Here is a 57,671-nt window from a genome sequence, read left to right as displayed (position 1 = left end):
GCCTAAAGTTCCTCTATCCCAGAATTTTATGTGCAGATTTGCAGCATTTTCATATACTTTTGTGAAACACTGACCTTCAAAAATATTTCCCTGTTCATCTGTAAAATGCCCGGATTCCAGGCGGCGGTCGGAATCGGTAATTACATTGCATTCACAAACATATTCCCCTCGATTTTCCGCAAACATTTTAAGCATATAATAACTTGGAATAACGTAATTCTCATGATTATTAAAAATAATCATATCAGGTTCCCAGGAAACATAATCAACATTTTTGAACAAAGGAGCATAACTTGTCATTCTAACTTTATTTTGATTTCGCTCAATGCCAGTTAAAAAAGCTGCTTCACCTAAAGCTCCATAAAGAGTTCCTTCTTTACAACCAATAGTTGAGGCATATTCTCCACAGTAAATATTAATTCCGCTAGGATCTAAATCATCGTAAAGCTTTGTATTTGCAGCAAAGAAAATCGGATCTGAATAAAAGTGTTCATCTACAAACTCAGTTTTTAAACCTACACGCTCAGAATGATCTGTGGAAATGTAAATAAAATCAGGATATAGCTTTTTAAGTCTTGTGTAGAATTTTTCGTAACGCTTAAAATATTCATCGCCCCAGTTTTCATTTCCAATTTCAAGATATTTTAAAACAGTAAAAGGTTCAGGATGTCCATTTTCAGCACGCTTTTTTCCCCAGAAAGAATCAGCAGGTGCTGTAGCGTATTCAATTGCATCTACTGCATCCTGGAAAAATTCTTCAATAAGATTTTCGTCAAAATAATCCGGGCATCGACCCTGGCAAGTCATTCCGCAGTTAAAAACATACATGGCGTCAATATTTGCATCTTCACAGAATTGCAAATATTCATGAAAGCCAAGCCCGTTAGTTGTCATGTAAGACCATAAAAGCCAGTGAGGTTTTCTTTCCCAGACAGGTCCAATGGAATCTTTAAAACGATAGGCAGTTTCTTTGGAAAATCCTTCTACAATACAGCCCCCTGGAAAACGCAAAAAAGCAGGTTTTAAATCCAGTAATCTTTGTGCAAGTTCTTTTCTAAGTCCATTTTCCCGTCCCATAAAAGTTTCAGCCGGGAAAAGTGAAGTAAATCCAAGAATTATTTTTTCTGATGATTCAGAATATATGGCCAGACGACCATCAAAATCTGTGGCAGAAGAAAGCAACTGGCATTCATATTTTTTGTAATCTCCAGAAATCTCTAAATCTTGTTTTGTATAAATCTTCTTACCGTCACTAGAAGTAAGCATAACACTCACTTTCACCAGAGAATTGGATTTCGCGAACATAAAAAATTTGTAGCTCTCCCCTTCTTTTACAGGAACTCCTTTAAAACCATCATTTAAAATTGCTCCACCGTTAAGCTGTAATTGCAAGGCGCGTTTTCGGTTTACATTTAAAGTGTCATTTTTAATCCGTTCTGCTTTGGCACCATTAATGCAAGTCCAGGCGGCAATTCCTTCTTCTTCAAAGCAATCAAAAGAAGAAGTCCAGCCTGTAGGAGACGTAATCAATTTGTTGTTTTTATCGTAAGAGCAGCCTTCTGGAATAATTCCATCATCAAAGGCCCTGTTTCTTAATAATTCAGCATAAAGTCCACCATCGCCAGCACGGTTAATATCTTCAAAAAAAAGACCATATAAAGATGGGGTTGTATCAATGATTTTACTTTTCGGTTTAATATTTAACTTATACATAGAAAATATCTTATATCAAAAAGATTTACTTGGAAAGATTTAAAATCTGAGAGAAATATTTTCTCCCATAAAATCGAAAAGTCCTTTTAAATCCAGTTTGTTCTCAATATTTTTTCCGATATATTGAAACAAAGGTTCAAAATCATTCATTTCTTTTCTCCAAAAAGCTTATGTAATTGATTTTAGTTTTTATTAAAAGAGAATTCTTGATAATGTTTGCTATCTATATTCAGAAAGAGTCCACCTGGTTAATTTGCAAAAACTCACAGAAATTGGACCTTATTTAAATCAATCCCTGTTGATTTAAATAATCAACTGCATAATTTTAACATAGAAAGTCTGATTTTTCACCGCTTGGTTTGACGCTTACATACATGAGAATTGACGGTTACGTTTGAACTTGAGTGTAGAAAGGAAGCTGGGGATTCTGTGTGTGTTGAAATACTTACTCCAGTTTATGAGAAGCTTTTGAAGCATAGGGAGAGGGAGCTACGAGAGGGGATGAATGGGGAGTCGGTGTTTGTTTAGTTTCGTGTATTTAGATAATTTTTCTTTTCTTCAAAATCAATCGTTCCTACAGGAACAATCATATAATAATTATTTGCAAAAACGGCTTCAAAATTAATCGTATGTAAAAATTCATTTAATTCAAAAATGTCAGGCAGGGGCTGGTCATATTCTGCAAACTTTTCTTTCAATTCATCATAATATATTTTTTTATATTCCGGGTATTGTGATAAATATGTTCCAAATTCTTTTATAAACTCTGGTCTTTTTGATTCTTTTTCAAGAACCTTTCTTGCTTCTTCGATTATTGTTGGATCTTTATATGTTGTAGAAGAATTACTTAGAATAATTATTAAAAAAATAAAAAATACTACAAAACCAAAAACTATCCACTCAATCATAATTTGGCCCTTTTATTTGAATTAAAGTATCAGGTTGATTGTTTTGACCTTGAGACATATCCGAAAATTCATTTTCTTCTGGATAAAACTTATTTAGTGTGTTATCTATTTCAACTCTTGTAAAAATATCATCAAATAATAGTCTTGTATAATATTGATCAATAAATGTCCTTGATTCAGGTAAATAAACAGATTCAGTTGCATGTTCAGAAAATCCATCAATTATTGAAAGTCTACGAGGATGTCTTAATCGTCTTAAAGCTTTTGATTCTATCTGTCTAATTCGTTCTCTTGTTAAATTATAAATCTGTCCAACTTCTTCTAAAGTTAGTTCGTTCCCATCTTCTAATCCATAACGCAATGATAGTATTTCGTGTTCTCTTTGTGGTAAAGTATCGAGTAATTTATTTAATAGTTTTCTTAAGCTTTCATAACTAGCTTTTTCCGGAATTTTATCATCATAAGAAATTCTATTAAAATCTAATGCAATTAATGGTTGTAAATATTGATATGCATAAAGATTTTTTTCTTTGAATTCAATGAGTTTCCTTTCAGGAACATAATCTAAAAAGTTATTTATTCCATACTTTTCAATAAGGCTTTTATTGGGAGTTAGAAATTGAAATAATTCTTGATAATGATGATTGGGTATTTCATAAACTGCGTTATTTTTCTCATAATTTCGTTGCATTGCAGCGTAAACATAATATGGGTAATATCCAGGGAAAGGTTGAGGTGATGTTATATCATATGAATTCAGAGCTTTTATTAAACCTTCAACAGCATCTTCAAAACTGTTATTAATGTCACTTCCAAAACTAATAGAAAAATTATATGCACTCCTAAAAAGATTTCTGGAATACATAGAAATAATTCTGTTTCTTGCAAACAAATTTCCGTTTTTTGCTTGTGGAACTAAAGTTTGCCATTCGTTTCTTTGAGGAGGTAATGTTTTTTTTAACTCTGCAATTAAATATTTTTGTTCTGGGTATTTTTTTAATATCTCCTTGTATATTTCATCATAATCAACTTGAGCTCTATCATAACCTTCATCTTCTATATCATTAACAGGTGCCTCATCTTGTATTAAAACTTTTCTATCTATTAAAAATTGCATGATTTTATCGATGTCAAAAAAATCAACATCATTTTCATCACAGCATTTTTCAATTTCTTGTTCTGTTAGAAAACCTTTCTTTGAGGATAATTGATATAGATATTCCTGAATTTCCGCTCTTGTTAAAGCCATCTTTAACTTCGCGCAATTTTAAGTAATTCTTCAGACAGATTTGAATCATCAGAATCTTGGTAGTATCTAGAATGTATGTCTTCAATAAAATTATATAATTTCATTACATAATCATCTGTTGTGCTTGCATTCTCAATTAATTTTTCATGCAAAATATCAATACCACCAAGTACATAACTTTCAAATAATTTTACATCTGTTTCATTTTCACCTTGATAAAAATATTTGAAAGCTTTATTTACTCTCTGCTCAAAATTAGGTTCGTTTCTTTTATCAGAAAGCATAATCAATCTATAAGCAAAATACAAATCTGTTTGGTGACTATTAAAGGCTTCTAAAAAGATTTTTGTAGCTTGTGTTTTTCCATCTTTTGATTTCTCATTATTTGGTTCAGCCTTTGTTTGATATAAATAACCAACAATAGCTGCAGTTATGAAAACATCAATATTTGTTTTGAAAATCGGAGTTGTATCATTAAACTTTGCAGTGAGATTAATTACCTTTTGTGCATGAGTTCCTTTAAATGAATATTCTTTATCAAACATTTTGTCCCCCTTACATTTCTTTGAATGATGTCTCAAATTCATCATTCTTTATGAACTCATAAGATTTTCCTAACTTATTTCCCATATTCTTTTTTGCAATTTCAGCATCTTTATCAAAAGAGAACATAATTACTTGTTCCGCAATATTTGGAATTGCCTCACAAACATTAGAAACTCTTTTTTTATCAAAACTTGAGAGAGGAGCATCCATTACAAGAGGATAAGCTTCAGATTCAAGTTTCATTTCAGAATCTGCTTCTTCATTATTTTCTTTTGCCATTTTTATTACACCTGTAATAAATGCAAAGATAACAGACATACTTTGAGCTGTGGATGTTTCAATTGTTCCTTTATAACCTACAAAATCATCTGCAACAATTTTTATGTTATAACGTTCATCAATCAAAACAGAAAGTTTACCATCATAAATAGTTTTGAAAATCTTGTTTATATTGTCTTGCAATTTATTTCTTACTTCGGTTTCTTTTTTATTGTATAATTCTGAAAGGTAATTATACATATATTGTGCATAAGCCTTGTAAGTTGCAATTGCTCTGTTGTTTGAATCTTTAAGAACTAATTCCTGTAATTGTGATTCGATGCGTTCTTTTTCTCCTTTATTTTTTCCTAATTTTTCAATTACATCTTCTTTTTCTTGTTCATATTCACGAATCTTTCTTTCTTCTTCATCATATTTACTTTGAATATTAGAAGTTCCTGATTGACCACGAAGTTTCTCATCAATAGTGTTTATTTCATTCTGATAATCTTCGATTTCAGAAACAGTACTTCTTATGTCTCCAAACTTTCCTAAAAAGTTTGGATCATAATAATCTTTGATTGCATCCACACGCATATTTGCTTCTGTAACAAATTGACCTATAAAAGTTCCAAGACTTTTTGGTGGAATAAATTGTAAGAGATTTTGCAATTCTTTATATTCTTTGGATTCTTTTGAAATACAATTGCCACAAATACATTTTCCTTGTTCAATTAAAAAATCAATTGTTTTTGCAGTAATATCAGGAATACCTTTATCTATAATTTTTGTTTCATTGAATTCTTTTACAACATCTTTAATTATTGGCTGGCAAATCCAAGATAAAATATTTTTATCGAAAGAACAGAATAGATTATCAACTTGTGAAGTATGTCTACTTTGACATGCAGAAATTAAGCTTTCTAGTTCTGCTTTTCTATTTATAAGAGCTTCTGACTCTTTGAATTTTGCCATTTGGGCATTATATTCTGCCTGGAGATTTTTAGAGTCTCTTATTTTATTTTCTATTTCATTCTTTCTATTTTCACCAATTTCAATATCAGCATCTAATTTATTAATAATAGTTTTATATTCAGCAATTTTCGAATTGGCCTTTGAATCATAATCATTATTATAACTTTTAATAACTGAATTAGCATTGTGTTTTGAATAGAGATGGTTGAGAGTATTTGAGAATGCAGCTAATCCTAAGAGTCTACGAACAGCATCAGCAAATTCATCACTTTTACCATAAGTAAGTTCCTTACTCATGTTGTTAATTCTTTCACCATCAAAAAAGAAATACTTTGATAATTCCTGTGGAAGAATCTCTTTTATTCTTAATTCGACTTCATTTTCTGGAACAAATTCGGTTTCACCATTATCAGCTTTATATTTAATTTTTAATACGGAACTATTAGGTGTATTCAAATCACCTTGGGAGTTTGTTGTATATTTTTGTTCACGAGTAATAATATAAGGTCGTTTTCTATGAATCAAGTTTAATTCAACACTTACAGTAGTTTCTGCAGATGGTCCTAAATCATTAGAAACTTTTTTGTTTAATACAATAGGATCTCGGAAATCTGTACTTCCATAAAGACACCATTTGAAAGCTTGTGCGAAGGTTGTTTTACCAGCTCCGTTTTCTCCTAAAATAATAGTGACGTTTTTATCAGGATCTGTAGAAAACACAATTGTCTGAGTCCCTCTAAACTGTCGAAAGTCTTTAAGCGTTATTTGAGTTAAAAGCATTTTACTTCCTCCGCAATTTTTTTCTTAATATCTTTAATCAATTCTTGAGATGTTAATTTCTTTGTACTTAAATTTGTTTTTTCCGTAATTAAAACTTTTTTGAGAATTTTATTTGCTTTATCTACATCTACATCGATGCCATCAATTTGAACAGTTTTTTCACTCATAAGTTATCTCCTCTGTTTCTTTCAGATCTTTATCTTCAAGTTCATATAATTCTTTTATTTTATTGAGAATTGCTTCAGCTTCTGATTGATTATCTGCAATTCTTGAAAATTCGTATGCTCTTATTAATTCCTTTATTACGAGACCTTTATCCTGATTTTTAGCTTCTTTAGTTAAGCCATAAACATCATTAAGAGGTCTAGGCAATGTAATAAAGTCATATATATCTGCATAAGTCTTTCCTTCTGCTTTTCGTAAAACACGTCCTCTTCGTTGGATATATTCTTTTGGATTTGTAGTACTTGCTAAAATAAAAGCTGTTTTGATTTCTGGTATATTTACACCTTCATCCAAACATTTAATCGCGATAAGAACTTTTAAATCTTCTCCCTTAGAGAATTCCTTCAGCAAAGTAGCTCTTTCCTGCATATCTTCTTTAGATGTAAATTGAGACACAGCCATGCCTAACTTATTACCCAGCAAATCTGTTATTACTTCAATTTGTCTTTTTCCTTCCTGGATATCTTCATTCTGTTCGTCATCGGTCAAACCGCATGAATCTTCATCGAAAACGCGTGTTGCTCCACAATATACAAGAATGTGTTTGTCATTTATATAAGGTTGTATTTCCTTATCAAGAGTAACTATTTTTTCAGATGCTCCAGCTACAAGTCTAGAACGTTCAAGAGCAAGTTTTTTTCCTAACTCATTTAGTTTTAGACCATTTTTTCCTTTTATAATACATTTTGCTATACGTTTAGTAAGTTCCTGATATTTATCTAATTCTGTTTCAGTAAGATATGTTATAACAGGGTGGTATCTATAAGGTGTTAATTTTTTTTCTCTAATAGCTCTACCAAGATCATATTCTATACATTTTTCACCAAAGTAATCATATAATGATTCAGTACCTTCTTTATCGCCATGCCGTTCCAATGTAGCTGATAGAGCAAGTCTATAATTGAATTTATCAGATAATAATTGGCGTAAATATTCAGCTCCAAAGTTATGTGCTTCATCTACCAATAATAGAGCATTGGATTTTAAATTTCTTATTTGTTCTTGAACAAAATCACTTGAAAAAGTAGCATTTGTAGAAATAAAACAGAAAAATTGTTTATCTTTTACAAATCGTTGGTCAATGACTGCATTCTTTAATCTTGTTTTCCAATTTTTTTGTGTTGAGTCACTATAACCTATAATAGGTTCAATTCCAAATTTTACAATGTCTTCAACCCATTGTTCTACAAGATGTTGATATGGACAAACTATAAAAACTGCAAGTTTATCATCAAGAGCTTCACTTAAAACTGCCATTGCACTTAAACCGGTAAGTGTTTTTCCTGTTCCAGTTGCCATATCGAAAATGCCGCAATAATTATTTTCTTTCCATTTTGCAATTGCATCTTTTTGATATTCAAATAAATCTAACCATTCTGGTATTCTAGGTATCTTCATATCTTCATCTTTATCTATGTTCTCAAATATTTGAGTAATTCTTTTTTTTACATCTTCGCTTTTTTCAGAAGATTCTTGTATTTTTCCATAGGTTCTTTTTCCAATATTAGACTTTGCTAATATTCGAATAAAAATCCTATCCCAACTTCTACTTTTTTCCCATTGTTCATTAAACCAAAAAATGTGACCTTTTTGTGTATTTCCAGTTTTTGGTTCAGAAGTAATATTTGCAGAATTAATTTCCAAATAATTTAACTCTGAATTATTTTCCAATCCATTTCTTGTAAAGTTTGAACTACCTACAATTGCTTTTGAATCATCATTTCCAATGAATATGTAGCATTTTGCATGTAGAAATGTTTTGTTAATATGCTTATCAAAAACATGAATTTGAAATTTTGGATTATCACCAGATGCATACTCTAATAATAATGCAATCGAATCTTCATATTCAGAAGTCACAGGTATATTGTTCAAATGATATTCAAAATAACTTTTTGGATAATTATTCAAGTCAATATCAGCAGAATGTTTCAATTGATAGTTTTGAACTTCTGGATCTTCACCCAATAATAATTTGATACTTGTGTTATCTCTTTTTAAAAAGGTATTGAGTTCATCGTATAAAACAGCTATTGCAGGAATATCCCAATAACCGGTTGCAATATATAATTCATTATAGGTTTCATCTAAGAGGAGCTCTTTTATATAATTGAGAAGTTTATAATTTTCAGTGTTATCAATTAATTGATTTCTATAATTGACACTCATTATATATTCTCTTTGATGTAATCAAGTGCATTTTTCAAACCTTCAAAATCAGAATCGCTTGTATAATATTGTACACTAAATCTCACAGTTCCAGCAGGAAAAGTTTTTAAAGTTTTATGAGCGAGAGGGGAACACTGTAAACCGGTTCTGACAGCTACATCTTTTTCATCTAGAACATTTCCTATTTCATCAGCAGTATAATTATCAAATAAACATGAAATTACACCAATTGTTTTTTCGTAATCTTTGCAGCCTACAATTTTGATAAAGTCATAAGAAGATAATAAGTCGAATAATTTCTTATGGTTTTCTTTTTCCTTTTGACGAATTAAATCTGTATTAGAAAGCCACCATTTCAAAGCTTCATGTAATCCTGCAATTGCCTGAATGTTCTGGCTGCCCATTTCATATTTATAAGGCATCTCTTCTGGCATATCCTGATTGGCACTATCTACACCTGTTCCACCAAATAAAAAAGTTGGTAAGTTAGTTGTTTTATTTTTTACAAATCCACTAATACCAAAAGGACCAAGTAAGGTTTTGTGTCCGGCAAAAACCGCAAAATCAATATTATTGTTTCCTACATTTAAGGGTACAAGTCCTGCTGTTTGAGCCATATCAAGAATCGTTATTGCATTAAAACTTTTTGCTATTTCACATAATTTTTCTACTGGATTTATAAATCCACAAACATTACTTCCATGGCTAAGAATTATTATTTCCGGTTTTAATTCTTTAAACTGTTGGTTGATTAATTCAAAATTATATTGCAAAGAATCATCTATTGGTAAAACAGAAACTTTTATTTGTTCAGATTTTTTTAAACTTTCTAAAACTCTTGTTACAGCATTATGTTCAAATGGTGAAATCCATACATTTTTAATTTTTGAATTTCTTACAAGCCCTTGAATTATCATATTAAGTGCAATCGTAGCACTAGGAGTAAACACTACGTCTTTGTTAGGACACTGCAATAATTCTTTGATAAGATCTCTTGTTTCTGAAATTATTTTAGTTGAGTCTGCAGCCTGTTTATACTGTCCACGTCCTGCATTTCCACCACAAGTTCTATAAAAAGAATCCATGAAATCATAGACTTCCTGCGGTTTAGGATAAGTTGTAGCTGCATTATCAAAATAGAAACTCACTTGGACAGCTCCTCAAGAATATTAATCAATACCTGACGCTTTTCATTTTCATTTATGGATTGACCATATTCATTAAGAATATTAACTAATTCAGTTTCCAAAACTCCTGCTTTCTTACTGCAAGTGACTTTGTTGAAATTTCTTTTTGTAATTTTACCTTTATCATCAACAAAATTAATGTAATAAGCACCAGAAGAAGCGGACTCTGGTATTTCTTTAATTATACTCTCGTTTTCTGTATTTGTATATTTGTAATTCTTTAATGTATCAATATATTCAGATAATTGTCTTTCATAAATCTGAATAGTGCTTTCTGACCAATCAACAGTATTAATTCCTGTAAGTGTTACAGCCAATGTTTTTATCAATTTGTTTTCATTGTTTCCACAAGAGGCAAGAACTTGGTAAAGGTTTTCAGCATGATTTTCAAATCTGTGTTCTTCAATGTGAGTATCCAGAGATTTTGTAAATGTATCACCATATCCACAAAGAGAACCTTCTTTTTGTTTTGGAGCAAGACGAATCTTTGTAGTTTTTATAAGTTCATTCTCAAGTTCATTTAATATATTGTCATAAAAACATTTAAATTGCTCAATCTTATGGAAAACAACGTTTGCATAATCATCTGAACCAAAAATATTTTTAGATCTATTAAATAATATTTCTTGTGCACCCATACCTGGTGTTTTTAAGAGAGCTAAAAAATCTTTATATTCTTTTGGGGTTTTGGAGGTGTATTCTTTTGAGTATTTAGGTAACTCACGCATCCATTCTACAATTCCATTTAGAATATAGTTATAACCAATACGATTATTCTCCTGGATAATAAAATCAGCAAAGAGATTTTCAAGTCTACTTAAATATATTTCTTTATCTTTAGACCAAGGAATAATTGAAATTGTATAATCCTTTGGATTATCGACTGCATTACAAATAGTATCGGAATTGATTTTCAATTCACTTGTTTGATCTTTAATAATTACATTGTTATAAATCCTACTTAAAGCAACTGAAATAAAAATAGGTATAGTTCCTTTTCTCATTCCAATATGATAAGTTTTGTTTGTAAGCTTATTAATTAAAGGTTCAAAAGTCAGTGGTTTATCTTTTGCTTTTTCAATAAACTCATTAATAACCTTAAATAAATTCTTATAGTTTTTATTTAACTTATCACCATCTATATCAAAATATTTTGATTTTCCGTTTTCATCTAAAATGTTTGTTACACAGAGAGAACTTCTTTTAAAAGATAATTCCTGCCCACCAGTGATTCCTAAATCAGTTTCTTGTGAAGTTAGAATTGCATCAATAAGAACAGATCTACTTTTTTTAGCAGCAGCTGTAAGCTCATTTTTATTTAATGGTTCATTATTAATAATTGGTGTTTTTGTGTATACTTCTTCGCAAAGGCTAGATAGTAAGTGAGTAAATGCTGCCTTTCTAAATAAGTGTTGTTTTTCACCTTTTGAATAATAGATACTTTCTCCAAACTCAGGATGTGTGAAACAGCGAATGTAATTATTCAATATTTCTTTTAAATCCTGTTCAATTAAATCTAATTCACCATATAAGATAGAGTCATTTTTAGATTCTTCTTTTAATTGAGAAAGAGCATCTATTTTTCTTAAATCTTTTGAAAGTTGAATTATCTTGGTAGGTAAAACGAAAACGCTTAAAGTGCTATTCTGTGAATATTGTTTTGCTTTAGATTCAATTTCTTTTAATTGGTAAGTTGTAGGAATAATTCCGACTATAATTCCATCGGCATTAGTTCCTGCTTCAAATGTATATGTTCCGGTTGTTTCAAACAATTCTGTATCAGAAATAAATCTAAACTCAAAATATCGAGTCATCTCATTAATAGTGTTATATTCAACTGGGTAGAGGTAATGTTCTGAATTTAAATTGTTAATAATTTCGATATCTGATATTTGATTTTTTCTTTTTTCAATCTTATCTTCGATTAAAGAAGTAATATCAATTTTAGAGCCTTCTTTTAGTTGTAAGAAATTGTTACTTCTGCAGAAGTAAATACAGTTTTTACTATTCTGTAATTCTTCGAGTGTTTTTGATATTTCATTAAATGTATAACCTGAATCTGCGTAAATACACTGAATTACTTCACTTGTAGGCTCTAATCGTTCAAATTGATTTAAGCAGTAAATAAGAGTTATCGTTTTTATAATCTTGGATTCAAGAGAATCTTTTTCAAGTTCTGCTAAAATCTTTTTTGATACATTGTAATAATTTTTTATTGGACTTGTATAAGGTTCAGCTCTCATTTGATTGTCAAAATAATCAAATAGTAAATCAGGTGTAATAAAAACAGGTCTATTATTCTTAGAGTATTCTATGTTTTTAATAAAAGTTGGTAATGTATTTTTTTCATTCGAAGATAAGAATGTAAACATTGTTCTTTCATTCTGTGCAATTTTTTCTGAAAAGCGTGGCAAAATATATGATGTAACAGGATGAAGTGGATAACAACCTTCAATAATATTTGAAATTTCTTCACTTGTAGAATTTGCAAATATTCGCTTAAATGTTTGGGTTTCTTTTAATCCTTCAAAATAATTTTTATGTTTATTCGAAAAATCAGTCCAAAGCTTTGGATCCTTTTTCAAAACTGTATTAATGATTTCATAAGTCTGAGAATAATCAGACTGTAGTATTATATGAGAAAATCGCTCACTAACACCTTTCCATCCATCAACCTTTTCTTTAGGTAATTCATCGATATAGTTTGAAATTTCCTTATGTGAAATAAGGAGTAAATGCATTTGTTTATTTTCACTTCTACAGCATTTTTCTGCAAAATCCTGTAAAAGCTTGATATCATTAATATTCGCTTTTGTAATACTGCTTTCAAGGTATTTACTAAATTCATCATAGATTACATAAAGACCAATATAACCTTTACCAGATTTGATAAGCTTATCATTTACACTTTCATATAATTCAACAATATCAAAACCTGTAAACGGATTAAATTCACTTCCGCTTGTTAATTGCGGATAAAGATAAATGAAATCAGAATATATTTTAGAATCAAACTGGCTGAGTCTTTCTATGAAATCAGTAACTTTTATGTTTATAAGTTTTGTAAACTCTTTATATGTATTAGGAAAATCTGTTTGCCACTTTTTTATTGTATTAATTGCAGCTGTATAATTTGTATCAGGCATTAAGTCTGCAAAGTCATTCTGCTTTAGTGTATTATAAAGAGATGAAAGAAATGATTGACTAAGACTTGTACTTGATCCACTAATAATAATTGGTAAAATCTTCTTGTTACTATCAAAATAGTTAATTACATCTTCTTTTAAACCTGGATTTTTTCCTCCGAGTTTGTCTAAGAAATCATTAAACAATTTTTTATTTTTATTAAAAAGAATATTTAAGATTTCAAGTATTATATGAGATTTTCCTTTTCCATAGGCTCCAATGATAATTCTTGAACGCTTTGTAGAATTACTGTTAATACTAGTAAAAATATCTTCAAATAAATCCAGAGCTTCAGTTGTTGGTATAAAGTTCTTTATTTTATTCTCATCATATAAGTCATATGCTATATTTACAGAACTTTGAAAATTCTTTGCAATATTAATCATTTTTGTATTACTCATTTTCCATGTCCTTATAGTATTTTTCTATACAATCCAAATAACTTAAATCTGTTGTTATTCTTAAAACATCAAGACCAGCAGTTCTAACTACTTTTACATAACCTTTGTTTTCCAGGTCACTTAACAGACTTATCAATAAAATTGTATCAAGGTTGAATACTTTTCCTACAGAGCTAGGTTGATTTTGTAAATCGTATAGTTTTATTTCTTTTTGTTCGTTAGCCTGATTAATGATAACAGCCAGAACAATCAGTAATGGCAGATTTTGTTTACTTGGTGAAGCTTTCTTATATAAACCTTTTTCAAGACTCTTTAATAATCCAAGTTCCGTAAAAGGACATTCCATATTACTTTCTGGACCAAAGTCTTCATTTTTGCCGTTATCATCTAAAGAACTTCTTTGTAAGTATGTTCTTCTTAGACAATCAAAATCTTTTAGTAAACTTGATTCAGAAGCTGGCTTTTCATTATGCATTTCGTCCCATTTCTTAATAGCAAGAAGATAATCTTCTGCAGTGAATTCGGACAATGAAAATTCATTAAAAAAGAAATACCATGAAGTAGCATTTTCTATATTTTTAGCTAAGTTATATTGAAGAATCCAAAGTGTTCCTAATTCTTCTGTATACGGATCATATTTTTTTATCAAGTTACCAAGCATCGAAATATCAAAAACTTTTTTCTTTGGCTCATCGACTGTAATACCAGTAACTTTCAGCCAGTAGCGCAAAGCTTTTACCATGTTTTTACCAATGCCTAATTCATCCATAGCAGATAGTTCATCTTTTTTGAAAGCTTCAAACTTTCTGATACCTTTTGCGAGCCAGTCTTTTCTGATACTAAATGATTCATGTCCGCTATACTTCATATTTACTTAGTCCTCAAATATTTATCCATCATACATCCACCTACAAGATACTTTTGATTTACACACATCTTACAGTGGATACATCTATCTTCATTAATGTAATATTCATCACCAATAATGCTAATAGCTCCTTGTTTACAAACAGATTCACACTTTAGACATTTTCTACAAGCATTATATTTTTTTACCTGGTAACCAATCATGCGCTGTAAATCATCATGATCAGCAACATTCTGCGTTTTTATTTTTACAGCATATTCATAACCAGATTGATTAAACGGCTGAATTGTAATAATAGGGACTTTTGATTTTGGTTCCAGAATCACAGTTTCATGTAATAGTTTTCTTCCAAGTTCTTTTGAGACGATTCCAAAAGGAATCAAGAGATTTAAGAAAGAATCATCAAATGGTCTAACTAGCTGATAAATCTTCGCATGTTCTTCTGAAGTGCAGGCTGTAAAACGAAGCTTTACATCTCCTGCAGATTTTAATCCGTTACCACCTTGTCTAGCTTTCCATTTTTCTGTATCTACATATTCTTCAGGGTCAGGCTTTCCAATGGACTTTGCAAAATCAATTAAGAAGTTTCTCCATTTTTCAGCTCTTTCGCTCATATAGATTCGGCTTAAAAACTGTGCTCTAGTATTATTGTTAGGGCAGCACCAGCATCCTACACGGTCATATCCCAATCTGTATGCATCATTAAAATCAACATTTTCGCCAAGAATATAAAGCCATACATCTATGTCCTTCCAGAAGAATATAGGACTAGCCACAGTCTGCTTTTGAATTTTTACATTTTCTGTATTTTGTGAGATTCTAGAATATTTACTACGGCTTGTAGATTCAACTTTTCTAATTCCATAAAAAGTCAGAATCTGTTTATTGCCATATTTTCGATTCATAATTCTTGTAATTGGTCCTGTCTTAAACATAGAACAACACCATCTCATCATACGAGCAGGTGGACCAATATCTTCACAAACTTTATGAAAATCTTGTTCGTTATTTTTTGCAATTCTGAATTCAGCTAATTGATGATTATCTCTATAGCGATTTACATATTCATAAGTCTGTGGAAACTCAAGTGTTGTATCACCAAAGATATGTGTTAAAGTAGGATTTCCGAGAGCTTTAATTACAACATCAGCAGCTGCAGTTGAATCTTTTCCACCACTAAATGAAAGAACAATTTGTTCCTGCTCATAATCTTTGCAAGCATGTTTTACAAAAGATATTGCTTCATCTTTTAAAAATTCTAAACGTTTCTTATTTGCTTTTACAAATAGATTTATTTGATTTTGAAAAATAATATATGATTCTGAATTTCTATCTACTAATTCTTGATTTTGACTTAAGGCATCTTTTATTTCTTTAGCATTAACTTCTCTAAAATTATTTGAAGAAAAACTAACAGTTTCATTATCAATGTAATAACGGGAATTTGATGCCCATACATTTGATTGTAAAATATCTGAATGATTTCTTTTTAATAGAATTGAAAGTAAAAGTTTTTCTTCAGGGAATACAGGTCGAATATCTTTTGCTAAATAATCTGTTTTATTATTACAAAGATGGCACTTACCAAAGAGTGTTTCACTTTTTTCAAAAATTATTGGAGTTTGGCAGTTTTTACAATAATGAACTTCATATTTCGGTTCTTTATCTTCAGTTTCTTTTCCACAGATAGAACAAATCTTTTCTGTTGTTTCAATATTACAAACTCTACACCACATATTTTTCTATCTCATTTTCCTTTTCATATAGTTTACTACATATAAATATTTTATAAAAGGTTGCTGGAGGAAAATTGTTTAAAATGATTTCTTCTCCAGCAGTATTTTTTTTCTATTTTACATCAAAGATATTCTATCAGTTATTATGCAAAGAGTTTTCTAATAAATTATTTCTAAAATTTATTAGACTATTACAGCCTGATATCCATTCTTTATTCCCCATAAAACTTCCTCATCTCCCTACCATAATCCTCCATATCCTTCTCCCCCCCCACTCATACTCTCTGTTAAATGCTTTTGATAACAACGGAGCAATCAATCCAAGAGCTTCCAAATTCCACTGATAACGAACATCCGGTTTTGGACAGATATTCCAATCAGGATCTTCCCTGTCATAATCGTATTCAAACTTCGAAATATCAGAAACCAATTCATTTTTTACTTTTAAGATTTCTTGATACGATGCATTTTTAAACTGTTCTGCATACTGTTCTGGAGCCATCATCATAATTTTATTCCTCCTATTCTTCTCTATTTTCCCCATTGAAAAGTGAATATTCAAAATACTCATGGAACTTGTCTTGGAACATTTTGAAAAGTCTCTGGAACTGTAAAAGCTCTTCTTCCCAGCCCTGTGCAACTGCATTATGCCTTTTTAGTTCCTCTTGGTAGCCTTCCATTGATTCGGTAAGAATATTTGTACCAGCAAACTTCATCCTTCCAAATATAAAGGTTTCGCCGGCACCATCCATGATATTATAATTTGATATTTTTCTTGGAAGCTTCTTTAATTCTTCCTTATTTTCCTTAATAAGTTTTTTTATTTCTTTTACAAGTTCTGGACTATTTAAGAGAATAAATTCTTTATCCTCAGAGATGCGTTCTTCTGGCCCCAGCTTGGAGTAACCATAGGCAAGACGAACTAATCTGCCATCCTCTAAAAGCTTGAGGTTGTAACTGTTTCCAAACCAGCACATACAGTCATATTCAAAAACAACCTTTGGTAGCTTAATACAAGCATCTAGTATTTTAAAAGGTTCGTCTAAACTATGAAACTTTGCAGTTTTTCCATCTGTTAGTATTACCTGTGGAAGTCCTACTACGCATGGAGTCTTATAGCCTCCTGTGTATACTTCTATATCAGCACCCGGTCCATCAACTTTCCCAAGCATTCCATAAAAATGAACGGTATCAAAGCCGTTTTTCTTTGCAAAAGCTAAAGCAACCTTTCTAAACTCTGGTTTTGTTTTCATATCACCACTCCCCCTCACCAAATTCGCCACGCATTTCTTCTATGGCATCTTGATCTCCCATCATTGCATCATCTGCAACCTGGGCATAATAGGAATTATAATCATCGGAAGGATCATCAGAAAAATAATCCCTCTCCCCTCGTGCAGCTCTAATTTCGGAATCGGAATATTCATCAGAGTCTTCGTAATCATATGCCCGGGCATAACCGCTATGATAACTACTTTTTCCGCTGCTACTTGATTAACCGAGAATCACAACAATACCAACGAATAATACTAAAAGAATGAAAACTCCCATATCAGTCCTCCAATTCTTCTTCTGTGATTTCTTCTCCAAGAATATTTCCGTTTTTATCCTGAGCAAATCGTCTTCGGACCTGTTTTTTTCGTCGTGGAGCTGGTGGTGAATTACGGCATTCTTCTAACGCTCGCATCAGTTCTCGGTGTCTCTGTTCTTCACGTCGCTGAGCATTGTAGGTATTATCTTCGTAAGAGGACATACAGCAACCAATAATAAAAATGATTATTCCGAGTGCCAAAAACATATCCTACCCCCTTATGCAACCTGCATTTCCTGAGTATTCATAACTTCAGTTGCCAGCCTAAGCCAGCTCTGAACCTCGATATTGTATTTTGTACAAAGGTTAGCAATTTCTTCATTATTAATAAGGCCGGCAAGCGGGGATGCTTCCAAAAGCTGCAAATCTTCAGCAATATTATCAATGGATTTTTCTTCTGCTTCTTCTTCCTGTGAGGCTCCTGTATAACCAAACTGTGACAAAAGCTCTGGAGAAAGGAAGCTTGCCAATGAACAGTTGTATTCTTCCTCTCCCTTCTGATTTACTGGGGGTTCTTTTGATGGATTGATGTATTCAAAATTAACTTCGAGGCTTTCTGTGCAGAAAAGCTTATGAAGAATGCGGGCAGTGTTGTAAGAATCGCTCAAGGCTGTGTGAACCTGGCCTTTGTACTCCATTTGAAGAAGTCTCATTGCAGATTCCAGACCAACTGATGTCTTTGATGAAATAAGCTTTCCAAAGATATCCTGCAAATCTACAAAATCCTGCAAGGTTGCAAAAAGGTCATAACGATGCTTGCCCTTTGCCTCAAGCTCGCTCCAAAGCTGATTAAAATCAGACTTGCTCCAGCAGAAGGTTGTGATATCCCCTTCACCACGCCAGTAACAGAACTTATCGAAAACAGTTATAAAGTCATCTGCCTTTTCAAGCTTCTGATTTGAAATACCTGTAAGCTGATTAATCCACGGGGTAACTGAACTGTAAGCAGGCTTTACATAAGAAGAGAACTCGCTGAGCAGATTATAGTTTTCGTCCAGCAATACTGCCCCAAACTGAATTACTTCGCCATTTGCTCCCGGAACGCAGCTTCTCTGAGATGCCGTAAATTCTGTCATTTCTAGGTCGATGCATACATAGCGCTTGGCAGGTGCCTTGTGCTTTTTCTGTGACTTTGGCAAATCCAGCTTAAGCTTACTCAAATCAATTCCATAGGAATATACATTTGAAGTATCCATAACATCATCCATTCTTTTCATAAACAGCCCCCTTTTTCAGCTTTCTGATTTACATTATAAAACGCAAGGGTGCCATTTAACGGCATTGTGATTTCTATGTTATGCGAATTTTACTCTTTTTTTGCTATTTTTTTATTTGGGTTATTCTGAATGTATTCCTGCCGGCTCTGTTTAGTTATTCAAAATCTCCAGAGTCTTTTTGTCTTTTTCCCCTCCAAAGAACTTTTCTAGAACTTTTGTAAAACAATCTATTCCAGGTGCAACTTCTGAAAAAAGAGTCATACAAGATTTTAATTTTAGATCATCAGGATAACCCATCACATCTGTTGCATTAGAACTTTTTAACCCCAGAAGTGTTTCAGATATTTCTATTAACCTTTTCTTTAAGATTTCATCTTCAATATATGCCTTTGCTTCTGCCCTTCCATCAATTCCATAAAACTGAGATATCGAACTGTATCCTAGCCCTTTTAGTTGAGGAAATATATACCACATCCAGTGACTTACTTTGTGGCCATTTTTCATTTCTTCCAAAGCCTGTAAATAATCTTTCGCCTGTGCCTTCTTGAATCTTTCTAAATTAAAGTTCATATATATTACCTGCCATTTTTGTCTATACTATTCAACAAAATTCGATTCAAAAACATCAAAATTTTTTGTATCACTTCTGCAATAAACCGCAAATTCTACAGTTTCAAAATTATAGTTACGGATTAATGAAGCAAAAATGTCAGAAACAATTTCCGGTGGATTACAGAAGGCTCCGCAACCAAAGGCTCCTAGAATCAACACTTCCACCTTTTCCTTTGCAGCTACATCTAAAATCCTTTTGATTCTTTCGGTCATAATATGGCGATACCTATTCTCATCATAATGAAAGTCCAACACTGGGGCTGCACAAACAATTACGTCTGTATTAAACCATGTATCTTCTTCCTTCAGTTTTGGAATTGATTCATCTGTTTTGAATACAGTAACACCCGGAATATAAATCAGATCATCACTTCCCATATCATTTATTTCGCCATTTTCATATTCCAGGATATGCTTTTCATAGAATGCTTTTGATTGGGCTTTAAGACATGGATACAAAGTTGAAATCCTGCAGATTGATTCTTCCTGAGCCCCTGCTGACCAGGGAGCTCCACCCATACTGTGATTATTTGCAAAGTCCAGACAACAAACTTTCTTTCCCGCATATTTTTCTGCGGCTTCAAAAGTTCGCTTTTTAGAAACAATTATTTTCATTTCTGGATTTGCTTTTATATCTCCAGCATCAAAAGCTTCCGACTGATAAACCACATATTCATTTTTAATAGAATTAGCAATGGAATCCTTTAATGATTTATTATGATCACACATTTTCATTGTGTCATCCATTACATTCCTGTTAATTTCTCTATAATTAATAAATCCTTTCATATTTATTCCCTTACTTGTTTTCCACATTTCTTGTCCTATTCAACTTAATCCAATTTATAAGTCCAATAACGGCAACAATCAAATAGATTGATTTCTTTGTAAGGTACACAGCATCAAAATGCTGAATGTACATGGCAACTGCAATTACATCTGTAATAATCCAGAGAACATACTGCTCTCGGTAACGGAACATTTCAAGGACTACTGCTACGATTCCAATTGCTAGAGTAAAGGCATCGAGCCAAGGCACAGTTCCATGAAGCTTTACCAAAACTGCATGAGCTACTACTGCAAAGGCTACAACTCCTGCGGCTACAATCAGGTCTACATACCAAGTTAGTCGTTTTGATTTTGTAAGGTGCTCTTTCTGTTCATCTCTATGCTTACTCCATATAAACCAAGAAATGAAATTAATTGGAAAGTACACAATCAGTTCCAGTGCAAAGGTTCCCCAGATGTGCCAGTAACCCAGATAGATGATATAAACAGTCGTATTCACTGTTGCAAACCAGAAATTACTAACAGATGCTTTTGCCGTAAGAAACACACAGAATACTCCACAAATCGCTGAGATAAAGTTTACGATTGTAAGCCAGCCCGGATTCTTACTGTTTGGATCTGTAAATCCCTTGTAAACTGCCAGACCTGCAATTCCAATCATAATTGCAGCCATAATCCATTCATACCTTTTCAGATCTTTTATTGAAGCTCTAACTTCTCCTATGCCAGCCATTTTATTGCTTCCTCCATTGTCATTGTTCTAACTTCTGTTCCGCTTATCGGAACATGTATTCTCTTTTCATCAATAATTATATGTTTTGCCCAGGGATAAGCTCTTTTGAAATATGCATCATAAGAAGGCTCTGAACTAAACACATACTTAAAATCATTCCCTATTTCCTTTATTACTAAAGGCGTTTCTTTATCCCAATCTTCACTTCCATCTTCATTCATACACTCATCTGTATTTATAAAACGGAATTCAACATTAGGATATTTTGAAATCGCCTTCTTAATCTGTTGGCATCTAGCTTCCGTCGTTAGAAGAGGATCTATTTTTGTACCATGTTCCAGATAACGACTTTCAGGTGTATCAAAGAGAATTACATAAACCTTGTCGCAAATCTTCGAAGCAAAGTCTACGCAATATAGATGCCCTTTATGAAACGGAATAAACTTTCCACCAAAGAAACCTACTATCATACCTCTATCCTTTTTACCGGAATCTGATGCTTATCAAACTCCTTCATAACTTCATGCATGTCGGATTTAGTGAGCTCTATTGCCCAGACCTTAAACTGTTCTGGTAATCCATAAAATGCCTCTGCCATTCCTGTTGCAATGTCGGTAAGAGTGTCACAGTCACCGCCGAGACTTACAGCAGTTCTGATTACATCCTCAAAGCTGTTACCTTCCAAAAAGGCTGTAATTGCTTCTGGAATAGTTTCCTGGCAGCTTTCAACATGATGATAGTTCGGGCGGATTTCATCACAAGTACGGCTTAAATCGTAACCAAACTCTTTTGTAATGTATTCTTTGATTTCTGACTTGAACTTACCATTTCGTGCCAACCAGATTACTGAGGCTGTTGCTTCTGCTCCCTTTATTCCTTCTGGATGATTATGAGTTACTTCTGCCGACCAGCGAGCTACTTTGCGTGTACGTTCCAGTGTCTCAAACAACCAGCCTACAGAACTCACTCTCATTGCAGAACCATTGCCCCAGCTGTTATAAGGTTTGGTTTCTTCCATCGCAAGCCAGCGATAAAATCTACCTCCGTAGCCTGCATGAGGATATTTGTGTCCCCAAAGCTGCATGCTGGTAATCATGGCTGTTTTCATAGTGTTTTCATCTGCATCAAGTCCTGCCTTTAAGATTCCATCGCAGATTGCTATTGTCATTACCGAATCATCTGTAAAACGTGGATTCTTACAAAAAAGTGGAAACTCCTTTGTTTTGTTTCCCCTATCAAACTCATATGGCTGACCAATTATGTCGCCTAAAATTGCTCCGTACATGTAAACCTCCTGCTGAGCCTCTTTTGTGCTCTGTTCTATGAGGTAACTATAGCTTGAATCTCATATCCGCGGGTCGCACGTTTGGCGACTCTTTGATTTTTTTGCAAATTTTTCGAGTTTAGTCGTTAAAACAAGGTAAATCCATTTGGAATAATAAAGAATCAACCTGCATAACATCATAGATTTTCTGTGTCACGCAATACTTCACAACAGTATCAAACATATCCGAAGGATTTAAGGCAAAATTAGCCGTAGCAAGAAAGGTTTCATATTCCTGTAAATCCAGCTCTAGTGCTAACCCTAGAGCCATTACAGAATGCTTATTTGGAATGTGTCCATTAATGATTTTCGAAAACAACTTTTTATCTATAATAATTGAACGCTTGTAAACTGTGGGATTATCGAGTCCCTTATCTATAATATGCTTTCTTAAAAGCTCCTGAAAATTTAGACCACCTTTATTCTGCGAAACAAAATCGTCAATTGAAATGCTTTGAATCGGAGTGATTTCTGGCCCATCATTTATAAAACTCTGAACTCCATCAAAAATTTTACTAGAAACCTGAAAGGATTCTTTGTCATACACAATAAGAACAATATCCATTTCATTTTCAAAAAGAAATTTACTGATTTCATCTAGTGCTATATTGAGCGCTGTTTCCTTTGGAAAGCCATAGTTTCCAGTAGCAAGAAGTGGAACGGAAAGACTTTTGCAATTCAAGTCTTTAGCTATTTGAAGTGAATTGCGGTAGCAGTTTCTCATAATTTCAATTTCACCATGCTGCCCATCTTTCCATTTGGTGCCCACAGTATGAATGATATAACGAATGCCATTTGTATTCTGAAGATTGAAGGCCGGCGTATATGCTGACTGTCCCCGCTCTATTATTCCAATCTTCTTTCTTTCTGCCAGGAGCTGTGCCATTCCTGCAGCTTCATAAACAGCCGTATCTGTTCCCGTTCCATATTTCGGCAGAGGATTTGCGGTATTTACTATCGCTTCTGTGTGAACCTTTGTAATGTCATTTCGCTCAATTCTAAATGGCATATTTATTTTCCCCTACAAATCCTCTAAAACAAAAGGAAGCATATAAACTGGCTTGAACATCAACTGCTCTTTATGATCTACGTCTTTTTGTGAAAACAGATATTGCCTGTAAACCTTACTTGGATATTTCGTATAAAATTCTGTGATAGACTTATGTGTATTTACAGCTGAAGATTTAATCTCTATTGGTACAAGCTTTGCGTTGGATGCAATAAGAAAATCAATTTCATAATCATGAACATCATCCTTCTTTTTCCAGGTATGATAAAAAAGCTTGTTTCCACTTGCTGCAATTACTTGTGCAGCAGCATTTTCATAAAGATAACCAAGATTTGCTTCGAGCTTATCACTCAACAACTTTGCATAAATCTTTGTATGGAGTTTATCAGCTGAATTAAAAAGTAAGGTTGTAAAAAGTCCTGTGTCTGTAATATACATTTTATAGGATTCATCTGTTGCAGTAGCAGAAAGAGATACACTAGGATCTGTTGTATTATAAGAAACAAGAACTGTTTTTGAATCAATCAGTTCGGATAATATCGACTTATCTTTTTCTGTTGTGCGCTTGCCTGTAGCACTTGAAATTACATATCTTTTTTTATTCAACGCTAGCTGAGTAGGTATTGAATTATACATTTTTGAAAGGCGTCCGGATTTATCAATCTTATAGAAATCTTCCTCATACAACTTAAGAATTCCTCTTTTGACTTGGTCAATTTCTTCAAAATTTGCCCCCTTTACATAAGCATCTACTGCCTGAGGCATTCCTCCTACTGCCATATAAATACGGAAATCTCTCATGAGCTTCCTATTTACTCCTGCACCTACAGGTTTTCCCGTTTTATATAATTCCCTCAACAAATTATATGTTGTATTTCCGGTAGCAAGAAGAAATTCTTCATAATCCATTGGATAGATTTGAATAAAATGTTCTTCAGATGGAATCACAATATTTTTTACATTCTGTTTTATACTAATTAAAGATCCTGTTTCGATATAACAATATCGACCGTCTGCAACAAGATATTTTATTGCCTGTCTAACAAAAGGCTGTCGCTGTATTTCATCAAAGATAATTACAGATTCATTTTCATAAAGTGTAACTCCAGTAACCGTCTGGAGCCTTAAAAAAAATAAATCGAGATTTGTAATTACATCAAAAACCTCGAGAAGCTCTTTATCAATATTTGCAAAATCAATTTTTATATATGTCTTAAAATTTGTCCTGGCAAATTCTTCCGCAATTGTTGATTTTCCTACACGTCGGGCACCTTCAAGCATTGCAGCATATTTTTTTGAATATTTTTCTTTCCATTCTAAAAGATCCCTGAACGCTTTTCTTTGAAACATAAAAACTCCTGCAGCTTTTTCACTCTCAAACAATCACTTTTTTACAATATAAAAATATCATAAATATGCAGTTTTTTCCAATACTTTTATCACTAAAATATGCATGTTTTTCTTTCATCTGTACAGCTTCTAACGGGGAATCCCCCGTAACGCACCCTATGGTCTTACTGTATTCTCTTTTGTCATGCTTTCATTTGTAAGCTGGACAGCTCCCGGAATATGACCAGCTGCAAATTCCTCCGGCCGTCTTACATCCAGAAGGATAAAACCAGAATCTTTTGACATCAGCTTTATTCCTTCTGCCATTGAAACCGATTTGTAAGTCAATTTTTCTTCCTCCGGCTTCTTTTCTGTCATGGTGATTTTTCCGTTTTCTTTTACTGTCACTTCAAAAAAGCGAACTTCCTCTGCCTTTTTATCTTCCCAGGGACGTTTGTACTCGAATTTTAAATTTGTATTTCCCTGTTTTAGTGAACGAACTGTGTATGTAAAAAGACTTGGAGCTCCAACCATTCCCTCTTTTCCCAGATACTGAATATCTTCATCCACCCGAATTATTGACTCATCACCAATTGTGTAAATCCAGGTGTAGCCTGTGGTTGGATTTCCCCTGAGTTCTAAGATTTTTTCGCTTGAATTGAATGATGCAGATTTACAGCCTGCAAAAATTAAACTGAGTAAAAATAGAATTACGATTGTTTTAGTTTTTTCTTCCCTTCCCAATTTTTCCTACTTTTTAGACCTTAATGTCCATCCTCCATTTTCGATTTTTTGTTTTGGAACCTCAAAGCAGTTGAACATTGGATGGAAGTCGAGGTCTACCCCACCCTTTCGACCGTTGCGGTTTTTGAGGATTTTTAGCTGAAGCTGCTGTGCCTTTCCTGGAATCTCGGCATTCTTTTCCTGCTCATTTCGCAGCTGAATAATTCGGGCTGTACGAGATTTTTCGTCCTCATATTTGTCATCATCCTTTTTGAGGTAATCCATGCCCTTAAACTGTAGAGCCATCAAGACATCACTGGTATATTCAATGGCTCCCGATTCTTTAAAGCTTGCAATGTTTACCGGGCTTGTGTAGTTTTCACGGTTAAAGCTTGAAATTGCAAAAATCGGAACATCGTAATCGCGACTAGCACGTTTTAGTTCAACTACAGCCTTGTCTGTGTTCTGCTTGTCTGTAGCCCGCATATCAAAAGGGGCTATAATTTGCAGATAATCAATAATTACAAGAGGTTTACGTCCGGTAATCCTGATATGCCGAGCAATTACGGCTTTGATCTTTTCAACGCCAATATCACCAATACCTATGTGATAGAAAATCCGGCCTGCATAATCAGCATAGCTTTTGATGCACTCATTCAGAAAATCTACCCGCTCTTTTGAATTTAGGGATTTTCCGTTAAGCAGATTTCTAGTTGTTGTTGCATAATCCAGTTCACTACCCCAGCTTCTGCATTTTTGGAAGGATAGTCGGCTGATTGATTTTGCTATAAGCTCCTGTTTTCCCATCTCCAGACTGAAAACAAGAACATCCTGCCCTTTCTTTGCTGCATTATCTGCTACCTGCAAGGCAAAGGTTGTTTTACCAAGGCTGGAAATTGCACCAATGATATAAAGACCCGGATAAAAGCCTCCGTCCAGAATATCATCCAGATTTTGAAAACCTGTTGAAACACAATCCTTGTTGTGCCGCCTTTCAATGTCCGCAATAAACTCGGTAAGTCCGTTTACTGCAGAGGTCTGATAATAAGCCGCTTCCTCCTTTTGCCGTTTTTCCTCCAGCAAAGCAAGCACATTGTTACGAGCATTCAAAACTGTCTGAATAAAGGTTTCTCTGTCTCCAACCAAGGCTTCATTGGCATCCTTGAAACCTAAAGTGATGTCTGCATCTACAAACTCCACCTGAATCTTTGTTAATTCTTCAGAAAGCTTTGCTTCCCCTGCCCTACCCGCTTCGTCATTATCCAATGCCAGGATCAGCGGATATTTGGGCCTGTTTGATTTTAAGAACTCAATAAAGCGTAAGTTACTGCTAGAGCCCAAGGCTACAGCAATTCCTCCTGCTTCAATGATGCTCAAAGCATCAAACTCACCTTCCACAACAAAAACCGGCTGCTCTGCAAGCGGAATAGCTTTTAAGTTAAAGAGCTCAAAATGTCCTTTAGGTTTTAAGTAACGCTCTTTTTTGTCGGCTTCCCACGTTGCTCGTGCATTGTAGCTGAATTCTCCTGTTGGAATTACAAAGCGGCGTTTTTCTTCCCAGTAACCAAGGTTGTAGGCATCTACAATGGCTTTTGAAAGTCCTCGCTTTTTCCAGTAATCAGTTTTTTCAACTGCAGAATGACACTTAGCGAAAAACTCTGTAAGAGATTCTCGTGGCAATTCTTGTTGTGTCCCTTTTTGTATATTTACATTAGTTTTTGATTCTGACTGAGGAATGGATTTTGAAGAAGTTTGACTTTTTGAATTATCATAATCAACACTGATGTTATAAAGGCCATATACATGATTAAAAAGCTCCTTGCCTGATAATCCTGTATCAATAGCCACAACATCAAAAATGTCATAATCCACTCCACAAGAAAAACAATGACACCTGTTACGTCTTGAATCAAAAGACATACTTGGATGCTTATCTTCGTGTGCCGGATTTAAACATGAGAAATTGCTTGATGTGTTGATACCTTTTGAGTTAAGATATGCCTCGAGATTTGTCTTAGCATATTCCTTAGCTTCTTCTGGATTCATCTGGTCCCCACCCTGATTCCATTTGAACTAATTTTTTCTTAACTCTAAGATAAATCGGGTTAGACGTATTTGCAATACGTCACCCTCCGAATTTAATATAGCTCTTTAAAAGCTATATAATAAGCTCTTAGGAATTTGGAGCATGGGCTAATTCTTAATTATATAAGCATTTAGCAGGGATTAGCTTCCACGTAAAATATGACAAATTCCACTCAAAATAGTCCAAATTCCACGTTAAATAAACCTTCTTCCACGTCATTTATGACTTTAGGCCCTTTTTTTCCACGTAAAATATGACAAAATTTAGACACTTTAAGACGAATTTTGAGCTTATTTTTCATGATTCTTGCCTTTTTTGAGCTGATTTTTTCTGTTAGCTGCTTCTAATTTTACTAAAAATCTGCTTATTTTGCCATAATAGTAAGAAAAATGAACTAAAAGCAGGCAAAATTTTGCTATTTTCCCACGTGAAATATGACTTTTTTGACTGGAAAATGACATAAAATTATAATTCTGTCGACCTTGTGTCTGAATTTGTTAACAAGTGAGAAAACTTCGCTTCCGTAGCTGCCAAAATCGACTATTTCCAATGAAAATTTGATGATTTTTCCCACGTAAAATATGACTTTTTTAAAATTATGAATAACTGTCTAACTCTATTTAATATAAAGAAATAAGTCGTCTCCACGTAAATTATTCCTACTCAAAAAGCTGAAAATCTCCCACGTAAAATATGACTTTTTAACCTATAAAATCTGATTTCCGGCAAAAAAGCCCAGAAAATGGGCAAAAAGAAAGGAAATTTGGTAAAAAAATAGGGAAAAATAGTCAAATTTGCAGGAAATTCTGTAAAATTCCCACGTAAAATATGACTTTTTCTTCCCTATAAATAGCTATTATCCACGTAAAATATTACTTCTTACTTTTGGATTCTTTTTCTAGCTTATTAGCCAAAGCTTTTACCTTTGCCCGGTCTGCGATTTCCTCACGTTTTTTCATTGCACCTTCAATCTTTATTCGCTTGGTTTTTGCCAGTTCTCCAAAGTGTTCAAGGTACTCATTGTACAGCGAAACCTTTGCATAGCCATCTTCCAGGAACTCGATAATGTTGCCGTTTGCGTTGTAAATCGGCTCCACTACAATATCCCCGTTCAGCATTTTAGATATTTCTGCAATTGCATTTAAGATTGGTTCTTTTATGTCACGACCTGGATTCTTTGTTATAGTTTCATCAGGAAGATCTAGAATCTGCTGTAAGGTTTTGAAGCTCATGTTAAAGCTGCCGTTCTTGCCAATATCATTAAGTCTCTTTCGTGCAAGCATAACGATATTCAGCAGAGTATCAGCAGCATTATCAGAAAGTGAGAAATACTCCTTCGGCAGAATTGAGAAGTACTGAAGTGCAAACAGCTGCCAGTTGATACGCTTGTTCAGGTATATTTCAACAATTCCGTTTTTGATGTGGGCACCTGGGAAGAGAACTTCAATACCGCTATCTGTAATTTGTTTCTGGTCTTTCTTGTCTTTTACTACACCTTCAATCTTGATACTTGTTAAAGGATGCTGTGCCTGATTAAAAGCCTGTCTTGCAGTTCTGATTGTTTTATAACAGCCCAGGGTAACAAAGTCTTCCAGCGGGAATTTGATGCTTATATCATTTTCCGGGTTTTCAGTTACATTTTCCTTACTCAACTGAACCAGAGTATAAGTTAAAATCTTCTTGAGAGGCTTATTTGCCTTTGTGAAAAGGTCAATGTTATCAAGATGGATTGTAGTTTCTGTGTTATCAGTTGAATACTTAACACGCTGGCTAAGATTTTTACTTCCTTCTGGCGGATCAAAAAAATCAATCTGAGTTGAATGACTGTTGTGTTCAAGACGTTTTCCAAAGGTTTCAAGGTCACCTACATGGCTTACAACGCTGATAACTGTGTTAGAAGCCGGGCTGTTTGGAAAACTGAACCATTTGCGGTCATCTTCGTTATTTTTAAGAGTTTTTTTCTTTGTGGTTGCAGGTAAGTTAGTTTCTTTTTCGTCCATTTTTTAATTGCTCCTAGTAAAGACCTATATCTGAAAAATGAACAAGGCCTTTCTTTTCCTGCTGCTCAAGATACTTTATAGCAATCTTGATGCCCTTTGAAAGAGATACTCCGTGCTTCATAAAGTAAGCTTTCAGGGCTTCTCTTTCCTTCTCTGTGGTACGTACAACAATTTGTGTTGCCTTTATTTGTCTTGAAACAGAAACTGGAGCTTCCTCTTCTTCTGCAACATCATCTTCAATGTCGATTTCTGTATCAAAATCAGATCCCATTTCAATCGGGTCTATAATTGTTTCTGGTTCTTTTTCTTCAACTGCTGCTACAGGAGTACTTACCGGAGTTGCCTGCTGTACTGGCGTGCCACCGATAGGTTTATTCATGCTGTTCAAGAAATCCATGTCTAATGAGTTTTTTGCTGGTTGTACCTTCTGCATTTTCTTCCTCCCCTAGCCTATTTCAAAGCCTGTGCAATTTCTTCGAGTGATTCCAGAGTGTCTTTCTTGGCACCTGCAATTGCCTGAACTGGAACAGATGTTGTCTGAGCTTTACGGAAGCCTGTATCTGTTGGAATTACAAATACCTTGTATCCACTTGGTTCAAGAGCCTTATACTGGGCTACCAGGTCACGGCACTGTGCAATGGCATTATTGTTTTCGTTCAAAATCAATTTGTTGAGGAATGGCTTTCCGTTTACGCTAACTCCATAACAGTTATCATAGCGTTTTTTCATAGCATCCAGGTTTACTTTGAAGGTTTTAAGTCCGTCATAGCTGAAGCGGTCCAGTTTAAGAACGTTGATAACTTCATCACTGGCAATAAAGCAGCTTTCTTCGAGAGCTCCGAAGGCCGGAGATGTATCGATGATGCAGTAGTCAAAAACATTAGCAAGTTCGTTCTTGAGCTGTGCAAGTTTGAACTGCTCCTTCTGAGCTACAGTTTCCTGATATGTTCGAAGGCCTCCGTCGATTCCTGCTGTTGGAATGATGAAGAGGTTTTCTACCTGTGTTGGTTGAATTACATCTTTGATTGTGCACTTGTCTGAAAGCACGTCTGAAAGTTCATACTGAAGACTTGGAAGATTCATCCAGTCTGTTGTGTTCCCCTGAGGGTCGGCATCGATTAAGATTGTACGTCCGATTTTAGCAAGTTCTACGGCTACTGAAACAGAAACTGAAGTTTTGCCAGTACCACCCTTCTGAATGGCAAATGTATAAGTTTTCATAGTTTTCCCCTCTATACTTTGTTTATACGATATATACATTATAGACGATGTATTAGCAAAATGCAAGACAAAATATACAAAGTATTGCAAAAATATAAACAAAATATTAACAGTGTATATACACAATATAAACAAGTATATATATAATGTATATACAAAGTATATAAAAAAGTAATACGCGTAATCGTCAAAAATCAGCTTCTATACGTGCATCTATACGTAAAAAAATCAATCTGGAGGGGTTAAAATTTTGCCTTTGTAACTCCTTATATTGTATAGAATTACACTAGACAAAATATACAAAGTAAATACAAACACTATGCAAACAATATACATATTTAATACAAAAACTATGCAAAATAGACATTGTAAATACGTAGATGTAGTAGGGGAGGGGAACAAAATATTTTTAACCAGCAAAAAAGCCAAAAAAGGTCATTTTCCCAAAATGTTTTTGATTTTCCCAAATTCACCAAAAACTTGCCAAATAATGTTCTTCCGTGATATTTCGCGCTTTTTGAATCTGGCTTATCCTTTTCTACAGTGACGGAAGCACAGATGCCTAACGCAAGTGTAACCGGGGGGCAATCAGCGTTGCTGGTTCTGGTTACTAATACATCTTATAGGGCAGGCAACTGGCAAATGTATTTCCTGAACTGAGGAGTATTTTAATGGTCATTACAGTTTCCAGCATCAAAGGCGGCGTGGGGAAGTCGTCTGTAGTTCTACTTCTGGCCAATAATCTTGCTTCTCGTGGGCGAAAAGTTCTGGTAATTGATACAGATCTAAACAACACCGTTACCGTCTATTACACAATGGGTATTGGACGTATAGGTGAGATTTGTGAACGCCAGAACATTTCGCTCGCATTTTCTACTGGAAAAATTGATGACAGAAACATTGTAGCAAGCAGAAAACAGAATGTATGGGTTGTACCTTCAAGCTTAAAGCTTTTGGATCAGCGTTCCATGGAAAATGTAGAGATAAAGAGGATTCTTCGTTCTCCAAAGGGCTTCGATGACATCCTTATAGATACTTCGCCAACCTGGGACAATATAGTAGCAGGAGCCTTAATGGCTGCCGACTTGATTTTGAGTCCTGTGGCTTTTACTGAATATAACTATAACATGTCGGCCTGTCTGCTTTCAAAAATGCAGACTGTTATGCCGGATCAGGCAAAAAATCTCTACTTTCTCTTTAATCACTGGAGTGACCAGTATTCAAAATATCCAACCTCATTGCAAAACCTTGTGCTTTCAATGTATCGCAAGGGTATAGATAACCTTCTTAGTGTAACGCTTCCAGATACCCGTTTTGTGGACCGCTACACAAATTTTGATGAGAAGTGCTGTATTAAAAGTCCACATACAGGCTGCGCGCGCCTTGCTGCAGGCGTTAATAACCTTATCAACATGATATATGAAGATAAAAAAGTTGTGGAGATTTTTTGATGATTAAGACCTTAAACATGCTTGCTGCAGGAAATGACGTTCCTATAGCAGATGGCAGAAAGAAGTTCAGCCGAATGATGCTGATTGAAGATATTGAAGAGCATGCTGATTTTAAGGCGCTCTACAAAATTGATGCAGGTGTACTTGAACGTATTGTGAAGTCTATGAAGGAAAACGGCTTTGATGAAAGTCAGCCGGTTCATATTTGGCTCACAGAGGATGGTCATAAATATCTTATAGACGGCTACACAAGATATACGGCAAGCAAAAAGGCAGGTATTACTTCTTTGCCGGTTTATGAGCATAGCTTTAAGTCTTTTGATGAAACTTACAAGTATGTGCTTGGACTTCAGGTAAATAGACGAAACCTGGATGGAGATGAGCTTTTAAGGAATATTGCGATTCTTTCAAAGTGTGAGTTTGTTCAGAAATCTACCGGCTCTAAGGCAGAGCTTATTGCTAAGAATCTTGGTATTTCAAAACGGACGGCTCAACGGGCCATCAGTGTAGAAAAGAATGCTGATGAAAAAATGAGGCAGCAAATAGAAAACAATGAAATGACTTTGAGTCAGGCTTATACAAAGCTTCATTCTGAAAAGTCGATTTCAGAAAAGTTTCAGGTGCGACTTTTAGAAGTGACAGCCAAAATTGCCTGGTATGTGATGGCAGAAATGAGCTGCGGCTTTACTGCAGAGCAGCTGCTCTCTGATGAGGATTTCAAGGAGGCTCTTAAAAATCCAGAGGAGTTTGAAATCCCTGCAAATGATATTCAGTTTCTTATGGGACTTGGTATCTCAAAAGAAGAATTGCAAAAGAAAATTTTAAGGGACCCAAAGAAGGGTAGGGGGAATAAAAAAGATGATAGCAAAGAGTAAGTATTCGGAAGTGATTTCTGATGTTGTGCTGCTGATGGAAAAGCAGGTAACTGGAACCAGCCGTAAGGATATTGTTGATTTTCTTGAAGAGCTTAATACCAGCGATGATCCGACACTTCCAGTAATAATCCTTGGCAAAAAAGGTTGGCTGCTTTTTAAGGATCTGAATAATCACACTATAAGAATGATTGATGATAAATCCTTTGGTGAACTGCGAAAACGCCTTGTGAGGAAAGCATCCTGAGGGAGGGAAATTGAATAGAGTAACTGTACTAGGCCGTTTAGCAGAGGATGCAAAGGGCTTTTTAGTAAATGCTGGCGATAAGGAAATGACAATGCTTTCCTTTAGCCTTTTAGATTATGGAACTCCAGGTCAGAAAAAAGAACCGGTGATTATTGAAGTTCATTTTATGAACGACGTTAGTACAAAGCTTCTTCCTGATCTGATAAAGGGTAAAGAAGTTCTCGTTGATGGCTTTCTTACCCGCAAAAATTTTACAACCCGTAGTGGTGTAGAAAAATCAAAACTATATATTTCAGCGTCTATTGTGGAGTTTACAGGATGCTCTACAAAGGCTGAAGGAGGGGAATATGGGCGTAACAATTATGATGGATGTTACTAAGGCAGATGTTGAGAATCTTTCTCAGGAGCTTGAAGTTACAAAGAATGAAGGGCTACAGGATTTTATAGAGCGGGTTTTACAGGCAACTGATGAGTTCACAAAGTACATGCTACACGATGCAATGGAAGTTGCAAAAGTAAATCCATACAGCATGGGTTAGTTCTGGAGTGAGCTTATGAAAAGCTTTAAGCGGTATCAGTACAGGCGGGTGCCTACAGAAGAAGGCCTGCCTGCAAACGGAGACTATATCTATCCGGATATTACGATTCGTTTTAAGGATGGCTATTTGAATGATTCTGTAGATGAGGAAAAGCACGTTTTGCCTGCTATAGAAACTCACGATGGAAGTCATATTGAGCACTGGAAAAATGGTGTGCTGCATTGTCTTAAGGAACCTGCAATCAAGGATATTAATGACAATTATGAGGAATGGTATCAGGAAGGTAAGCCGGTACCTCCGGGAGGAAATAATGGAAAAATCGCTTACACAGGATGAGTTTATGCAACTTATGAGAAAGCTTGCAGCAAATGAACTTTTTAAAAAATCAACATCACTCCATAAATATCTTCAATTCAAAAGGTTTAATGATGTAAATCCTGAAAAGCTTATGAACGGTCAGTATATACGTCGCGAAGATATTTTTCTGAATACAGAAGATTCGGATATGTTTGATGAAAAAACTGCAAAGGTTGTAATTTACAATTTTAAGGACGGGTTCCTGCATTCAGAAAATGATGAACCTGCGATTCAGTATCCGGGCCATTGGGAGTATTGGGAAAAAGGCCTTATTAAAAAGGTTGTAGCGGATGGCGGCAATACGGAAGAGTATTGGGAAAATGGAGTTCCTGTTCGAATAGAAACAAATCTTGCAGAGCGCCGCAGAAGGGAGGTAGAGAATGGAAAATGATGCAGTAGAAGAAGAGCAGAAGGAAATTCCTTCAGAACCTGTTTTAGAAGGGCGAAAGCTGCAAACCTTTACTCGACTCCCTGGCAGTGTGGATGAAACTGAACCAGAGAAAATTGGCCGCATTGAATCTATGCTTGAACAGATTTGTTCAAAGCTTGGAGATGAAGATGATAACCGTGCTTCTTATGACACAATGATTCAGACTTTTAATAGTCTTAAGACAAAGGTTGAAGGTTTAAGCCATAATCTGGAGCATGAGGTGGAATACACTCGGACTCTGGACGAGAAAATCAGAAGAAAAAATGTGGAGCTCGATAATATTCAACTTAAAAAGGCCTTGCTAGAATCACAAGGAAAAATGACGCTAGCTCTTGAAGACTTTCAGAAGAAGATGGATGAGACTCTTAATTCCATCACAAATACTTTTACCTCAATGGACAAAAACGTTGCTGATAATTGTGCTCTATTGCAGCAGAAGGCCGATTCCATCAAGAATCTGAAGGATGAGATGGATGACATTCTTAACAGTTATAACAAGGAACTTGATAAAGCAGCAAAAGACCAGTTTACGCTTTTACAATCTGATTGCGGTAAAGCACTGGATGTCTGCAACGAGAGGGTAGGGGAGATTAAGACCAGCGTACTCAGCTTTCTTAGGACCTGTAATGAACAGAACCTTGAGCTTATCAAAAAGATTCCGGAGCAGAAACGAAGATTCTGTTGGCTGGACTTGGTTGTATATGCTATGTGTGGAGTCTGTATTCTGGGGATGGTGGTGCAGATGGCAGGATAGTTATTTCATTATCACAATATGATAGAGGCCATGACTATATTATAAATATGATTGAAATTGAAAACTGGGACTACGAATTTAATGGAATGACAGCTATGATGAAACGGGAAAAGAAATGGCTTCTGGAACAGTGTCAGAAAGACTTGTGGAAATGCGATTTCTGGAAGCCTGCTTTTTATAAAGTGTTGAATCGTCATAGTTATCAGGATGAATTCTATCTGCTTGGCAGTGAACCGACTCCTCAGTTTGTTGATAAGTATTTACACAAGGTTCTCAAAAGACTTCAGGGAAAATACGAGGTTGCATGCCGGAGAGTTACTGCAAAGGACTTTGTTGAACTGAATCTTGGAATCAGCTACGTAAGTACGCATACGCGAAAAAGGCAGCTGACAACATTAAGTGAACTGGATGTTTATGTAGATGATTCTCAAATTATTGTTTCGCTGCTGCCTTACAGTGTCTTGGCTTGTAACTATAAGCTTGATGAATATCTGGTTGTTGAGAATGTAATTAATGACCTTTGTGAAGAACTTCTTGCGGCTCCTGTAAAACAAATATCTGATTTTCAAAAGTATCGGAAGAAATTAGATACAGATCAGAAATCTTTGAACCTTAAAACAATTGAAATAGCCAGGTCTTCTATATACAGCCTTTATAAAAAATCTTCGGAAGAAAGCGATAATATACTTCAGGGCTATCTTTTTACCGCGTTAGGGATTGATGGTAAAGGAGTATGTATCCTTCACAAAGACTTCCTGGAAAATCCACAGATTCTTACCGCAAAATTGCAAAAAAAATAAAAATCTCAAAAATCTTTTCTCAATATCATTAAATGATAGTTCCAACCCCTATATTAAAGGTATGAATGAGAACTACGAACCATGTATGGAAATAAACGAAATCATCTACCACATTTCCGGCAAATTCTGGAAAAAGGCTTATGATGCGCTTTTGCTGAAGCAGAAGACTTATGCGCCCGGTCAGGAGCTTCCAGTGCGGCAGGCGATTTCTGAACTTAGGAAAGATATCAGAGCTCTTGCAAAAGAGAATGGGCTCAAGTGTAATGCTTTTTCTCATAATGAACATTTTTATATGTCACTTGTGCCTTATCCGATTTATATAGGAATTGAGTGTGAGACAGGCGACTTCTCGATTTCGGCTCCACATATCAGCACTAAGCATTTTACTCATTCAGAATATAAGTCCGGAATCAAATGGATACAGGATTATATTGATATTGATATAAAACCCCTGACCGAAAAAACAAAGGCTGCCCGCAAGAAGTTCTATCTGAACACCAAGACTGCGGAAATAGTTTCAACATCAATTAAGGCTCTTTGCGAAACAATCCTTGGTAAGAAGGGGCTGCAGTATAAACTTAAACAGAATCGCCTTAAGAGTGATTTGACCCTTGTGGCAAGAGACAAGACCGTTTATGCGGTTGAGATTTATCATAAACCTTTTTCAAGGGATTCTTCTATCCTCATTAATCTTCTCAATAATCTTCATGAAGAAAGTATTGAAGATGTTTTGTGCTCGTCTATTGTTCAGAATTATGACCAGGAAATTCAGGAGTTGCTTGATGAAGTGGCTGCAGAGGAGGTCCTTGTATGAGAAATCAGAAACTGGATCCGCTTGCTCTCAAGGTTACTCTTGAACGAGAACAGACAGAATTGTTTGGGCGCCTGCAGTCGGAGTTCTGGCAGGGCCTCTTCTGCGACATTCTGAAGAAGCATACCTATCAGAATGATTTTTACTTTGTTGAACATAATCTTACAACGGAGAAGGTTGTGGGCAGTCTAAAAGGAGTACTTAACGACATCTGCCATACTTATGGTCTGGACTGCGAAGTGACAAGCCATCCCTATAGAACTGAGCTGAAGCTGAAGATTGATTATTACGATTACCAGAATAAAAAGTCTACGATGGATGAACTTTCTATCATTGTCTGCCAGAAGGATATTACGATGAGGATTTTACCTCACAATCCTTTGCTCAAACTTTTCTGGCTGGAAGAGTATGTGCTTGTTGAGAACATCATAAAGGAAATGTGCCAGCAGCTTTTTGAAAATCAGAAAGAAAAGTTTTTGGAGCTGCGTGAGAAATACAAGGAAATTAGTGCAAGTGCGGAAGGACTAACTGCAAAGACAATTGAGATTGCACAGAATACAATCCGGACTTTGTATGAGGCAAGTGGTGAGAAACACAGAAATCTTGTCCAAAGAAAACTGTATTCTTCACTGTTGTATAAGGGAAGAATGATCCGGATTTTTCACAGGGATTTTCTGAAAGATCCGGGCATACTTGCAAGGGAATTGAAAGGTTAACCATTAAAGAGGAAGGTTATGATTGTCTGTGAGAATGAAAATCCTAATGAACTGTTAAAAATGTACCTCAGAGAAGATAAAAGAAATCTCCTTGAAATAACTCATAAACTTTTCTGGAATTCGCTTTTTATAGATACTTATAAATTGATAGGCTTTAATAAGTGTAAATCATCTACAAAAGATTTTTCATATTATAGGGTGAATGAATGTATTGATCATTTTCTTGTTGAGTTGGGAAAAAAATATAAGCTGAAAACAACAATGCAGAAAACTGCTTCAGGTACAGAATATAGCCTTAGTCTTTGTCATTTAAATGAAGAGTATTTTTCAGATTCTATCATTATTCATATTGGAATAGCAGCTATTGAATTACGTATGCTTCCAGGTTTGTTCATAGAAAATTATTTTTTAGAAGATTTTGAAAAGATGGAACAATTGATTTCTGATGTGTGCAACGAGCTTTATGAAAACGGGAAACTGTCTGAACTTTTATATGAACATATGAGAATTGATCAAAGTGATTTGGGTTTAACTCCAAAGACAGTGGAGATTGCTCAGAATTCTATTAGAGCAATCTATAACGGAAAAGCAAAGAGTTTTTGTGATTTGAAGCAGAAATATTTGTATTCTGTTCTTTATTTTCGTGGAAAGAAGATTCAGATTTTACATAAGGAATTCTTAGAGATGCCCGAGGAGGTAATGAAAGAGCTCAAGGAATTGTAGTTCCCATGCGTTGGGAATATTTTTATTTTACCCTATCATTAAATGATAGTTACATATGATTAAATTAAAGATAACAACAGGAGGTTTTATATATGTCAGTAAGAATTGATGGTAATTTGCTTTTGGAGATTTTGGAAGAAACACCTGCTACTCAGAACATCATGCTCATGGGTAAGCACGGAATTGGTAAGTCGCAGATATTGGAAAAATTTTATACCGCTAAAGGCTGTAAGGTTGTGTCACTGTTTTTGGGGCAGATGAGTGACCCGGGTGACCTTATTGGTATTCCGCATAAAAACGAAGTGACAGGTCATACAGAGTTTATGCCTCCATACTGGTTCCCTACAGATGATACTCCTGTAGTTTTGTTTCTGGATGAGTTGAATCGTGCCCGACCAGAAGTGCTTCAGACAATTATGGACCTTGCCTTGAATCGCAAGCTTGCTGGCCGTTCTCTTCCTGCAGGAAGCCGTATTATTTCTGCAGTAAACAATGGTGAAGAATATCAGCTTACAGATCTGGACCCGGCTCTCGTTTCCCGTTTCAACATTTATGAGTTTGTACCTAGCGTTCAGGACTGGTTATTGTGGGCTAACAAAAATGGAATTGATGAACGTATCACTTCTTACATCGCAGCGAATCCAAAGGCCCTGGACAATCAGATGGCCATTGAAGATATGGAGAATCTGGAGAAAACTCCGGACCGCCGTGCCTGGGTTCGTGTTTCAGAAATCATCACAGGCAAAGAGGTATTAAAGCAGAGCCACAAAAGCATGATTGCGGGAATTGTCGGTGGAGTCGCTGCAAACCGATTCTTTGAATTCCTCGATCATAATCATCTTTTGACAGCAAAGGAATTGCTGCTTGGTAACTTTGAGATGAACAGACTTAAGCTTGAGAGCTACAAGACTCCGCAGTTTGCGACTATTAACGATGCAGTCTTTGTCTATCTTGAAAGTGATAAATATGGAGAAGCTGATAAGAAGCAGATGGCTGAAAATCTTGCTTCATATTTTTACTATCTTGAAGAAAAGAAGCTGCGTGAGGCAATGGCACACTTTGCAAACATGTTCAGCGGAACAATGTATCCTAATGCGCTTGTCTTCATCATCGGTGAGTGCCCTGAGCTTTACTCAAAGATGACCAAGTTTGTTGCGGAGATTAAATAATGTCTGTAAAAGAAAGAATCAGCAGCGTTGTTGATAAATGGTTTTTGTATGAGCCTCTTCTTTTCAATGTTTACTGCACTCACAAGCTTGAGCCCAACAGTGACATGAAGTGTTCGTTCAGAACCGGAAAGCGACGCATTGAATATAATCCGGAGCTTCTCAAGGATAGTTCAACAGAAGAAATTGCGCAGGGGCTGAAAAATGAAGTGACCCGCATTCTTCTCAAGCATCCATATCAGCGTGTGCCTCAGAGTCCAAACCGTTCTGCACTAACAACGGCCAGCGATGTTACAATCAGCGAGCATTGTTACCGCGACAAGAATCTTAAGGATGCCAATTATTATGATTTTGAAAACGGACTGAGCTACGAGGAGTATTACAAGAAGCTCTATTACATTTGCCCTGATTTTGAAGCTATGAACAATGAAGAAAATGAGGGGCAGGGGAAAATGCATCTTTCGCCAGACTTAGGTGATGGTGAGACCTGGGATTATGAGGCTGCTGCTGATGCTTCAGAGATGTGGGACGAAGATGAAGAAATGTCCGACAAGGTAAATCTTCAGATACAGAAGGCCCAGAAAACAAATCAGTGGGGTAGTGTGAGCGGGCAGTTCCAGGAGACAATTACAGCCTCTCTCAAAATCCCGATGGACTACCGTCGCATTCTTTCGCAGTTCCGTGCAAGCATAATCAGCCAGCGTAGAAAGCTTACAAGAATGAAGCCCAACCGCCGTTACGGCTTTGAGTTTATGGGAAGTCAGTTTGAGCCAAAGACTCATCTGCTTGTTGCAGTAGATGTGAGTGGTTCCATCGGCTCCGATGATCTTGTACACTTTTTCTCTATCATAAACCGCTTTTTCACTTATGGTGTTGAAGCCATAAACGTGATTGCTTTTGATACTGAAATCAAACAAGAGTTCGAGCTCAAGAAGGCTGCAAAGAATATCAGAATCACTGGTCGTGGTGGAACCGATTTTCAGTGCGCTATCGACTACTACGAAAATCATCCGGAGTTTCAGGGCATGATTATTTTCACCGATGGTTACGCAGATGTTCCAAAAATCACAAAGGCAAAACAGACACTCTGGATTCTGACGAGCAAGAATGAATACGACTATGCAATAAAGTGGATAAAAGATCTACGTATGAGCAAGGCTACTTGGATCCCAAAGGTGGGGCAAAATGCATAGAAATTTGGAAAGGCGGTACGAAATGATAATGACTAATGAGAACGGAATTTATCAGAAAGATATTGAGGAATACTATTGCGAAGAAGTTGAGTCTCTTGGAGTAAATCTTGGATATGGTTTAATTCCTTTGGTTGAAGAAGAGAACGGTGGTGACTTGTGCGAAAGATTATCAAAAGCCCGTGAAACTGTAAGTGAGGAAACAGGTATTCCTATCCCCAGAGTTCGAATCAGAGATAGAAGTGAATTAAAAAAACTTGAGTATTCATTATTATTTAAAGGAGCAGAGGTTGGCCGCTGGACCTTTATGGAGGATTATACTCTGTTCGTTGTAACAGATGAAAAACTTGCTCCAGAGATTAAACCATCCTGGAAGAAAACAATAGACCCCGCCTTTGGTGTAGATGCATATTTTATCCCAGATGAAGAAGCAGCGAAAATGGAACATAAAGTTGGATTCATTCTGGTTCCTCCTGCATCTGTTATTTCAAATCATCTCAAAGAAATAATTCTTAAAAATAAGGGTAAATTTTTAAATCATTATTATGTTAATCAGCTTGTTGAGAAAGTTCGAAGGAATAATCCTGATTTAGTATCCGAAGTATTTTTTAGTCGAAAGTTTACAATCACAGATTTGAAGCTTATCTTAAATCGTCTGGTTGTAGAAAAGGTTCCTATCAATGATATGAACACAATTCTTGAAACTATTGCGGATTACCTGAGGGAAGAAGATAACCCTATTCAATTAGCGGAAAAAGTAAGAGAAAGACTTTCTTTAGTTTATTTACAGAGATATGCAGATGAAAAGAATGTTTTACATGTAATTAAGGTACCTCATAGTGTAAGTGAAATTCTGGCGGAACATATTTATGAACCAGACTCAAGAGTTGAAATTCCATTTTTAAATTTTGGCTGGGCAGGAATTACAAAGTTCACAAAAGCTTTAAGTAAATCCGCTCTTATCATGACCAGAAAGGAATTTATTCCAGTCTTCCTATGTGAGAGTGCAATTCGTATTCCTTTGGCAGAATATATTGGATGGTTGATGCCAGGTGCTATCTGTGTTTCTGATAAAGAATGCTTAGCGTTGAATAATGCATTAGAAATTAAAGCGGAAGGAGAACTTTCTTTTGATGGAAAAAAAAACTAAGACTCCTGAACGACATTTTTATAATCTTCTCTCTGCTATCGGTCAAAGTGATGTTATTATCCGAGATGAAAGCAACAGGTTTTTAGGTTTGTATTATGATTCGAAGAAAAAAGAGGCTCCTTATGTTATATGTAAAGAATCAGGAACTTTAAGTAATTGTCTTTATAAATATCTGAAAACAGCTGATGTTCTATGTGTAGATGATAGTCTTCTTACAGAGAATCTGTATGATAATTTTAAGGAAGGAGAATTTATTACAGATGCTTTTTATAACTGGGTCGCTAAGATTTATGCTGACTTGAGAAAGTATAAAGACGAAACAAAAGAGCCTTTTCATAAAAGATTAAATAATGATTTAACAAATCAGATTAATTTGACAGAAAAGAAAATTTACAACAGGGCTTTAAAACGTTTTAGAAAGAATGAACTTAAATACTCAAATAATAAGTCTTGTGATGTAGAAAGGATTCTAGAAGAAGGATTTACTGCGATACCTGAATTTTACAAGCTGAAATATGAAAAATCTTATAACGAGAAATACGAGGTTGCAGAATATTGTCTTGGAACTGAAGTAAGTAATTATAATATAGAGTTCTGCCTTTTTATTTTTGTTTCCAAAAAAGAAGACGCAATTTATGTCTGTACGCCAGCTTTTACAGAAAGCTTTAAAATTGATGAAGCAGGTTGGGCGTTGGGTTTAGTGGGTGAACTCACAAAAACTATTACTCATGAATTGATAAGAAGTACAGAAAAGTATTGTAGGGAATTTGAAATCAATCTGCGTCTTTATGAAAAGGCCTATACTTCAATGAAAAATCTACTCGAAACAAATTATCAGAAAACAGGAATAGAGTATGGCTTGAAATCTGACACAACTGTGTTCGAGGTCTATCTAAGAAAGCAAGATAAAAATTCTTCAATGTTTTTTATTGTAATAACCTGCAATGAATTTTTGAGAGATCCGGAAGCTTTTAAGAAATTTATAAGTGCTCCTTACAAGATGCGAAGATGGAATTTCTGGTGCCGGGAGCGAAAATATGATCAGAAGAAGTTTGATGAAAAATTTCAACCTGAAATATCATGATAAAGAGTGTGAGTTATTATGAAGGCAGAAAGGCTGAAGAAGAGTCAGGTTTATAACGGGAGATACTATGGCAGTTAGTAAAAGACGAAGGTCACGAAACTGGAGAAAAATTCATCCATACGAGGATTATAGAGATTTTGGGCAGCAGCCATTTGAACTAACTCTGGAAATAGGGTATGCATTAATTCCGTTAGTAGATCATGATGATTCAGACTTATTAGCTGAATTAAAATATCTTCGCAATGAAATGGATGGAGAATATGGCTTACCTTTACCAGTTATTCATATCCGAGATAATATGTGCCTCGAACCAAATGAATACAGGCTGTTATTACATGGTGCAGAAATAGCTAAATCTGAAGCAAGACCAGGTTATTGTTTATGCCTGGATACAGGATGTGTTACTAAAGAATTAGAAGGTGAAAAAACAAAAGACCCTGCATTTGGTATAGATGCTATTATTATCCCTAAAGAAAAAGAAGCAGAAGCTAGAAACTTAGGTTATGTTATAGCAGATTGGGGAACCGTTATTCGTGCACATCTTACTAAAGTAATAAAAAAGAATTTCACTAAGTTTTTGGACCAGTGCATGGTGAATACTCTTATTAATAAAGTCCGTGATAGGAATCCGGATGTTGTTGATGATGTCTTTTTCATACATAACTTTTCAACTTCAAAACTGAAAACAATTCTGAACTGGCTGCTGGAAGAGGGTGTTTCAATTCGGGATATGAATACGATTTTGGAAACAATAGCAGATAATCTAGAGGAAACAAAGAGACTGTCTGAATTGATGGAAAAAGTCAGAGAGAAACTTGCTTACCAGTTTTTGCAGAAGATTGCGGATGACAATAAAAGGATTCATGTAATCAGGGTTTCGCAAGCATTGGCAGAAGCCTTATCTGAACGTATATATTATCCTGGGTCAAATAATGAATTGCCTTATTATGCTTTTACTCCTGTTGAAAATAAAGAGTTTAATAATAGGGTGTCAGAAAAAGCTCGTTGTTTGTCTGAAAAAGGGTATTCGCCAGTTTTTGTAATTGTAAGAAATTTACGAACAGCTTTGTCTAATAATATCAGGCAAAGTTTAGGAAACTGGACATGTATATCTGATACAGAATTGTATTCAGTAATTAAAGACTATTCCATTGTAGTTGAAGAGGAACTTGAGGCTGATGAAATTAAAGTCAATGAACCATGTCTTAGCAGCAATTAACAGATGTGATGTAATTCTTAAAAACGGGCAGGAACAGTTTGTAGGTCTTTATTATGATGAGGTAAATTTTGACCGTCCTATAGTTCTCTTCAAATGTGATTGGGCTTTGAATTATTATTTGGCAAAGGCTCTCGAATTAATGCCAGTCCAATGTGTGGAGCATAAACCTCTTACCAGAGCATTGTTTGAGTATACAAAGGAAGGCGACTATATAGATGTGAAATACATGAATGCGGTGGCCACAATATATTCGAATCTTGATAAGTTCAAGAATCATAAGGATAAAGAAGATTTTGATGAAGAATTATATAACGATGTAACAATTCAGTTATATCAGCTGGAATCAGTTGTCTGTAAAAGAGCAGAAAAGAAATTCTTGATAAAGGAAGCTAAGAAAATAAAAGTTCAGTCTTCAGCAGCCAAGCCGCTTGAGTTCATTCAGACAGCAATTCCGAAAATTGCAGAGGAAACTGGCTTTGATTATAGAGTTATTCATAATGCTTCCAAAGGAACTTATGAGTTTTATATGGAAACAATCCTCGATGAATATGATTTTGATTTATGGGTTATGGCGATGGTTTCAATGCCAGACCAGAAAATCTATGTCGGTAACAGATGTCTCTTTAGGAACTTTGAATTAAGTGAAACGGCTCTTGCAGTTGAATATATAAAGGTGCTCATAAAAACAAGTAATGAAGAATTGCGGAAAGAAGTAAAAACCTTTTGTGATGAATTCGAAATTAATCCACGTCTTTTTGATATCACAAAAAATTCAATTAAGACAATGCTGGAAATGAATTACAATTATTCCGGTATTGAATATGGAATCAATGATTCTATGAAAACCCAGGTTATGGTATATCTGCAGGATATAAACGATAACGCGAAGATGTTTGAAGTTTGCATTACCTATAACGAATTCTCACGTAATCCGGATGCCTTTAAGAAATTTATCGAAGAACCAAAGGTTCAAAAAAAATGGAATTTCTGGTCCCGCCGGAAAAAATATAATCAGAAATATTTTGACGAAAAATTTCAGACTATCGAACAATGATAGTCTAGGCATATTATATTAAGTGTGTCACATAGGAGGACACGTATGGTAAAAGAAAAGGTAAAGAAACAGTATTTGAATGGCCTCGAAAGAATCTTAAAGATTGACCAGATGATATCCCAGGGCGGATATCCGAGTGTAGAAGATTTTGCTCGAGTAACAGAAGCTTCCATTCCAACAATTAACCGTGACCTGCGAGATTTGCGCTTGAAGTTCGGTGCAGAAGATATCTTGCAGTATGACAGAATCAGAAAGGGTTTTTATTATACCCAGCCATCTTTCAGAATCCCTGCAATGCTTACATCTGAAAAACAGATTGTCGCAGCACAACTGATGTCTAATCTTCTTAACCTGATAAAGAACACCCCGGTTTATAAAAAAGCGATTGAAGTATTTAATTCTCTTTCTGACAATATTGATGAAGATTCAAAACTTAATTCAAAGAAGCTTTCAAACCGTATTCTGTTCCTTGGTATGGATCCTGTAAAAATCGATGACGAAATCTGGACAAAGCTGGAAGAGGCGATGTCAAAGAATAACTACATCCGTTTTAAGTATCTGAATTACGAAAGAGAATTTGTTGTTCAGCCCTGGCAGCTTATCTACAGCGAAGGCATGTGGAGTCTGTACACCTACAATCAGATGCCGGATGTAAAAGCCAACAGATTCTACAATCTGCCAGGGATCCACGATTTGAAGATAGACCCGCGAACATTCGAACTTCCTCCAGATTTTGAATACACAAAGAGAGCAAAGGGCAATTTCCGTCGCTACATCGGTCCGGAACTAATGAACTGCAAACTTAAAATAACTTCTGAAAAAACGCTCAATTACATCAAAACCTACAACTGGGCCGAAGACCAGAAGTTCGAAACGCAGAGTGATGGAAGTACGATAATGACCTTTACCACTAATCAGGACTATCCGTTGCTTGGCTGGGTACTGAGTCACGGCATGTATGTGCAGCCGCTTGAACCAGAGTGGCTGGTGAATGAGTGGGGAATGAATGTTAAACAAATGGCACGATTGGCCAATGGGATGTAGAATAATAGGAGATAAAAATTATGTACAATGTAGATTATTATTTTGGTTCAACAGATAATACTTATGAGAAAGCACTGGATGGTTTATATACCACGGATGTTCATTCCTATAAAACTTCTTCAATTCCTCTTGCTGAATTCTGGAATCCTAAGAATTCTTTTTATATAAATAAATTATTAAACAAAATTGGCTGGACTGAACAAGACTTTGATAATTCTAAGAAGTTTTTTGAATTTCCTGTAAAACCAAAAATCAACAATCAGTATGTAAAAAGAGCAAGACCTTCAATGACAGATCTTATGATTCGTTACAATGATGTAAATGGATTTAGCGAAAAACAGATTGCAGTTGAAGGAAAATTTACAGAAGATTTATATGAAACAATAAGTGAGTGGGAAAAATCTAAAAGTGTAAACTCAAATAAAGATGATGTATTAAAATCCTGGTATTCATATATTGAAAACTATTGTGATTTTCCTGAATCTTCAAAAGAAGCAATAAATAAAAATGTTGTATATCAATTTCTTCATAGAACTGCATCTGCGTGTTATCAGACTAAAAATCCAGTCTTGTTATACCAATTGTTTTATGACGCTTTTGATAAGAAATCTATAGAGCATCAGTTAGAGGTAGCAAAGAAATTGATTTCATTTGCAAAAACTGATTTGTGCTTTAATGACAAAATACAATTTTATATAGCTTTTACACCAATACTCAATCTAAAAGAAGTGGCTGAAAAATATTCTGACTGTCATAATTCTCTATTTTTAATTATGAAGAATGAATCGATTTATAATTTTGGCGAATCACAAGTTATAAATTTTCTTACAGATAATTTAGAGGCTCTTAATCTGCATTGTAATTATATTTATTCAAATGAAGCATTCAAAACAGAATATATGAAGTTGAGAAAAATTACATGGCAGCGTGGAGTAGACAAGGATGTTTATCAGAATAGAATAAAAGCAGAGTATCCCGATTTAACTGATGCGTTTGACAAAAGTAAATCAGAGAAGAGATACAATCCAAAAACTCCTGACGAAGCCTACAGCAAAAAAGAATTGGAGACTTATTCTTCGGATGAGGAATGGAGATTTTTGACTAATCCTGGTTACACAAAATATGCAGTAAGTTCAGAAGGAAGAGTCGCTTTTTATTCTAATGGTAAGTATCATGTTATTTTCCAGGACGACAATAATGGTGATGGTTATTTACGTTTAGATCCAAAGAGAGAATACAATCTGGATCACGAAATAGAAGTCTACAAATTAATTGCTATGGGCTTTTATGGCAAAAGAATAGGTGATGGTTATGACGTCCATCATAAAATAAATGATGGATATAATTGCCGCAAAGACAATCTGGTTTTACTTAAAAGGGCACAGCACAATATTGTCCATATGTCGGAAGAACAACTGAAGAAAATTGATTTGGATGATTATTTAAGGGAGGAATAAAGATTATGAAAATAAATATTAATATTTCGAATCCTGATGAATGGAAATTAGCTTTGCCGCCAGCTGGAGGAGACAAGCAGTGGAAAGATAAATTTAGTGCAAAAGAGTTGGCAAAAATAGTTACGAATTATAAAAATTATGTTGGAAAAGATTTTGAATTGCTTTTACAAGATAATGAAGAATTTAAAGGCTTAAAACTTATTAATGTATTTCCAGAGCATTTAAGTCATTTTGATGATAATCCAAGAGATCCTCGTCATCATGATTTAGCCTGTATTGCTGAAAAAGATGGTGAACGAATCGCATTATGTTTTGAGGCTAAAGTTTCAGAATCTTTTGATAAGAGATTAAGTTCATGGCAGAACAGTGATGGAAAGAAAACAAGGTGTAATATCTTGTGTAAGAATTTTTTTGGCTGTAATTATAATGATAAATTTAAGGATGTTTATTATCAATTATTATCTGCAGTTGCAGGTACAATTGCTTTTGCATCTGAAAATGGTTGTTCAAAAGCATATTTTATTGTATATCAGATTATTCCCGAGGAGAAGAAAACATCAGATCATAAAAAGAAAATTAATGATTTTATAAAGCTTGTTCCTACAGCAGAAAAAAAAGAAGTTGTAGGAAGTGGTTCTTTTGTAAACTTAGGCGGGCTTAAAATTGATCGTAAAAATGAAAAAGGAGAACCATTGTGTGCTGAAGTTTATATAGGTTATATTGAACAAAAGGTTACTGGAGAAAAAATTGATTAAAAAATAATCTAGAAATAATAAAAAAAAAGTAAATAGATTATAAAGAAACTTTTTTCGCAAAAGATTTTAATTGGATAAAGAGCAATGTCTAAAAACTACACAAAATCAGAAATAACCCAGATGGTTGAGCGGTATTTCCGGATAAAAGACTGCAAAAATCTTTACAAAGATAAGTGCACGAATTTTACCGGAGAAACAAAAGATACAAAAGAAAACTATTCAAAAGTAATTGTAGATTATCTGGTTAAACACTTTGATGAGTTTAAGTCTGATCTAAACAATATTACAGTAACTCGAAAAACTTCATATAAGACTGAAAGTCATACTGGTAAATCAGACTTTGATTTTAATAAACATCCAGGCGGCGAAAGACGAGAAGAAAAAATTGCTCATGCAATGTATTGTCAGTATAAAGAGGTCCCTGCTGAGTTTGGCAAGATCCTTGATTATCAAATTCCATTGAAGAATACTAAACAAGATGAAGGACTTGGAAAAATTGATTTACTAAGTGTAAAAGATGGTGCAAAAGCAGGGCTTAAGATTCTTCATTTTCTAGAATTAAAACGAGATTGTTCTAAAGAGACTTTGTTACGATGTATTCTGGAAGCTTATACTTATTCCAAAATAATTAATAAAGATAAACTTTGTGATGACTTTGATATTCCTCTTAGTAAGAAAGAGTTTCGAGAATTTGTGATAGCACCGCTTGTTTATAAAGATGATGGCTTTGAGTCTCAATTGGAATTTGTAGAGCCTCTTATAAATTCTCTTGATTGCTCTATAGAAATCTTTGTTTGGGATTATAAAGACGGAAAATATGTAATTGAGAAAATGAAACAATAAGATTTTGGACTATCTCACCATGATATTAACCTCCGTTTATACTTAAATTATAAACGGAGGTTTTTTTTATATATACAATTTTCCGTAATCTTCTTTCAGCGTAAGTAGAATATCGCCGTTATTTGAAAGTCGGAAAACAATTTTGACAAGGTTGGCCTGGGCAGCATCTACGTCTTGTGCTCGGACAGGGCCCATCCATTCCATGTCTTCCTTAAGCATATTGGCTGAGCGCTGGGGCATGTTGCGGAAGATTTTGGCCTGGACTTCGGTTGAAGCTCCTTTGAGGGCTTTTGCGAGTTCCTGCATGTCGGTCTCTTTTAAGACCTTCTGAATGGCTCTGTCATCGAGGTACTGGAAATCTTCGAAGCAAAACAGGCAGTCTTCAATCTTTTTCTTGAAGATTGGAGTTTCTTTCTGGAAGTTATGAACGGCATTTTCTGCAAAGGTTTTTCCGGAAAGGATAATGTTGTCTTTGATGATTTTATAATCATCGGTAAAGTCCATGCCGGAAGATGTGACAATATGCTCAACTTCGGAAATGACCCTAGCATCTGATTTCTGATAATCTTTTGCAAAGGCCTCTACCTGGCGGCGGGTTTCATCATTCATGCTGTTTAAAAGGTCGAGAGCATCTTCGGATTCAAGACCGAGATAAGCGATTGCTTTTGCAAAGCTTACAACATACATCTTGCTGACATAATCCATCAGCACCTTGCGGGTTGCTCTGGTAATATCCCCCATTGCCTGTTCGACCATAACCTGAGCCTTTCTGGCTTCAGCAGAAACTTCTCTTTTCATAAGCATAGCCTCCTTCATATTTATATGATTAATATACGACCGGCAGACTATCATAGTGTGATAGCGTAGAAAATTATTTTTTAAATTTCTTAAATATCTTTTTAATCCAGGGAGTTTTTTTCACAGCTTTCTTGTCTGCTGCAGGGGCTTCTTTGTTTGGAATTGGTATATCAATAGTTTTAATCAGTTTCCGTGAAAAAGGAGAAAAGAGATTTGCTCTATCAAGTTCTTCCTTTCTAATTATTCGTAAATCGGGAAATACAGGTTTTAGCGAAATGTGATAAAAATATCTTAGTTCTTCATCCAAATCTAAAATAAAGTTTGCGGAAGGATTTTCTTTAATGATATTTTTCATTTCATTGACTAATGGTAATAAAAAGTCTCTTTTAAAAGTTCTTTTGTTATATCGTAAATATGTTAGGATTTCATTTGATACATCAAAGAAAAGAAATTCTCTATTTGTATTCAATAATTCTGTTATAAAAATTGGAGCTAGTTCTTCCCTTGCATGAGATGATAAATACCAGAAAGAGCAATTTTCAATTTTATATCTTGCATAAGACTCAAGAATATTTTCAAAAATAAGAGCCAAATTATTTAACGGGATATAGTCTGATACAAGATTTTTTAACACATGTCTTACAGCTGTGTAAGAGTCCGTGAAAGATTTAAGATTAGTCATTAAAGTTGGATTTTCTTTCTGGACTTCTTCATAAATTTTCTCAATTGTTGTCGCTGTAATAAAGCAAGGAAGATTATGCTTAATAGTGTTATAAATGATAGATGGAATACTATTTGATTTTTCGTGTTTATTAATTTCATGAATGCAATATCCTATAATGAAAACTTTGATTTGAATATCTGGATTAGAAAAAGATTCGTCACAACAAGTAATCTTTACAGGAGGAATAGGTACTCCGTATGTCTCAAAGATATCTTTACGAATGTTCTTAAGTGTGTTTGTAAGTTTTGCTAGAAAATCCTTGTCTATAAGTTCAGGGCAAAGCTGTAATTCGAGTGTATCTACCTTCTTTGTATATTTAAATGTCTCTTCTGATAATTCGTCCATAAAATCCACCTTCTAGAATTCAAAGCCGATAGCTTTTGTTCCATTACCTTTTTCTTCCTGCAAATGGCATAACTGTTCTGTTATATAGGTTGAGTTGTGATTTTTCTGATTTACAAATTGAAGTCTCTCAAATAGAATTCCAAAATCTCCTGGTGTAATTGTGTCTAGATGAAACAATTTTTCTTTTTGCTCTTCTGTGAAATTATATTCAGGGAAATAATTTTTCAGCAAAGTTTCTGTGCCCTCTTTCTTGAGTGCTTTAAATTCTACACAGATATGAAATCGACGCAGAGTTGCTTTATCAAGAATATTCTTGAGATTTGTCGTACAAATAACGATTCCCTTATAATCCTCTAATTGAGTAAGAAATTCATTTACGATAGAAAGCTCCCAGGATGCAGAGTTATTTTCTCTGCTGTGAATAAAGGAATCAACTTCATCAAATAATAAAACTGCATTCTTTTCTTTGGCTTCTTTGAAGGCTTCTGCTATGTTTTTTTCTGAATTTCCGAGCCATTGATTAAGAATGTCTGATGCATTCTTTTTTAATAAAGGTCTCTTAATATTCTTTGCAATGTATTTTGCTAAAGCCGATTTTCCAGCTCCGCTTAATCCATAAAAAAGCATTCGGATTCCTGATTTATTGTTTTCAATTGCGTTTGTAACCATATCAACAATTTCTCTGCCAGGGACGGAAGTGTTGATGATGTTTTCATCATATTCAGGATCTTTATGTATTGACCCGCTGTTTTTCTCTTTTAGTTTTATTAGGCCTTCGTCTATTTCATTATCATAGAAACTAATATTCATATTTATCTCCATGTATCCTTTCAAGTTTTTCCTCTAAAGTATATCTAAACGACCTATCATCTAATGATATGTTGAAAAAAAAAGATGGAGATGAGGAAACTCCTTATGAAGATATCATTAAATGATATCACCGTCTGTTATTCTGGAATTATCAGGAGGCTCAAATGATTACTGAGAAAAAAATTGAACCAAAATTTATAAAAACAAACTTTAAGAAACTCGACAGTCTTATAGGCGGCTTTTTTCCGGGGGAAGTGACAGTAGTAGGGGCCAGACCTACAATAGGTAAAACTGCTTTTATTGGATCTTTAATTAAGAACATAATCAGGGAGCCGGGTAACAACTGTTTGTTTTTTAGTATTGAAATGGCGGCAGAGACTTTCCGTAAACGGTTGGCGACTTCCATGCTTCGTATTCCATTTTCTAAGATTCGAGACTCGAAGCTTAATGAAACGGAAGAAGCAAATCTAAAAAAGCAATTGAAAGAAATAAAAGATTTTCCTTTGTACATTGTCGATAAGCCGGATCAGAATATTATGGACTTGTGTAAACAAGCGAAAAAGATTGTCCGTGAAAAAGATATCAAAATAGTTTTCATCGATTATCTTGGACTGATTCATACACCGGATGAGTGTGCTCCTGTTTTCGAACAAGCTTCACTTATTATAAAGAAACTGAAGATTCTTGCGCGTGAATTAAACATTCCGATTGTACTGACTTGCCAGGTTGCTCGCAGCGGTTATCCGTCGACTCCACCTGATTTACAGTCGCTCAGAGGTACTGGAGATATTGAGGGTGTTGCGGATGTGGTTTTATTGATTGATCGAGAAACAAGCAAAGAAATCTGTGCCACTAAATTGATTGTCGCCAAAAATCATAATGGCAAACTCGGAACGGCAGAATTATCTTTTATTCCAGATTTTGTTTTATTTGAAGAATGAAAACTAAATAATTAAAATCGCCTCCTAAGCATTTTAATTTAGTTTTGGGGCCTCTATGTAAATAGAGGTCCCTTTTTTTTTATTTTAGAATATCACTACATGATAATCCGCAGTGCAATAATGTTCATATCAGACTTTAGGAGATGTCATTATATGAAACAAGAAGATATTAGTCTTTGGGTTCCGGTTGGAATGTCGTTACTGGGGCGTGTGATTGATGCCGATGGAAATCCTTGTGATGATAGTCCTGAATTATTTCTAGACCAATATTATCCATTAGAAGTTGCTCCGCCTGATGCTTCGACAAGGCTTCCAATAGATCGTCGTTTTCAGACTGGAGTCAGGGCTATTGATTCTATGCTCACTATGGGGAAGGGGCAGCGAATGGGTATTTACTCAGGGTCTTGTACTGGTAAATCTACATTACTTGCTATGATAGCCCAAAATAATAATGCAGATGTAAATGTAATTGGATTGATAGGAGAACGTCCTCGAGAGGCATGGGATTTTATCAAACGTAATCTTGGAGAAGAAGCTTTAAGGCGTTCGGTTATTGTTGTTGCATCGAATGATCAACCTGCTGCTTCACAAATAAGGGCAGCTTATGTTTGTACTTCGATAGCAGAATACTTTCGCAACTATGGGAAGGACGTCGCTCTCATAATGGAAACAGTTACCCGATTTGCTTATGCACAGAGAGAGATTGCACTTGATAAAGGAGATCCTCTTGCACAGAATGGATATCCGTTAAATGTATTTGAGATGATTCCAAATCTTATTTTTCGTACAGGGACAAACGACAAAGGTACAATTACAGCATTGTATTTAGAGCTTCATGATAGCGATGGTGATATAGCAAATCCGATTGTAGATAAGATGAATGCCTGTCTTGATGGTCAAATTGTTTTAAGCAGGAAGCTTGCATGTGCTTATCATTATCCTACGATTGATATTCTAGCATCTAAAAATCGTATTTCAAAAATGGTAACTGGAAAACAGACGCAAAAGGCAGTAAATCTTGTTCGTACGCTTATGGAAAATTATACAGAAAAAGGAACTTCACCTGAACTTGATTTAGCAATAGAGAAACATAGTGAAATTGAACAATTCTTACAGCAGGAAGAACAAGAAAAAAGTTCTATGACAGAAACCTTGGATAAGTTGAGCAAATTAACCGGCATAGACATTCCGAAGGAAGAATATGCTGAAAGTTCTGGCGAAGACATCACCAAATGATATCCTCGTCTGCTATTCTAATATTCTCTATAGGCAGGAGGATATTATGCAAAATCAAACTGATGTAATAACAGGAAAAGACCTTGGATTTAAGTTAATTGAGTACATTGAAGAACGATATAAGGATTCCAATTCAATAAGTGGAATAAGGTCCGGTTTTCCAACCATTGATGCGATGACGCATGGATTTCAGAAAGGAAATCTAATTACTGTTTGTTCGAATTTAAGATATTACAAGAAATGTTTTGTAATGCAATTACTCCACAGCATTGTAGTCAAAGAGAAGAGTTCCTTCGGATTTTTTTCATATACTATGAATGACCAGGAATTTGGTTTGTCTATGATAAGCCGGGAAACTTTAGTTCCTGTTTCGAAGATTGTTGCAGGAATGCTATCCAAACAGGACTTAAATGAGATACAAGTGGCGTTGGGGTTAATTTTCGAATCACAGATTGTGGTTCCCAAAATAAATTCATCCTCTTTTGAAGAATTATGTAAAACTATTCGGGAAACTGTAGAGCAGTATGATTTAATGATTATCTATATCGATTCCTTAAACACAATTCCAATCGAGGATGACTCAAGAAGCTATAAAAATCGTTTTGTAAATATCTTAAAGAAATTGAAGATGCTGGCAGTAGAGTTAGATATTATCATTATTACGGAGTACTACTGTTATGAAGTTGATAAAGCTTTAGTAGTGGATGATATTAAAAAAACTGAACTCCTGCTGCAAAGAACGGATTTCCTATATTCATATTCAGATGTTGTATTGCAGCTTCAGAATATATCTGTAAATAAAGATGATTTCGATGAATACGAACTTGAGATTCATTGTAATACCTATGGCTTAGCCAAAGTCAAAACTTTACTCTTTGATCCAGATAAAGATGAATTTTTTGAAGAGGAAAATAATTGATTTCATATCATTAAATGATATACCCATATTGTAGAGTTTCCTTAGAAACTAACTCTAAGGAGGCCTGGTATGGTTAAGTTTGATAATGATTATAAGAACTCGAAAGTTAAGTATTATTTCCCGGAGTTTGATGAACGAGTGGCAAAAGCTTTTGAGGCAGCTTGCAAACAGCTCTTTGAGGCGATTAAAGAACCGATTCTGCAAGATTATAAAATGCTGTCCTCTGCTGTGGAAGAAGTGGCTTCTACAGATGAGTTTTATGGCAAGTCTTATAAGCCCGATGAGTTTTTGCTGGATAAAGAAGATGATCCAAAACTCTATGAAATGGAAATTGACTTAGCCCGCAAGTTCTCTGATTTCATTTTTGATTTTTATAAGTCTCAATGTTTTACTTGTGGGGCAATGAGTAAAATCCAGAGAATGGGTAGTGATGGCCGCGACAAGATTGAAAAGAATCTGGCTAAACGTAAAGGCTACACACATTTTAATCGTGCCTTCCATAAATCGTTCCTGGCTTTTGAAGACATTGTCCGCTTTGATGACCGCAGCATTCAGAAGGTTCTGAGGGAAGTTACACAGTATGATCTGGCAGTTGCAGTCTGCCGGGATACTAGCGATGAGGTAAAAGAAGCCTTTACCCGCAATATGAGTAAAAGGGCACGTGAATATTTGGAAAGTTGTATTTCAGATCTTGGTCCTGTCTTAAAAAGCCTCATGCTTGAAGGCCGCCAGAAAATCTTGGCGGTTATGGACGAGCTTTATTCCTGCCATGAAATCAATTTTCGTGAAGACTGGGTTTAGAGTTTTTTGAGAAAGATTTTTTATCATTAAATGATAAATCTGTTTGCTATTCTTGTAATTGTCAGTTGATAGTAAATCAGCTTGAAGGAGGATTATATGTCAAAGTGTAAGTTTTGTGGTTCATCATCATTTGGAAGCTGCTCGTACAGCCCTCATGGAAAGCATGAACATATTACAGATTCCGGCCATTGTGCTTTCTGCGGTTCGTCATCTTATGGATCTTGTTCTTACAGTCCGTTCGGCAAGCATATGCATGGCAGCGATGGAAAGAAGTGCAAATTTTGTGGCTCAACTTCAACCGGATCATGTTCATACAGTCCACACGGAAAACACGAACGATAATTAATCACAATAAATACTGCCGGATTTATTCCAACTTGCCGGGGCATTGTACTGGCTAAAAGGAGATGCGGATGAACGCTGAAAATACAACTGATTTTACAATCATTTCTGGAAGGGAGTTTGGGCTTCCTTGTAATCTGAAATGTGGACCTGGACTAAGGCCTTTTGGGACTATTCATTTTGAAAACCGCAGGAATCGGACAGATGAATACGACAGTTCAAATGAACTTTGTATCACGTTGAAAAAAAACTCGAGACTTCTAGCCAGTAGAGAAGAATGTGTTCTTACTAATGAGGAAATAGAAGCGCTTTATCATTTTGTCTGGCTCCATTTTGATGTTATTAAGACTTACCTGAAGGGATATACAACAAGTAAAGGCTTCCTGCGGGATTTACATAAATTCAACGGAAAGCCCGTACACGATGAAGTTATTAACTGGAAAAGACTTGTCTTCGTTCAATATGGCATCATCCTGTATGTAAGATACTGGCCAAAGGATTTTGTTGTTGAATACAAATCAAAGTATGGGATCTTGAGATATCACAGCAACCACATTCCAGCTATGTTCCCAAAAATCTACACAGAAGAAAACATCATCGCAGAGTGCCAGAAGATGTGGCCCGATTTCATAAGAGCCGAAAACTTCATTGCGGAACACAACGATTTGTTTGGCTGTGAATTTGCGAATCTAAAGAACAAAATAGATTTTTATAACAATCAGTTTAATACAGATTTTTGTAAAGAATCCGTTCCTAATCATATTCAGAAATGGACAGAGCATAATACTGAAGACCATATCCGGGGAATTATTGAGAGTTATATAAAAGAGCTGCGCGGGAAGTTGGAGAAAAAATAAATTAAAGAACGTCGCTAATTTACAAAATGTATTTTTATGATATATTAAAATCACAAAGCGTTGGAACGACGCAAAAGTTGGCTTGTGCCGGCTAATTCATACAAGGAGTTTCAGAGATGAAAACTATGAGTAATTACATTTCCAATTGTCTCAATCATAGCAGTCATTCGTGGTCGGAATGTCATTTCTCTGAACATTCTTGGTGTGAGAATGAATGCTGGCATGAAAACAGTTTGTCGAACTGTAAATCAATTTTTGTAAGCGGAGTTTCTGCGTAACCTTCCTTTTTAGGCGTTGAAGCTCCGGACTGTAAGGAGTTATCAACGTGAAAACTACATATCTTAAACCTGTGCTGGATTTAGAGGCTACAGGTACAAAAATCAAAACACTTATGAAGCAGC

The 57,671-nt window shown here is 35.0% G+C and carries 58 protein-coding genes (1 of these 58 running past the window's edge); 28 read left to right on the top strand and 30 right to left on the bottom strand.

What is annotated here, in order from left to right:
- The 27 genes from BM161_RS09700 to BM161_RS09570 all read right to left on the bottom strand — a co-directional run.
- On the bottom strand, nt 1-1,713 hold the 5' portion of the coding sequence (locus BM161_RS09700; RefSeq protein WP_074932251.1) for an alpha-L-arabinofuranosidase C-terminal domain-containing protein. Its footprint begins 489 nt before the window's first position; 1,713 of the gene's 2,202 nt are visible here — the first part of the coding sequence; it begins with the start codon at nt 1,711-1,713; its stop codon lies off the left edge, out of view.
- Between the two features lie 524 nt (nt 1,714-2,237).
- Nucleotides 2,238-2,621: a hypothetical protein gene (locus BM161_RS09695; protein ID WP_074932249.1), complete on the bottom strand. Its 384-nt coding sequence runs from the start codon at nt 2,619-2,621 to the stop codon at nt 2,238-2,240.
- Entirely contained in the window at nt 2,614-3,870 is a 1,257-nt protein-coding gene (locus BM161_RS09690) for a sigma-70 family RNA polymerase sigma factor (RefSeq protein WP_074932246.1), read from the bottom strand. Before BM161_RS09690 ends, BM161_RS09695 begins: the two co-directional genes overlap by 8 nt.
- 2 nt (nt 3,871-3,872) lie before the next feature.
- The gene (locus tag BM161_RS09685; protein WP_074932244.1) at nt 3,873-4,415 is read right to left on the bottom strand and encodes a hypothetical protein; all 543 of its coding nucleotides are present in this window, start codon (nt 4,413-4,415) and stop codon (nt 3,873-3,875) included.
- 10 nt (nt 4,416-4,425) lie between these two features.
- Nucleotides 4,426-6,429, bottom strand: a complete 2,004-nt coding sequence (locus tag BM161_RS09680) for an AAA family ATPase (RefSeq protein ID WP_074932242.1) — start codon at nt 6,427-6,429, stop codon at nt 4,426-4,428.
- Nucleotides 6,420-6,596, bottom strand: a complete 177-nt coding sequence (locus BM161_RS14380) for a hypothetical protein (protein WP_177206227.1) — start codon at nt 6,594-6,596, stop codon at nt 6,420-6,422. Before BM161_RS14380 ends, BM161_RS09680 begins: the two co-directional genes overlap by 10 nt.
- Complete coding sequence (locus BM161_RS09675; protein ID WP_083425759.1) at nt 6,589-8,823, bottom strand: DEAD/DEAH box helicase family protein; 2,235 nt, start codon at nt 8,821-8,823, stop codon at nt 6,589-6,591. The genes BM161_RS14380 and BM161_RS09675 overlap by 8 nt, the downstream gene beginning before the upstream one ends.
- Nucleotides 8,823-9,971 carry an aminotransferase class V-fold PLP-dependent enzyme gene (locus BM161_RS09665; RefSeq protein ID WP_074932241.1) on the bottom strand — a complete coding sequence of 383 codons (1,149 nt, stop codon included), beginning with the start codon at nt 9,969-9,971 and terminating at the stop codon, nt 8,823-8,825. Before BM161_RS09665 ends, BM161_RS09675 begins: the two co-directional genes overlap by 1 nt.
- Nucleotides 9,968-13,597 carry a hypothetical protein gene (locus BM161_RS09660; protein ID WP_083425758.1) on the bottom strand — a complete coding sequence of 1,210 codons (3,630 nt, stop codon included), beginning with the start codon at nt 13,595-13,597 and terminating at the stop codon, nt 9,968-9,970. The genes BM161_RS09665 and BM161_RS09660 overlap by 4 nt, the downstream gene beginning before the upstream one ends.
- Entirely contained in the window at nt 13,590-14,465 is an 876-nt protein-coding gene (locus BM161_RS09655; RefSeq protein ID WP_074932239.1) for a DUF4007 family protein, read from the bottom strand. The genes BM161_RS09660 and BM161_RS09655 overlap by 8 nt, the downstream gene beginning before the upstream one ends.
- A 2-nt stretch (nt 14,466-14,467) precedes the next feature.
- Nucleotides 14,468-16,201 (bottom strand): phosphoadenosine phosphosulfate reductase domain-containing protein, encoded by a 1,734-nt coding sequence (locus BM161_RS09650; RefSeq protein ID WP_074932237.1) that lies wholly within the window; start codon nt 16,199-16,201, stop codon nt 14,468-14,470.
- A gap of 232 nt (nt 16,202-16,433) precedes the next feature.
- A complete protein-coding gene (locus BM161_RS09645; RefSeq protein ID WP_074932235.1) occupies nt 16,434-16,709 on the bottom strand; it encodes a hypothetical protein in 276 nt (91 codons plus the stop codon).
- 13 nt (nt 16,710-16,722) lie between these two features.
- Complete coding sequence (locus tag BM161_RS09640; RefSeq protein ID WP_074932234.1) at nt 16,723-17,454, bottom strand: hypothetical protein; 732 nt, start codon at nt 17,452-17,454, stop codon at nt 16,723-16,725.
- Nucleotides 17,455-17,753: 299 nt separating this feature from the next.
- A complete protein-coding gene (locus BM161_RS09635) occupies nt 17,754-17,999 on the bottom strand; it encodes a hypothetical protein (protein ID WP_074932232.1) in 246 nt (81 codons plus the stop codon).
- Nucleotides 18,000-18,010: 11 nt separating this feature from the next.
- Nucleotides 18,011-19,009 carry a 3'-5' exonuclease gene (locus tag BM161_RS09630; protein WP_074932230.1) on the bottom strand — a complete coding sequence of 333 codons (999 nt, stop codon included), beginning with the start codon at nt 19,007-19,009 and terminating at the stop codon, nt 18,011-18,013.
- Between the two features lie 150 nt (nt 19,010-19,159).
- Nucleotides 19,160-19,579, bottom strand: coding sequence for a DUF1810 domain-containing protein (locus BM161_RS09625; RefSeq protein WP_074932228.1), 420 nt, complete (start codon nt 19,577-19,579; stop codon nt 19,160-19,162).
- Nucleotides 19,580-19,606: 27 nt separating this feature from the next.
- A complete protein-coding gene (locus tag BM161_RS09620; protein ID WP_074932532.1) occupies nt 19,607-20,410 on the bottom strand; it encodes a TIGR02452 family protein in 804 nt (267 codons plus the stop codon).
- Nucleotides 20,411-20,420: 10 nt separating this feature from the next.
- Nucleotides 20,421-21,143: a nicotinamide riboside transporter PnuC gene (pnuC, locus tag BM161_RS09615; RefSeq protein WP_074932226.1), complete on the bottom strand. Its 723-nt coding sequence runs from the start codon at nt 21,141-21,143 to the stop codon at nt 20,421-20,423.
- The gene (locus BM161_RS09610) at nt 21,131-21,613 is read right to left on the bottom strand and encodes an adenylyltransferase/cytidyltransferase family protein (RefSeq protein ID WP_074932223.1); all 483 of its coding nucleotides are present in this window, start codon (nt 21,611-21,613) and stop codon (nt 21,131-21,133) included. The genes pnuC and BM161_RS09610 overlap by 13 nt, the downstream gene beginning before the upstream one ends.
- On the bottom strand, nt 21,610-22,428 hold the full coding sequence (locus tag BM161_RS09605) for an ADP-ribosylglycohydrolase family protein (protein WP_074932221.1): 819 nt from the start codon (nt 22,426-22,428) through the stop codon (nt 21,610-21,612). Before BM161_RS09605 ends, BM161_RS09610 begins: the two co-directional genes overlap by 4 nt.
- 118 nt (nt 22,429-22,546) lie before the next feature.
- Nucleotides 22,547-23,476: a macro domain-containing protein gene (locus tag BM161_RS09600; protein ID WP_074932218.1), complete on the bottom strand. Its 930-nt coding sequence runs from the start codon at nt 23,474-23,476 to the stop codon at nt 22,547-22,549.
- Nucleotides 23,477-23,488: 12 nt separating this feature from the next.
- On the bottom strand, nt 23,489-24,826 hold the full coding sequence (locus BM161_RS09595; protein ID WP_074932216.1) for an ATP-binding protein: 1,338 nt from the start codon (nt 24,824-24,826) through the stop codon (nt 23,489-23,491).
- Nucleotides 24,827-24,982: 156 nt separating this feature from the next.
- On the bottom strand, nt 24,983-25,549 hold the full coding sequence (locus tag BM161_RS09590) for a protease inhibitor I42 family protein (protein WP_074932214.1): 567 nt from the start codon (nt 25,547-25,549) through the stop codon (nt 24,983-24,985).
- Between the two features lie 6 nt (nt 25,550-25,555).
- Entirely contained in the window at nt 25,556-27,574 is a 2,019-nt protein-coding gene (locus tag BM161_RS09585) for a DnaB-like helicase C-terminal domain-containing protein (protein ID WP_074932211.1), read from the bottom strand.
- 912 nt (nt 27,575-28,486) lie between these two features.
- Nucleotides 28,487-29,614 carry a hypothetical protein gene (locus tag BM161_RS09580; RefSeq protein WP_074932209.1) on the bottom strand — a complete coding sequence of 376 codons (1,128 nt, stop codon included), beginning with the start codon at nt 29,612-29,614 and terminating at the stop codon, nt 28,487-28,489.
- A 13-nt stretch (nt 29,615-29,627) separates the two neighbouring features.
- Nucleotides 29,628-30,047: a hypothetical protein gene (locus BM161_RS09575; RefSeq protein WP_074932207.1), complete on the bottom strand. Its 420-nt coding sequence runs from the start codon at nt 30,045-30,047 to the stop codon at nt 29,628-29,630.
- Between the two features lie 17 nt (nt 30,048-30,064).
- Nucleotides 30,065-30,835: a ParA family protein gene (locus BM161_RS09570; RefSeq protein ID WP_074932205.1), complete on the bottom strand. Its 771-nt coding sequence runs from the start codon at nt 30,833-30,835 to the stop codon at nt 30,065-30,067.
- A 671-nt stretch (nt 30,836-31,506) separates the two neighbouring features.
- Here BM161_RS09570 and BM161_RS09560 point away from each other — a divergent pair.
- The 22 genes from BM161_RS09560 to BM161_RS09455 all read left to right on the top strand — a co-directional run bounded on the left by BM161_RS09560 (nt 31,507) and on the right by BM161_RS09455 (nt 49,497).
- Nucleotides 31,507-32,286, top strand: coding sequence for a ParA family protein (locus BM161_RS09560; protein ID WP_074932201.1), 780 nt, complete (start codon nt 31,507-31,509; stop codon nt 32,284-32,286).
- On the top strand, nt 32,286-33,161 hold the full coding sequence (locus tag BM161_RS09555) for a ParB/RepB/Spo0J family partition protein (RefSeq protein WP_074932199.1): 876 nt from the start codon (nt 32,286-32,288) through the stop codon (nt 33,159-33,161). Before BM161_RS09560 ends, BM161_RS09555 begins: the two co-directional genes overlap by 1 nt.
- A complete protein-coding gene (locus BM161_RS09550; RefSeq protein WP_074932197.1) occupies nt 33,145-33,405 on the top strand; it encodes a hypothetical protein in 261 nt (86 codons plus the stop codon). The genes BM161_RS09555 and BM161_RS09550 overlap by 17 nt, the downstream gene beginning before the upstream one ends.
- A 10-nt stretch (nt 33,406-33,415) precedes the next feature.
- On the top strand, nt 33,416-33,784 hold the full coding sequence (locus BM161_RS09545; protein WP_074932195.1) for a single-stranded DNA-binding protein: 369 nt from the start codon (nt 33,416-33,418) through the stop codon (nt 33,782-33,784).
- The gene (locus BM161_RS09540) at nt 33,753-33,944 is read left to right on the top strand and encodes a hypothetical protein (RefSeq protein ID WP_074932193.1); all 192 of its coding nucleotides are present in this window, start codon (nt 33,753-33,755) and stop codon (nt 33,942-33,944) included. Before BM161_RS09545 ends, BM161_RS09540 begins: the two co-directional genes overlap by 32 nt.
- A gap of 15 nt (nt 33,945-33,959) precedes the next feature.
- On the top strand, nt 33,960-34,280 hold the full coding sequence (locus tag BM161_RS09535; RefSeq protein WP_074932191.1) for a hypothetical protein: 321 nt from the start codon (nt 33,960-33,962) through the stop codon (nt 34,278-34,280).
- On the top strand, nt 34,255-34,692 hold the full coding sequence (locus tag BM161_RS09530; RefSeq protein ID WP_074932190.1) for a hypothetical protein: 438 nt from the start codon (nt 34,255-34,257) through the stop codon (nt 34,690-34,692). The genes BM161_RS09535 and BM161_RS09530 overlap by 26 nt, the downstream gene beginning before the upstream one ends.
- A complete protein-coding gene (locus BM161_RS09525; protein ID WP_074932188.1) occupies nt 34,682-35,485 on the top strand; it encodes a hypothetical protein in 804 nt (267 codons plus the stop codon). The genes BM161_RS09530 and BM161_RS09525 overlap by 11 nt, the downstream gene beginning before the upstream one ends.
- 47 nt (nt 35,486-35,532) lie before the next feature.
- Nucleotides 35,533-36,285: a hypothetical protein gene (locus BM161_RS09520; protein ID WP_074932187.1), complete on the top strand. Its 753-nt coding sequence runs from the start codon at nt 35,533-35,535 to the stop codon at nt 36,283-36,285.
- A 61-nt stretch (nt 36,286-36,346) separates the two neighbouring features.
- Entirely contained in the window at nt 36,347-37,099 is a 753-nt protein-coding gene (locus BM161_RS09515; RefSeq protein ID WP_143090536.1) for a hypothetical protein, read from the top strand.
- Nucleotides 37,096-37,812 carry a hypothetical protein gene (locus BM161_RS09510; RefSeq protein ID WP_074932183.1) on the top strand — a complete coding sequence of 239 codons (717 nt, stop codon included), beginning with the start codon at nt 37,096-37,098 and terminating at the stop codon, nt 37,810-37,812. The genes BM161_RS09515 and BM161_RS09510 overlap by 4 nt, the downstream gene beginning before the upstream one ends.
- Nucleotides 37,813-37,830: 18 nt before the next feature.
- Nucleotides 37,831-38,535: a hypothetical protein gene (locus BM161_RS09505; RefSeq protein WP_074932181.1), complete on the top strand. Its 705-nt coding sequence runs from the start codon at nt 37,831-37,833 to the stop codon at nt 38,533-38,535.
- Between the two features lie 92 nt (nt 38,536-38,627).
- Nucleotides 38,628-39,704 carry an AAA family ATPase gene (locus tag BM161_RS09500; protein WP_074932179.1) on the top strand — a complete coding sequence of 359 codons (1,077 nt, stop codon included), beginning with the start codon at nt 38,628-38,630 and terminating at the stop codon, nt 39,702-39,704.
- Entirely contained in the window at nt 39,704-40,894 is a 1,191-nt protein-coding gene (locus BM161_RS09495) for a VWA-like domain-containing protein (protein WP_074932177.1), read from the top strand. The genes BM161_RS09500 and BM161_RS09495 overlap by 1 nt, the downstream gene beginning before the upstream one ends.
- A gap of 22 nt (nt 40,895-40,916) precedes the next feature.
- Nucleotides 40,917-42,041, top strand: a complete 1,125-nt coding sequence (locus BM161_RS09490; protein WP_074932176.1) for an FHIPEP family type III secretion protein — start codon at nt 40,917-40,919, stop codon at nt 42,039-42,041.
- The gene (locus tag BM161_RS09485) at nt 42,025-43,125 is read left to right on the top strand and encodes an EscU/YscU/HrcU family type III secretion system export apparatus switch protein (protein ID WP_074932173.1); all 1,101 of its coding nucleotides are present in this window, start codon (nt 42,025-42,027) and stop codon (nt 43,123-43,125) included. Before BM161_RS09490 ends, BM161_RS09485 begins: the two co-directional genes overlap by 17 nt.
- A 67-nt stretch (nt 43,126-43,192) precedes the next feature.
- Nucleotides 43,193-44,344: an FHIPEP family type III secretion protein gene (locus tag BM161_RS09480; RefSeq protein WP_074932171.1), complete on the top strand. Its 1,152-nt coding sequence runs from the start codon at nt 43,193-43,195 to the stop codon at nt 44,342-44,344.
- Nucleotides 44,304-45,398, top strand: coding sequence for an EscU/YscU/HrcU family type III secretion system export apparatus switch protein (locus BM161_RS09475; RefSeq protein WP_074932169.1), 1,095 nt, complete (start codon nt 44,304-44,306; stop codon nt 45,396-45,398). The genes BM161_RS09480 and BM161_RS09475 overlap by 41 nt, the downstream gene beginning before the upstream one ends.
- A 45-nt stretch (nt 45,399-45,443) precedes the next feature.
- The gene (locus BM161_RS09470; RefSeq protein WP_074932167.1) at nt 45,444-46,442 is read left to right on the top strand and encodes a helix-turn-helix transcriptional regulator; all 999 of its coding nucleotides are present in this window, start codon (nt 45,444-45,446) and stop codon (nt 46,440-46,442) included.
- Nucleotides 46,443-46,462: 20 nt separating this feature from the next.
- Nucleotides 46,463-47,899 carry a DUF6946 family protein gene (locus BM161_RS09465; RefSeq protein ID WP_074932166.1) on the top strand — a complete coding sequence of 479 codons (1,437 nt, stop codon included), beginning with the start codon at nt 46,463-46,465 and terminating at the stop codon, nt 47,897-47,899.
- 5 nt (nt 47,900-47,904) lie between these two features.
- Complete coding sequence (locus BM161_RS09460; protein ID WP_074932164.1) at nt 47,905-48,654, top strand: DUF6946 family protein; 750 nt, start codon at nt 47,905-47,907, stop codon at nt 48,652-48,654.
- Nucleotides 48,655-48,738: 84 nt separating this feature from the next.
- Complete coding sequence (locus BM161_RS09455) at nt 48,739-49,497, top strand: hypothetical protein (RefSeq protein WP_074932162.1); 759 nt, start codon at nt 48,739-48,741, stop codon at nt 49,495-49,497.
- A 66-nt stretch (nt 49,498-49,563) separates the two neighbouring features.
- On the opposite strand, the gene BM161_RS09450 is transcribed toward BM161_RS09455, so the two are convergent.
- The 3 genes from BM161_RS09450 to BM161_RS09440 form a co-directional block, all read right to left on the bottom strand.
- The gene (locus BM161_RS09450; RefSeq protein ID WP_074932160.1) at nt 49,564-50,295 is read right to left on the bottom strand and encodes a FliG C-terminal domain-containing protein; all 732 of its coding nucleotides are present in this window, start codon (nt 50,293-50,295) and stop codon (nt 49,564-49,566) included.
- 73 nt (nt 50,296-50,368) lie between these two features.
- Nucleotides 50,369-51,364 carry an FHIPEP family type III secretion protein gene (locus BM161_RS09445; RefSeq protein WP_074932157.1) on the bottom strand — a complete coding sequence of 332 codons (996 nt, stop codon included), beginning with the start codon at nt 51,362-51,364 and terminating at the stop codon, nt 50,369-50,371.
- A gap of 12 nt (nt 51,365-51,376) precedes the next feature.
- On the bottom strand, nt 51,377-52,174 hold the full coding sequence (locus tag BM161_RS09440) for an ATP-binding protein (RefSeq protein WP_074932154.1): 798 nt from the start codon (nt 52,172-52,174) through the stop codon (nt 51,377-51,379).
- A 164-nt stretch (nt 52,175-52,338) separates the two neighbouring features.
- Here BM161_RS09440 and BM161_RS09435 point away from each other — a divergent pair, with 164 nt between their 5' ends.
- From BM161_RS09435 to BM161_RS09410, 6 genes are all read left to right on the top strand, one after another.
- Nucleotides 52,339-53,115 carry a DnaB-like helicase C-terminal domain-containing protein gene (locus BM161_RS09435; RefSeq protein WP_074932152.1) on the top strand — a complete coding sequence of 259 codons (777 nt, stop codon included), beginning with the start codon at nt 52,339-52,341 and terminating at the stop codon, nt 53,113-53,115.
- A gap of 153 nt (nt 53,116-53,268) precedes the next feature.
- On the top strand, nt 53,269-54,351 hold the full coding sequence (fliI, locus tag BM161_RS09430) for a hypothetical protein (RefSeq protein WP_074932149.1): 1,083 nt from the start codon (nt 53,269-53,271) through the stop codon (nt 54,349-54,351).
- Nucleotides 54,352-54,397: 46 nt separating this feature from the next.
- Nucleotides 54,398-55,270, top strand: coding sequence for a DnaB-like helicase C-terminal domain-containing protein (locus tag BM161_RS09425; RefSeq protein WP_074932146.1), 873 nt, complete (start codon nt 54,398-54,400; stop codon nt 55,268-55,270).
- Nucleotides 55,271-55,339: 69 nt separating this feature from the next.
- Nucleotides 55,340-56,071: a FliG C-terminal domain-containing protein gene (locus BM161_RS09420; protein WP_074932143.1), complete on the top strand. Its 732-nt coding sequence runs from the start codon at nt 55,340-55,342 to the stop codon at nt 56,069-56,071.
- 96 nt (nt 56,072-56,167) lie between these two features.
- Nucleotides 56,168-56,413: a hypothetical protein gene (locus BM161_RS09415; protein WP_143090534.1), complete on the top strand. Its 246-nt coding sequence runs from the start codon at nt 56,168-56,170 to the stop codon at nt 56,411-56,413.
- A 71-nt stretch (nt 56,414-56,484) separates the two neighbouring features.
- Nucleotides 56,485-57,270 (top strand): hypothetical protein, encoded by a 786-nt coding sequence (locus BM161_RS09410; RefSeq protein WP_074932137.1) that lies wholly within the window; start codon nt 56,485-56,487, stop codon nt 57,268-57,270.
- Nucleotides 57,271-57,671: the final 401 nt, after the last annotated feature.

The organism is Treponema bryantii (assembly GCF_900113965.1).
Classification (GTDB): domain Bacteria; phylum Spirochaetota; class Spirochaetia; order Treponematales; family Treponemataceae; genus Treponema_D; species Treponema_D bryantii_A.
Note: the sequence above shows the minus strand (reverse complement) of the source record. Positions and strands in the feature narration are given on the sequence as shown.

Coding starts and splice junctions, on each gene's coding strand:
- BM161_RS09695 (WP_074932249.1), bottom strand. CDS start 2,621: ATGATTGAGTGGATAGTTTTTGGTTTTGTAGTATTTTTTATTTTTTTA.
- BM161_RS09690 (WP_074932246.1), bottom strand. CDS start 3,870: ATGGCTTTAACAAGAGCGGAAATTCAGGAATATCTATATCAATTATCC.
- BM161_RS09685 (WP_074932244.1), bottom strand. CDS start 4,415: ATGTTTGATAAAGAATATTCATTTAAAGGAACTCATGCACAAAAGGTA.
- BM161_RS09680 (WP_074932242.1), bottom strand. CDS start 6,429: ATGCTTTTAACTCAAATAACGCTTAAAGACTTTCGACAGTTTAGAGGG.
- BM161_RS14380 (WP_177206227.1), bottom strand. CDS start 6,596: ATGAGTGAAAAAACTGTTCAAATTGATGGCATCGATGTAGATGTAGAT.
- BM161_RS09675 (WP_083425759.1), bottom strand. CDS start 8,823: ATGAGTGTCAATTATAGAAATCAATTAATTGATAACACTGAAAATTAT.
- BM161_RS09660 (WP_083425758.1), bottom strand. CDS start 13,597: ATGAGTAATACAAAAATGATTAATATTGCAAAGAATTTTCAAAGTTCT.
- BM161_RS09655 (WP_074932239.1), bottom strand. CDS start 14,465: ATGAAGTATAGCGGACATGAATCATTTAGTATCAGAAAAGACTGGCTC.
- BM161_RS09650 (WP_074932237.1), bottom strand. CDS start 16,201: ATGTGGTGTAGAGTTTGTAATATTGAAACAACAGAAAAGATTTGTTCT.
- BM161_RS09645 (WP_074932235.1), bottom strand. CDS start 16,709: ATGATGATGGCTCCAGAACAGTATGCAGAACAGTTTAAAAATGCATCG.
- BM161_RS09640 (WP_074932234.1), bottom strand. CDS start 17,454: ATGAAAACAAAACCAGAGTTTAGAAAGGTTGCTTTAGCTTTTGCAAAG.
- BM161_RS09635 (WP_074932232.1), bottom strand. CDS start 17,999: ATGTTTTTGGCACTCGGAATAATCATTTTTATTATTGGTTGCTGTATG.
- BM161_RS09630 (WP_074932230.1), bottom strand. CDS start 19,009: ATGAAAAGAATGGATGATGTTATGGATACTTCAAATGTATATTCCTAT.
- BM161_RS09625 (WP_074932228.1), bottom strand. CDS start 19,579: ATGAACTTTAATTTAGAAAGATTCAAGAAGGCACAGGCGAAAGATTAT.
- BM161_RS09620 (WP_074932532.1), bottom strand. CDS start 20,410: ATGAAAGGATTTATTAATTATAGAGAAATTAACAGGAATGTAATGGAT.
- pnuC (WP_074932226.1), bottom strand. CDS start 21,143: ATGGCTGGCATAGGAGAAGTTAGAGCTTCAATAAAAGATCTGAAAAGG.
- BM161_RS09610 (WP_074932223.1), bottom strand. CDS start 21,613: ATGATAGTAGGTTTCTTTGGTGGAAAGTTTATTCCGTTTCATAAAGGG.
- BM161_RS09605 (WP_074932221.1), bottom strand. CDS start 22,428: ATGTACGGAGCAATTTTAGGCGACATAATTGGTCAGCCATATGAGTTT.
- BM161_RS09600 (WP_074932218.1), bottom strand. CDS start 23,476: ATGCCATTTAGAATTGAGCGAAATGACATTACAAAGGTTCACACAGAA.
- BM161_RS09595 (WP_074932216.1), bottom strand. CDS start 24,826: ATGTTTCAAAGAAAAGCGTTCAGGGATCTTTTAGAATGGAAAGAAAAA.
- BM161_RS09585 (WP_074932211.1), bottom strand. CDS start 27,574: ATGAATCCAGAAGAAGCTAAGGAATATGCTAAGACAAATCTCGAGGCA.
- BM161_RS09580 (WP_074932209.1), bottom strand. CDS start 29,614: ATGGACGAAAAAGAAACTAACTTACCTGCAACCACAAAGAAAAAAACT.
- BM161_RS09575 (WP_074932207.1), bottom strand. CDS start 30,047: ATGCAGAAGGTACAACCAGCAAAAAACTCATTAGACATGGATTTCTTG.
- BM161_RS09570 (WP_074932205.1), bottom strand. CDS start 30,835: ATGAAAACTTATACATTTGCCATTCAGAAGGGTGGTACTGGCAAAACT.
- BM161_RS09560 (WP_074932201.1), top strand. CDS start 31,507: ATGGTCATTACAGTTTCCAGCATCAAAGGCGGCGTGGGGAAGTCGTCT.
- BM161_RS09555 (WP_074932199.1), top strand. CDS start 32,286: ATGATTAAGACCTTAAACATGCTTGCTGCAGGAAATGACGTTCCTATA.
- BM161_RS09550 (WP_074932197.1), top strand. CDS start 33,145: ATGATAGCAAAGAGTAAGTATTCGGAAGTGATTTCTGATGTTGTGCTG.
- BM161_RS09540 (WP_074932193.1), top strand. CDS start 33,753: ATGGGCGTAACAATTATGATGGATGTTACTAAGGCAGATGTTGAGAAT.
- BM161_RS09535 (WP_074932191.1), top strand. CDS start 33,960: ATGAAAAGCTTTAAGCGGTATCAGTACAGGCGGGTGCCTACAGAAGAA.
- BM161_RS09530 (WP_074932190.1), top strand. CDS start 34,255: ATGGAAAAATCGCTTACACAGGATGAGTTTATGCAACTTATGAGAAAG.
- BM161_RS09525 (WP_074932188.1), top strand. CDS start 34,682: ATGGAAAATGATGCAGTAGAAGAAGAGCAGAAGGAAATTCCTTCAGAA.
- BM161_RS09520 (WP_074932187.1), top strand. CDS start 35,533: ATGATTGAAATTGAAAACTGGGACTACGAATTTAATGGAATGACAGCT.
- BM161_RS09515 (WP_143090536.1), top strand. CDS start 36,347: ATGAATGAGAACTACGAACCATGTATGGAAATAAACGAAATCATCTAC.
- BM161_RS09510 (WP_074932183.1), top strand. CDS start 37,096: ATGAGAAATCAGAAACTGGATCCGCTTGCTCTCAAGGTTACTCTTGAA.
- BM161_RS09505 (WP_074932181.1), top strand. CDS start 37,831: ATGATTGTCTGTGAGAATGAAAATCCTAATGAACTGTTAAAAATGTAC.
- BM161_RS09500 (WP_074932179.1), top strand. CDS start 38,628: ATGTCAGTAAGAATTGATGGTAATTTGCTTTTGGAGATTTTGGAAGAA.
- BM161_RS09495 (WP_074932177.1), top strand. CDS start 39,704: ATGTCTGTAAAAGAAAGAATCAGCAGCGTTGTTGATAAATGGTTTTTG.
- BM161_RS09490 (WP_074932176.1), top strand. CDS start 40,917: ATGATAATGACTAATGAGAACGGAATTTATCAGAAAGATATTGAGGAA.
- BM161_RS09485 (WP_074932173.1), top strand. CDS start 42,025: ATGGAAAAAAAAACTAAGACTCCTGAACGACATTTTTATAATCTTCTC.
- BM161_RS09480 (WP_074932171.1), top strand. CDS start 43,193: ATGGCAGTTAGTAAAAGACGAAGGTCACGAAACTGGAGAAAAATTCAT.
- BM161_RS09475 (WP_074932169.1), top strand. CDS start 44,304: ATGAAATTAAAGTCAATGAACCATGTCTTAGCAGCAATTAACAGATGT.
- BM161_RS09470 (WP_074932167.1), top strand. CDS start 45,444: ATGGTAAAAGAAAAGGTAAAGAAACAGTATTTGAATGGCCTCGAAAGA.
- BM161_RS09465 (WP_074932166.1), top strand. CDS start 46,463: ATGTACAATGTAGATTATTATTTTGGTTCAACAGATAATACTTATGAG.
- BM161_RS09460 (WP_074932164.1), top strand. CDS start 47,905: ATGAAAATAAATATTAATATTTCGAATCCTGATGAATGGAAATTAGCT.
- BM161_RS09455 (WP_074932162.1), top strand. CDS start 48,739: ATGTCTAAAAACTACACAAAATCAGAAATAACCCAGATGGTTGAGCGG.
- BM161_RS09450 (WP_074932160.1), bottom strand. CDS start 50,295: ATGAAAAGAGAAGTTTCTGCTGAAGCCAGAAAGGCTCAGGTTATGGTC.
- BM161_RS09445 (WP_074932157.1), bottom strand. CDS start 51,364: ATGGACGAATTATCAGAAGAGACATTTAAATATACAAAGAAGGTAGAT.
- BM161_RS09440 (WP_074932154.1), bottom strand. CDS start 52,174: ATGAATATTAGTTTCTATGATAATGAAATAGACGAAGGCCTAATAAAA.
- BM161_RS09435 (WP_074932152.1), top strand. CDS start 52,339: ATGATTACTGAGAAAAAAATTGAACCAAAATTTATAAAAACAAACTTT.
- fliI (WP_074932149.1), top strand. CDS start 53,269: ATGAAACAAGAAGATATTAGTCTTTGGGTTCCGGTTGGAATGTCGTTA.
- BM161_RS09425 (WP_074932146.1), top strand. CDS start 54,398: ATGCAAAATCAAACTGATGTAATAACAGGAAAAGACCTTGGATTTAAG.
- BM161_RS09420 (WP_074932143.1), top strand. CDS start 55,340: ATGGTTAAGTTTGATAATGATTATAAGAACTCGAAAGTTAAGTATTAT.
- BM161_RS09415 (WP_143090534.1), top strand. CDS start 56,168: ATGTCAAAGTGTAAGTTTTGTGGTTCATCATCATTTGGAAGCTGCTCG.
- BM161_RS09410 (WP_074932137.1), top strand. CDS start 56,485: ATGAACGCTGAAAATACAACTGATTTTACAATCATTTCTGGAAGGGAG.